Annotated in this window: 55 protein-coding genes and 9 pseudogenes (2 of these 64 cut by a window edge); 33 read left to right on the top strand and 31 right to left on the bottom strand. The window is 67.6% G+C overall.

Going from position 1 to position 55,948, the window contains the following annotated elements:
• Together rox and HD593_RS30100 are read left to right on the top strand one after the other, a co-directional pair.
• On the top strand, positions 1–1,049 hold the 3' portion of the coding sequence (gene rox / locus HD593_RS30105; protein WP_185105373.1) for a rifampin monooxygenase. Its footprint begins 370 nt before the window's first position; the window shows 1,049 of its 1,419 coding nt (coding positions 371–1,419); the start codon falls outside the window, past its left edge; it ends in the stop codon at positions 1,047–1,049.
• A 317-nt stretch (positions 1,050–1,366) separates the two neighbouring features.
• Positions 1,367–1,504: a hypothetical protein gene (locus HD593_RS30100; protein ID WP_185105372.1), complete on the top strand. Its 138-nt coding sequence runs from the start codon at positions 1,367–1,369 to the stop codon at positions 1,502–1,504.
• Positions 1,505–1,557: 53 nt separating this feature from the next.
• On the opposite strand, the gene HD593_RS30095 is transcribed toward HD593_RS30100, so the two are convergent.
• A complete protein-coding gene (locus HD593_RS30095) occupies positions 1,558–2,238 on the bottom strand; it encodes a DUF4158 domain-containing protein (protein ID WP_185105371.1) in 681 nt (226 codons plus the stop codon).
• Here HD593_RS30095 and HD593_RS30090 point away from each other — a divergent pair.
• Complete coding sequence (locus tag HD593_RS30090) at positions 2,182–2,331, top strand: hypothetical protein (RefSeq protein WP_185112776.1); 150 nt, start codon at positions 2,182–2,184, stop codon at positions 2,329–2,331. The genes HD593_RS30095 and HD593_RS30090 overlap by 57 nt on opposite strands.
• Positions 2,332–2,342: 11 nt before the next feature.
• On the opposite strand, the gene HD593_RS30085 is transcribed toward HD593_RS30090, so the two are convergent.
• On the bottom strand, positions 2,343–2,495 hold the full coding sequence (locus tag HD593_RS30085) for a hypothetical protein (protein ID WP_185105370.1): 153 nt from the start codon (positions 2,493–2,495) through the stop codon (positions 2,343–2,345).
• A gap of 337 nt (positions 2,496–2,832) precedes the next feature.
• On the opposite strand from HD593_RS30085, the gene HD593_RS30080 reads away from it, so the two are divergent.
• Genes HD593_RS30080 through HD593_RS30070 form a run of 3 tightly spaced genes read left to right on the top strand, consistent with a single transcriptional unit; the run spans position 2,833 to position 6,423 of the window.
• Entirely contained in the window at positions 2,833–4,500 is a 1,668-nt protein-coding gene (locus HD593_RS30080; RefSeq protein ID WP_185105369.1) for a carboxylesterase/lipase family protein, read from the top strand.
• A complete protein-coding gene (locus HD593_RS63635) occupies positions 4,497–5,765 on the top strand; it encodes a sensor histidine kinase (RefSeq protein ID WP_221525055.1) in 1,269 nt (422 codons plus the stop codon). Before HD593_RS30080 ends, HD593_RS63635 begins: the two co-directional genes overlap by 4 nt.
• Complete coding sequence (locus tag HD593_RS30070) at positions 5,758–6,423, top strand: response regulator transcription factor (RefSeq protein ID WP_185105368.1); 666 nt, start codon at positions 5,758–5,760, stop codon at positions 6,421–6,423. Before HD593_RS63635 ends, HD593_RS30070 begins: the two co-directional genes overlap by 8 nt.
• A 43-nt stretch (positions 6,424–6,466) precedes the next feature.
• On the opposite strand, the gene HD593_RS65230 is transcribed toward HD593_RS30070, so the two are convergent.
• Positions 6,467–6,856 (bottom strand): hypothetical protein, encoded by a 390-nt coding sequence (locus HD593_RS65230; RefSeq protein WP_185105367.1) that lies wholly within the window; start codon positions 6,854–6,856, stop codon positions 6,467–6,469.
• Between the two features lie 538 nt (positions 6,857–7,394).
• Here HD593_RS65230 and HD593_RS63630 point away from each other — a divergent pair.
• Together HD593_RS63630 and HD593_RS30060 are read left to right on the top strand one after the other, a co-directional pair.
• Positions 7,395–7,655: pseudogene (locus HD593_RS63630) on the top strand (recombinase family protein); the annotation flags it as partial.
• Positions 7,629–9,290, top strand: coding sequence for a recombinase family protein (locus HD593_RS30060; protein ID WP_281402743.1), 1,662 nt, complete (start codon positions 7,629–7,631; stop codon positions 9,288–9,290). The pseudogene HD593_RS63630 and the gene HD593_RS30060, both read left to right, overlap by 27 nt.
• Positions 9,291–9,310: 20 nt before the next feature.
• On the opposite strand, the pseudogene HD593_RS61960 reads toward HD593_RS30060, so the two are convergent.
• Positions 9,311–9,433 (bottom strand): annotated as a pseudogene (locus tag HD593_RS61960) (IS5/IS1182 family transposase); the annotation flags it as partial.
• Between the two features lie 7 nt (positions 9,434–9,440).
• Entirely contained in the window at positions 9,441–10,553 is a 1,113-nt protein-coding gene (locus HD593_RS30055; protein WP_221525053.1) for an IS30 family transposase, read from the bottom strand.
• A gap of 127 nt (positions 10,554–10,680) precedes the next feature.
• Here HD593_RS30055 and HD593_RS30050 point away from each other — a divergent pair, with 127 nt between their 5' ends.
• From HD593_RS30050 to HD593_RS30040, 3 genes are all read left to right on the top strand, one after another.
• Complete coding sequence (locus HD593_RS30050; RefSeq protein ID WP_185105366.1) at positions 10,681–11,601, top strand: IS3 family transposase; 921 nt, start codon at positions 10,681–10,683, stop codon at positions 11,599–11,601.
• A 121-nt stretch (positions 11,602–11,722) separates the two neighbouring features.
• Complete coding sequence (locus tag HD593_RS30045) at positions 11,723–12,406, top strand: IS5 family transposase (protein WP_281402477.1); 684 nt, start codon at positions 11,723–11,725, stop codon at positions 12,404–12,406.
• The gene (locus HD593_RS30040; protein WP_221525053.1) at positions 12,369–13,481 is read left to right on the top strand and encodes an IS30 family transposase; all 1,113 of its coding nucleotides are present in this window, start codon (positions 12,369–12,371) and stop codon (positions 13,479–13,481) included. Before HD593_RS30045 ends, HD593_RS30040 begins: the two co-directional genes overlap by 38 nt.
• Before the next feature lie 3 nt (positions 13,482–13,484).
• On the opposite strand, the pseudogene HD593_RS30035 reads toward HD593_RS30040, so the two are convergent.
• Positions 13,485–13,769: pseudogene (locus HD593_RS30035) on the bottom strand (transposase); the annotation flags it as partial.
• A gap of 62 nt (positions 13,770–13,831) precedes the next feature.
• Here HD593_RS30035 and HD593_RS60485 point away from each other — a divergent pair.
• The 7 genes from HD593_RS60485 to HD593_RS60475 all read left to right on the top strand — a co-directional run bounded on the left by HD593_RS60485 (position 13,832) and on the right by HD593_RS60475 (position 18,364).
• On the top strand, positions 13,832–14,167 hold the full coding sequence (locus HD593_RS60485; protein ID WP_221525052.1) for an LLM class oxidoreductase: 336 nt from the start codon (positions 13,832–13,834) through the stop codon (positions 14,165–14,167).
• A 67-nt stretch (positions 14,168–14,234) separates the two neighbouring features.
• Complete coding sequence (locus HD593_RS30030) at positions 14,235–14,627, top strand: hypothetical protein (protein ID WP_221525051.1); 393 nt, start codon at positions 14,235–14,237, stop codon at positions 14,625–14,627.
• Positions 14,614–15,153, top strand: a complete 540-nt coding sequence (locus HD593_RS30025) for a flavoprotein (RefSeq protein WP_185105364.1) — start codon at positions 14,614–14,616, stop codon at positions 15,151–15,153. Before HD593_RS30030 ends, HD593_RS30025 begins: the two co-directional genes overlap by 14 nt.
• Positions 15,154–15,850: 697 nt before the next feature.
• Positions 15,851–17,386: an ISL3 family transposase gene (locus HD593_RS30020; RefSeq protein ID WP_185105363.1), complete on the top strand. Its 1,536-nt coding sequence runs from the start codon at positions 15,851–15,853 to the stop codon at positions 17,384–17,386.
• Positions 17,387–17,467: 81 nt separating this feature from the next.
• Entirely contained in the window at positions 17,468–17,908 is a 441-nt protein-coding gene (locus tag HD593_RS65225; RefSeq protein WP_185112216.1) for a DUF4158 domain-containing protein, read from the top strand.
• Between the two features lie 4 nt (positions 17,909–17,912).
• Entirely contained in the window at positions 17,913–18,164 is a 252-nt protein-coding gene (locus HD593_RS60480; RefSeq protein ID WP_221525050.1) for a VOC family protein, read from the top strand.
• 8 nt (positions 18,165–18,172) lie between these two features.
• Positions 18,173–18,364 carry a VOC family protein gene (locus HD593_RS60475; RefSeq protein WP_221525049.1) on the top strand — a complete coding sequence of 64 codons (192 nt, stop codon included), beginning with the start codon at positions 18,173–18,175 and terminating at the stop codon, positions 18,362–18,364.
• Positions 18,365–18,850: 486 nt separating this feature from the next.
• Here HD593_RS60475 and HD593_RS30005 read toward each other — a convergent pair whose 3' ends face one another.
• The 5 genes from HD593_RS30005 to HD593_RS29985 all read right to left on the bottom strand — a co-directional run bounded on the left by HD593_RS30005 (position 18,851) and on the right by HD593_RS29985 (position 22,749).
• Positions 18,851–20,074 carry a low temperature requirement protein A gene (locus HD593_RS30005; RefSeq protein WP_221525048.1) on the bottom strand — a complete coding sequence of 408 codons (1,224 nt, stop codon included), beginning with the start codon at positions 20,072–20,074 and terminating at the stop codon, positions 18,851–18,853.
• Positions 20,075–20,354: 280 nt separating this feature from the next.
• The gene (locus HD593_RS30000) at positions 20,355–21,287 is read right to left on the bottom strand and encodes a DUF5996 family protein (protein WP_185105362.1); all 933 of its coding nucleotides are present in this window, start codon (positions 21,285–21,287) and stop codon (positions 20,355–20,357) included.
• A gap of 13 nt (positions 21,288–21,300) precedes the next feature.
• Positions 21,301–21,444: a hypothetical protein gene (locus HD593_RS29995; protein ID WP_185105361.1), complete on the bottom strand. Its 144-nt coding sequence runs from the start codon at positions 21,442–21,444 to the stop codon at positions 21,301–21,303.
• Positions 21,445–21,684: 240 nt separating this feature from the next.
• Positions 21,685–21,978 (bottom strand): aquaporin, encoded by a 294-nt coding sequence (locus HD593_RS29990; RefSeq protein WP_221525047.1) that lies wholly within the window; start codon positions 21,976–21,978, stop codon positions 21,685–21,687.
• 288 nt (positions 21,979–22,266) lie between these two features.
• Positions 22,267–22,749, bottom strand: coding sequence for a hypothetical protein (locus HD593_RS29985; RefSeq protein WP_185105360.1), 483 nt, complete (start codon positions 22,747–22,749; stop codon positions 22,267–22,269).
• 265 nt (positions 22,750–23,014) lie between these two features.
• Between HD593_RS29985 and HD593_RS29980 the strand changes: the two genes are divergently transcribed.
• Complete coding sequence (locus HD593_RS29980; protein ID WP_185105359.1) at positions 23,015–23,602, top strand: hypothetical protein; 588 nt, start codon at positions 23,015–23,017, stop codon at positions 23,600–23,602.
• Positions 23,603–23,625: 23 nt separating this feature from the next.
• Here the strand turns inward: HD593_RS29980 and HD593_RS29975 are convergent, their stop codons facing one another.
• The 7 genes from HD593_RS29975 to HD593_RS29945 all read right to left on the bottom strand — a co-directional run bounded on the left by HD593_RS29975 (position 23,626) and on the right by HD593_RS29945 (position 28,772).
• Positions 23,626–24,324, bottom strand: coding sequence for an alpha/beta fold hydrolase (locus tag HD593_RS29975; protein ID WP_185105358.1), 699 nt, complete (start codon positions 24,322–24,324; stop codon positions 23,626–23,628).
• A gap of 225 nt (positions 24,325–24,549) precedes the next feature.
• The gene (locus HD593_RS29970) at positions 24,550–25,410 is read right to left on the bottom strand and encodes a CPBP family intramembrane glutamic endopeptidase (protein ID WP_246546783.1); all 861 of its coding nucleotides are present in this window, start codon (positions 25,408–25,410) and stop codon (positions 24,550–24,552) included.
• 363 nt (positions 25,411–25,773) lie between these two features.
• On the bottom strand, positions 25,774–26,571 hold the full coding sequence (locus HD593_RS29965) for an ABC transporter permease (RefSeq protein ID WP_185105356.1): 798 nt from the start codon (positions 26,569–26,571) through the stop codon (positions 25,774–25,776).
• Positions 26,568–27,461, bottom strand: coding sequence for an ABC transporter ATP-binding protein (locus tag HD593_RS29960; RefSeq protein ID WP_185105355.1), 894 nt, complete (start codon positions 27,459–27,461; stop codon positions 26,568–26,570). The genes HD593_RS29965 and HD593_RS29960 overlap by 4 nt, the downstream gene beginning before the upstream one ends.
• Entirely contained in the window at positions 27,458–27,820 is a 363-nt protein-coding gene (locus HD593_RS29955; protein ID WP_185105354.1) for a hypothetical protein, read from the bottom strand. The genes HD593_RS29960 and HD593_RS29955 overlap by 4 nt, the downstream gene beginning before the upstream one ends.
• Before the next feature lie 3 nt (positions 27,821–27,823).
• Positions 27,824–28,366, bottom strand: a complete 543-nt coding sequence (locus HD593_RS29950) for a helix-turn-helix domain-containing protein (protein ID WP_185105353.1) — start codon at positions 28,364–28,366, stop codon at positions 27,824–27,826.
• Positions 28,367–28,424: 58 nt separating this feature from the next.
• Positions 28,425–28,772: a helix-turn-helix domain-containing protein gene (locus HD593_RS29945; protein ID WP_246546781.1), complete on the bottom strand. Its 348-nt coding sequence runs from the start codon at positions 28,770–28,772 to the stop codon at positions 28,425–28,427.
• A 362-nt stretch (positions 28,773–29,134) separates the two neighbouring features.
• Here HD593_RS29945 and HD593_RS29940 point away from each other — a divergent pair, with 362 nt between their 5' ends.
• Positions 29,135–30,349: a recombinase family protein gene (locus HD593_RS29940; RefSeq protein ID WP_246546779.1), complete on the top strand. Its 1,215-nt coding sequence runs from the start codon at positions 29,135–29,137 to the stop codon at positions 30,347–30,349.
• 624 nt (positions 30,350–30,973) lie between these two features.
• On the opposite strand, the gene HD593_RS29935 is transcribed toward HD593_RS29940, so the two are convergent.
• From HD593_RS29935 to HD593_RS29925, 3 genes are all read right to left on the bottom strand, one after another.
• Complete coding sequence (locus HD593_RS29935) at positions 30,974–31,360, bottom strand: DoxX family protein (RefSeq protein ID WP_185105352.1); 387 nt, start codon at positions 31,358–31,360, stop codon at positions 30,974–30,976.
• Positions 31,361–31,464: 104 nt separating this feature from the next.
• The gene (locus HD593_RS29930; protein WP_132597164.1) at positions 31,465–31,938 is read right to left on the bottom strand and encodes a carboxymuconolactone decarboxylase family protein; all 474 of its coding nucleotides are present in this window, start codon (positions 31,936–31,938) and stop codon (positions 31,465–31,467) included.
• An 85-nt stretch (positions 31,939–32,023) separates the two neighbouring features.
• Positions 32,024–32,905, bottom strand: coding sequence for a sigma-70 family RNA polymerase sigma factor (locus HD593_RS29925; RefSeq protein ID WP_185105351.1), 882 nt, complete (start codon positions 32,903–32,905; stop codon positions 32,024–32,026).
• A 207-nt stretch (positions 32,906–33,112) separates the two neighbouring features.
• Here HD593_RS29925 and HD593_RS29920 point away from each other — a divergent pair, with 207 nt between their 5' ends.
• Positions 33,113–34,018 carry an NAD(P)H-binding protein gene (locus HD593_RS29920; RefSeq protein ID WP_185105350.1) on the top strand — a complete coding sequence of 302 codons (906 nt, stop codon included), beginning with the start codon at positions 33,113–33,115 and terminating at the stop codon, positions 34,016–34,018.
• Between the two features lie 243 nt (positions 34,019–34,261).
• On the opposite strand, the pseudogene HD593_RS63625 reads toward HD593_RS29920, so the two are convergent.
• Both HD593_RS63625 and HD593_RS64970 read right to left on the bottom strand, forming a co-directional pair.
• Positions 34,262–34,954 (bottom strand): annotated as a pseudogene (locus tag HD593_RS63625) (Tn3 family transposase); the annotation flags it as partial.
• Between the two features lie 73 nt (positions 34,955–35,027).
• Positions 35,028–35,572: pseudogene (locus tag HD593_RS64970) on the bottom strand (Tn3 family transposase); the annotation flags it as partial.
• Positions 35,573–36,822: 1,250 nt separating this feature from the next.
• Here HD593_RS64970 and HD593_RS29910 point away from each other — a divergent pair.
• Positions 36,823–38,346, top strand: coding sequence for a hypothetical protein (locus HD593_RS29910; RefSeq protein ID WP_185105349.1), 1,524 nt, complete (start codon positions 36,823–36,825; stop codon positions 38,344–38,346).
• On the opposite strand, the gene HD593_RS61955 is transcribed toward HD593_RS29910, so the two are convergent.
• The gene (locus HD593_RS61955) at positions 38,326–39,486 is read right to left on the bottom strand and encodes a tyrosine-type recombinase/integrase (RefSeq protein WP_312903802.1); all 1,161 of its coding nucleotides are present in this window, start codon (positions 39,484–39,486) and stop codon (positions 38,326–38,328) included. The two genes, HD593_RS29910 and HD593_RS61955, sit on opposite strands and share 21 nt — an antisense overlap.
• Between HD593_RS61955 and HD593_RS65220 the strand changes: the two genes are divergently transcribed.
• Positions 39,388–39,696: an aldehyde dehydrogenase family protein gene (locus tag HD593_RS65220; RefSeq protein ID WP_350669281.1), complete on the top strand. Its 309-nt coding sequence runs from the start codon at positions 39,388–39,390 to the stop codon at positions 39,694–39,696. The two genes, HD593_RS61955 and HD593_RS65220, sit on opposite strands and share 99 nt — an antisense overlap.
• Before the next feature lie 568 nt (positions 39,697–40,264).
• Here the strand turns inward: HD593_RS65220 and HD593_RS65215 are convergent.
• Both HD593_RS65215 and HD593_RS29895 read right to left on the bottom strand, forming a co-directional pair.
• A pseudogene (locus tag HD593_RS65215) lies at positions 40,265–40,423 on the bottom strand (IS110 family transposase); the annotation flags it as partial.
• Positions 40,424–40,587: 164 nt separating this feature from the next.
• The gene (locus HD593_RS29895) at positions 40,588–41,241 is read right to left on the bottom strand and encodes a TetR/AcrR family transcriptional regulator (protein WP_221525045.1); all 654 of its coding nucleotides are present in this window, start codon (positions 41,239–41,241) and stop codon (positions 40,588–40,590) included.
• A 92-nt stretch (positions 41,242–41,333) separates the two neighbouring features.
• Here HD593_RS29895 and HD593_RS29890 point away from each other — a divergent pair, with 92 nt between their 5' ends.
• From HD593_RS29890 to HD593_RS29880, 3 genes are read left to right on the top strand one after another with little or no spacing between them, the layout of a single operon-like run.
• Positions 41,334–42,563 (top strand): metal-dependent hydrolase family protein, encoded by a 1,230-nt coding sequence (locus HD593_RS29890; protein ID WP_185105348.1) that lies wholly within the window; start codon positions 41,334–41,336, stop codon positions 42,561–42,563.
• Positions 42,560–43,414 (top strand): alpha/beta hydrolase, encoded by an 855-nt coding sequence (locus HD593_RS29885; RefSeq protein WP_185105347.1) that lies wholly within the window; start codon positions 42,560–42,562, stop codon positions 43,412–43,414. Before HD593_RS29890 ends, HD593_RS29885 begins: the two co-directional genes overlap by 4 nt.
• Positions 43,404–44,711 carry an NAD(P)/FAD-dependent oxidoreductase gene (locus HD593_RS29880; RefSeq protein ID WP_185105346.1) on the top strand — a complete coding sequence of 436 codons (1,308 nt, stop codon included), beginning with the start codon at positions 43,404–43,406 and terminating at the stop codon, positions 44,709–44,711. The genes HD593_RS29885 and HD593_RS29880 overlap by 11 nt, the downstream gene beginning before the upstream one ends.
• 124 nt (positions 44,712–44,835) lie before the next feature.
• On the opposite strand, the pseudogene HD593_RS61950 reads toward HD593_RS29880, so the two are convergent.
• A pseudogene (locus HD593_RS61950) lies at positions 44,836–45,158 on the bottom strand (integrase core domain-containing protein); the annotation flags it as partial.
• Between HD593_RS61950 and HD593_RS29870 the strand changes: the two are divergent.
• The 4 genes from HD593_RS29870 to HD593_RS29855 all read left to right on the top strand — a co-directional run bounded on the left by HD593_RS29870 (position 45,123) and on the right by HD593_RS29855 (position 50,038).
• The gene (locus HD593_RS29870) at positions 45,123–45,548 is read left to right on the top strand and encodes a hypothetical protein (protein ID WP_185105345.1); all 426 of its coding nucleotides are present in this window, start codon (positions 45,123–45,125) and stop codon (positions 45,546–45,548) included. The pseudogene HD593_RS61950 and the gene HD593_RS29870 sit on opposite strands and share 36 nt — an antisense overlap.
• 1,613 nt (positions 45,549–47,161) lie before the next feature.
• Positions 47,162–48,454, top strand: a complete 1,293-nt coding sequence (locus HD593_RS29865; protein WP_185105344.1) for a tubulin-like doman-containing protein — start codon at positions 47,162–47,164, stop codon at positions 48,452–48,454.
• 724 nt (positions 48,455–49,178) lie between these two features.
• The gene (locus HD593_RS29860; protein WP_185105343.1) at positions 49,179–49,475 is read left to right on the top strand and encodes a hypothetical protein; all 297 of its coding nucleotides are present in this window, start codon (positions 49,179–49,181) and stop codon (positions 49,473–49,475) included.
• A 53-nt stretch (positions 49,476–49,528) separates the two neighbouring features.
• Positions 49,529–50,038, top strand: coding sequence for a helix-turn-helix domain-containing protein (locus tag HD593_RS29855; protein WP_185105342.1), 510 nt, complete (start codon positions 49,529–49,531; stop codon positions 50,036–50,038).
• Positions 50,039–50,545: 507 nt separating this feature from the next.
• Here the strand turns inward: HD593_RS29855 and HD593_RS29850 are convergent.
• Positions 50,546–51,328 (bottom strand): transposase family protein, encoded by a 783-nt coding sequence (locus HD593_RS29850; RefSeq protein ID WP_185101767.1) that lies wholly within the window; start codon positions 51,326–51,328, stop codon positions 50,546–50,548.
• A 123-nt stretch (positions 51,329–51,451) separates the two neighbouring features.
• On the opposite strand from HD593_RS29850, the pseudogene HD593_RS29845 reads away from it, so the two are divergent.
• A pseudogene (locus HD593_RS29845) lies at positions 51,452–52,147 on the top strand (IS256 family transposase); the annotation flags it as partial.
• 9 nt (positions 52,148–52,156) lie between these two features.
• Here the strand turns inward: HD593_RS29845 and HD593_RS29840 are convergent.
• On the bottom strand, positions 52,157–54,256 hold the full coding sequence (locus tag HD593_RS29840) for an ISAzo13 family transposase (RefSeq protein WP_185101737.1): 2,100 nt from the start codon (positions 54,254–54,256) through the stop codon (positions 52,157–52,159).
• 47 nt (positions 54,257–54,303) lie between these two features.
• Here HD593_RS29840 and HD593_RS29835 point away from each other — a divergent pair.
• Positions 54,304–54,783, top strand: a pseudogene (locus HD593_RS29835) (transposase); the annotation flags it as partial.
• A 46-nt stretch (positions 54,784–54,829) separates the two neighbouring features.
• A complete protein-coding gene (locus HD593_RS29830) occupies positions 54,830–55,051 on the top strand; it encodes a hypothetical protein (RefSeq protein WP_185105341.1) in 222 nt (73 codons plus the stop codon).
• Between the two features lie 87 nt (positions 55,052–55,138).
• Here HD593_RS29830 and HD593_RS29825 read toward each other — a convergent pair whose 3' ends face one another.
• Entirely contained in the window at positions 55,139–55,453 is a 315-nt protein-coding gene (locus tag HD593_RS29825; RefSeq protein WP_185105340.1) for an integrase core domain-containing protein, read from the bottom strand.
• Positions 55,434–55,948: the final stretch of an IS30 family transposase gene (locus HD593_RS29820; RefSeq protein ID WP_185105339.1), read on the bottom strand. Its footprint extends 886 nt past the window's final position; the window shows 515 of its 1,401 coding nt (coding positions 887–1,401); its start codon lies off the right edge, out of view; its stop codon occupies positions 55,434–55,436. Before HD593_RS29820 ends, HD593_RS29825 begins: the two co-directional genes overlap by 20 nt.

The following is a 55,948-nucleotide window of genomic DNA, read 5'->3' as shown; positions in this document are numbered from 1 at the left end:
GGCTGAGCCAGGACGAGGACGGCGTGACCGTCGAGCTGGCCGACGGCACGCGGCTGCGCTGCGGCTACCTCGTCGGTTGCGACGGCGGCCGGAGCACCGTACGCAAGCTGCTCGGCGTCGGCTTCCCCGGTGAGCCCGCCAGCACCGAGTGGCTGCTGGGTGAGATGGAGGCGAGTGAGGATCCGGCGACCATCGCCGCTGTCGTCGACGAGATACGCAAGACCTATCGCGCGTTCGGCGTCGGGCCGATCGGAAACGGTTTGTTCCGCGCTGTCGTGCCCGCCGAGCGGGTGGCCGAGGACCGCAGGATCCCGCCGACCATCGAGGAGGTCAGACAGCGGCTGCGGGTGTTCGCCGGCACCGACTTCGGCGTGCACTCACCGCGCTGGCTGTCACGGTTCAGCGACGCCACCCGGCAGGCCGAGCGCTACCGGGTCGGCCGTGTGCTGCTGGCCGGCGACGCCTCGCACGTCCACCCGCCGCTGGGCGGGCAGGGGCTCAACCTCGGCATCCAGGACGCGTTCAACCTGGGCTGGAAACTGGCCGCCGAGGTCGGCGGCTGGGCACCGGAGGGGCTGCTGGACAGCTACCACACCGAACGGCACCCGGTGGGCGCCGACGTGCTGAACAACGTTCGCGCGCAGGCCGAGCTGCTGTCCCTGGAGCCGGGTCCCCAGGCGGTGCGTCGGCTGATGGCGGAACTGCTGGACTTCGAGGAGGTGAACCGGTACTTGATCGAGACGATCTCGGTCCGTTACAACTTCGGCGAGGGATCTCACCTGCTCGGCCGGCGGCTGCGGGACATGGAGCTGAAGCGAGGGCGGCTCTACGAGCTGATGCGGGCAGGTCGTGGGCTACTGCTCGACCAGACCGGCCGGCTGTCGGTAGCCGGATGGGCGGAGCGGGTCGACCACGTCGCCGACGTCAGCGAGGAACTGGACGCGCCCGCCGTACTGCTGCGGCCGGACGGTCACGTGGCATGGGTCGGCGACGATCAGCAGGACCTGCTCGACCACCTGCCCAAATGGTTCGGCGCCGCCGCCGGCTGAGCGTTCAGTTGTTGGGTTCGGGGCGCTCTCCGCACATCGCGGAACCATATTCGGTCGTTTATACATCACTACAAGCGGCGAGCGGAGGACTCATGCCGGACGGCGAGGGGCGGATGCTGATCGCCGGCCACCGGCAGGCAGGTCATGACCGCGGGTGCGGAGAGCATCAAGAAGGCCTTCCTGGAGCTGGGCGGGCAAGTCGGCCCTGCTGGTGGAGTGCGTGCCGACCCACGACCCCTTTTAGCGGCTACCGGCGGAGCAGGGTACCTGGAGATCAAGACCATCGCCGAGGGCGTGTAGACCGGGGAGGAGCCGTCATGAGCGACAAGACCCCGGCAGGCATGCGGATCCTGGTGGCGTCCGCGTCCGCGGGAATCGGGCGGGCGCTGGCCGTGTGCGCGGTACGCGGTGGGGCTCGCGCATGCTGTTGGCGGCCCGCCGCCTGGAACGGCTGAAGGAGGCGTGCGAGGAGGCGGGCGGCGGCGACGCCGTGACCGCCGACTTGTGCTCACAGGACGACTGCGACCATCTGGCGGCGCGGGCGCGCGAGCTGCTCGGCGAGACCGACGCGCTGGTCTGCTGGCGTCGGCACCGCCAACGCCAGCAGGATCGGGAACTTCCGCTCCTTGCGCCACCCCAGCCCCTGATTGGTAGAGCGGCGCGCGACCTGCGCCAGGAACCGGCGCCGCTCGTTCGGCAGCACCGACACATCCATCTGGTGCGCGTCGATCGCGCGCAACCAGGTCAGCTTGTCGATCTCGGTCTTCACCGACGTGGTCGAGGCGTCCCTGGCTGGAGTGACTAGCCACTCCAGCCGGGTCTTCCCCAACCCCGCATCCACGACCAGCATCCGCTCCAGATCGGCGCGGACCTCAGTGGTCAGCAGGTGCCCCACGAACTGCGAGGTCAGATCAGCGGCCGCCTTGCGGGCCGTGCCGACCATCTTGGCCAAGATGAGCACGCCGCGCCGGAGCACCTTGGCCGCCATCAGATACTCGCGCGCCAGGTTGAACAGCAGCGTCGGCGAGTCGTGCTCTATCGCCCGGTCCAGCAGGAACTGCTCGAGCTCCTTCATCGCCGTGCTGTCGGCCAGCGCACTCTTCCAGCCCCGATATCCGGCCGCGAGCCGTAGATGATCCCTGCGTGTCTGCTCCCGCTGCCCATACTCGGTAAGACCAGCCGGATCCACCCCCAGCCGCTCGGCCAGCTGGCCACCGCCACCGGCGGTACTGAGCTCATCTCGTCCGGCACGAACCCCAACCAGGGCAAGGCGGCCAGTTGAACGGCAAGCCCTCATCGGTCGGCCGGGTCACGACCCCGGCCTGGGTCGATGAAGGAGACGTCGGCGGGCGTCCGGGCGAAGTACCGGATCACATTGTCGCGGCCGATGTCAGGGTAGGACTGCAACCGCTCCAGCTGGTCTTCGGAGAACATCCGGGTCGACATCGAACACTCCCACACCGCAACCGGTCGGGACCGCACGAACCGTAGCGGAAGCGATCAACAAACGGAACATGCCGGGCGTCGTCGCAGGTCAGGAAATCTGTTGGAATTTCCCAAAGGACCACATCGAGGCCTCTCAGACGGTGCGGGGGCCGGTCGTCGTCAACGGCGCCTTCAGCGTCGGGGCGCCGGTGGGACTGCCGTTAACGCCTGTACACGCGATTTCGTTGGCCGCGGTCTGCGGCTACGCCGCCGAGCCATACGGGAGACAACCATCGGTCAGCGAACCGCAACCCGCGGGCGTACCGGCGGAGGGCCGGCCGTTTCTAATGTGCCACACATGAGTTCACGAAACGTGATCGCCAGAGGTGTGGCCTGCTTGAGCGCCATGGCGCTGCTGCTCGTCCAGGGATGTGGCGCGGCGAAGGCCCGGGCCGAGCCGTCGACGGTCCCGGGCTTGGAGGTTGCCTTGGACAGCGGGATGATCCGAGGGGTCGAGGATGGGGATGTGCTGAGGTATCGCGGCATCCGCTATGCGCGCCCGCCGGTCGGGGAGCTGCGCTGGCGGCCACCGCAGCCGGTGGCCAGGTGGCGGGGGGTCGTGCCCGCAACAGCGTCCGGCCCCGCCTGCCCGCAGGACAACGTCAATCCGAAAGAGCGCAGCGACGTCGAAGACTGCCTGACGCTCGATGTCACCGTCCCCAAGCAGGCGGGCCTCGAGAAAGCGGGCCTCGAGAAAGCGGGCCCTGAGAAGGCGGGTGGGAAGCGCAAGCCCGTGATGGTCTGGCTGCACGGAGGCGGGTTCGTAGCGGGTAGGGGCGCCGACTACGACCCGCGCCGGCTGGCCGTCCAGGGGGACGTCGTGGTGGTCACGGTGGAATTCCGGCTGGGCGTCCTGGGTTACCTGGCACTGCCGGGGATGGTCGGCGGGGGTACGTTCGGGCTGCAGGACCAGCAGGCGGCGCTGCGCTGGGTACGGCGCAACGCGGCGGCGTTCGGCGGCGACGCGGGCAACGTGACGCTGTTCGGCGAGTCGGGCGGCGGCGTCGCCACCTGCGGCCACCTCACCGCCCCCGACAGCAGGGGCCTGTTCGCCAAGGCGATCATCCAGAGCGGCACCTGCGGAACTGTCCTGCTGGCGATGCCTGGAGCGCCGCGATCCCCGTTCTGGCGTTCGGTGAAGGAGACTCACGCCGCCACGCGGACGGCCGCGACGCGACTCGGCTGCCCGGCGGGGAGGGACGCGGGGAGGATCCTCGCTTGTCTGCGCGGCAAGCCGGTCAAGGATCTGCTGCCGCAGACCGGGCTGTTCCAGGCGGCGGCGTACGGCGGCCCGACCCTGCCCACCTCCCCGGAACGGGCGCTGCGTACGGGCGACTTCGCCCGCGTGCCGGTATTGTCCGGGCACACGAGCAAGGAGGCGCTGCTGTTCGCCGGGACGCTCGGCCTGGCCGGCATGCCGATCACGGATGAGAACCTGCCCGCTCTCCTGCGCGAGGGCTTCGGGAGCAGGGCCGGTGGCATCGCGCGCCGCTATCGGCGCGAGGACTACGCGACCGCGAGCGAGGCCTGGGCGGCCCCCTACACCGACGCCGTCTTCGCCTGCCCCCACGCCGAGGACCGCGACGCCCTGGCCCGCCGCGTGCCCGTGTACGCCTACGTGTTCGGCGATGACACCGTCCCGCCGTTCATCCCCTCCCCGCCCGGGTTCCCGGCCGGGGCCGGGCACGCCTCCGAACTGCTGTATCTGTTCGACGTCAAGGAGAAGCCGATCAGCCTGGACGGCAAGCCTGTCCCGCTCACCGCCCTCCAGCAGTCCGTGGCCCGGGATATGGTGGCCGCCTGGACATCGTTCGCGCGGACCGGCACGCCGTCGGTGAGCGGGAAGCCGTGGCCGCGCTGGGCGGCGACGGCGGGTACCGGGCCGGTGGCTCACCTGATCACCGACCGGCCGGGGAGCACCGCCACCACGCCGGTGCCCGCGTGCGACCGCCTCAACGGACCGTGACCACCACCGCACCGCAGCCGGGCGAGGCCAGGAGGGCTACGGTCTTCCTGGCCGTCGCCATGGCCGTGTTCGCGCTGCTCGACGTCGCGATCTACCTCAACGTGCAGCGCACCGGCGGCCCGCTGGGGCCGGCCGCCGGGCTGGTGCTCAGCCTGGTCGTGGACGCCTGCCTGCTGGCGCTGTGCCGTTTCCCCCGAGCGGTAGCCGTGATCGCGATCATCGCGACGGTCGTGGCGGCCGTGGGCGACACGCTCGTTCCGGGGACGTTCACTCCCGTGAACCCTGCGACGCCGGTCACCGCGCCACTGTGCACGCCGGTGATCGTGTGGTTCCTGGCCCACACGCTGCCGCGCCGCGAGGTGCTGGCGTACGTGGCGGTCCTGGCGGTGGCTGCCACCCGGCCGTGGGTCCCGTCCTGGGAGACCGCGTACGCCGGGAGCACCACCGTCGTCCTGCCGGCCGTGCTCGGCCTGTACGTGCGGGCGCGCCGCGAGCTGGTGGGATCGCTCCGTCAACGGGCCGAGAGCGCCGAACGCGAGCAACACCTGCTGGCCGAGCGGGCCACAGCGGCGGAGCGGCAGCGGCTGGCCGGTGAGATGCACGACATCGTCACCCATCACGTCACCGAGATGGTGCTGGCCGCCGGCGCGCTGAAGGTGTCCACGACGGATCGCGCAGCTCAGGCCGCCGCCGAGCAGATTCGCAGCACCGGCTCGCGTGCTCTGGCCGAGCTGCGCGACCTGATCGGTATCCTGCGCCACGGCCACGAGCACAGCCATGAATACGGCCACGAGGACAAGCGCGGCGAGCCGCCGCACGTCATGCTGGCCCCCGCCGATGTGTGCGCCCTGGTGGAGGCGGCCGTTTCGGCGGGCAACCCGACCTCCCTGTACGTCACCGGCGAGCCGAAGGCGGTGACCCCGGCCGTTGCCCGGGGCGCGTACCGGGTGCTGCAGGAGGCGCTCACCAACGCCATGAAGCACGCGCATGGAGCCCGCGTGGACGTCGAGCTGACCTACGACCACGGCGCCGTGACGGTGACGGTGACCAACGCCCCTCCACCGCGCTCGAGCGACACTTTCCTGGCGGCGAGCGGCTCCGGAACGGGTCTCGACGGGCTGCGGCGCCGTGTCTTGCTGCTCGGCGGCTCCTTCGAAGCGAGCCCGGCTCTCTGCGGCGGGTTCCGGGTGTCGGCTGCCCTGCCCGCCTCCGTTCCCACCGACGAGGCCCCCAGCACATCGAACGGCGGGAGACCGGATGATTAGAGTGCTCGTGGCCGACGACGACCCCATGGTCCGCCGCCATCTGCGCACGATCCTCGCCGCAGGAGGAGAAGTGGAGGTCGTCGCGGAGGCCGAGGACGGCGCCGACGCGGTGGAAGCCGTCCTGCGCACCTCTCCCGATGTCGTGCTGATGGACATCAGGATGCCGGGCGTGGACGGGATCATCGCCACAGCTGAGATCGCCAGGTTGAGCAGCCCGCCGGCGGTGGTCGCCCTGACCACATTCGACTCCGACACCCACGTACTGCGGGCGCTGGCGGCCGGGGCGAGCGGCTTCCTGGTTAAGTCGACCCCGCCGGAGGACCTGATCGACCTTGTCAAGGTGGCGGCTCAGGGGCACACCGTGCTGTCCCCGGCCGCTGCCCGCCACCTCGTCTCCCGCTCTGCCAGGACCGACGACCACACCAGAGCCGCGCAGGAGAAGGTCGACGCGCTGAGCGAGCGCGAGCGCGACGTGCTCGGCTGCCTCGGCGATGGGCTGACCAACAGCGAGATCGCGGCGCGACTGTTCCTCTCGGAAACCACGGTCAAGAGCTACGTCTCGCGGTTGCTCGACAAACTTGGCCTGGCCAACCGCACCCAGGCGGGCCTGCTTGCCCACCAGGCCCGCCTCGTCCCCGAGGACGAGCAGGACAAGTGACGGCCTGCTTAGGCGAAACCTCTTAGAGCCTGCTGACAAAGGCTTACGTGTTTGCAGGCATGGGCCCGTAGAGGGCTGGTCCGATCTTGTTGATGTAACCCTGGTGAGACCATTGGGACAGCTGGACGCGGAAGCTGTTGACGTTCTCGATGCCGAGGATGGCGGCCAATTCGCTTCCTTTCCAGGCATGCCAGGGCTGAGCGGCCAGGACTTGCAGGACCTTGCCGCGCCGGTCGGAGCTGGTCAAGATCGGTAGAGGTGGCGAGCTGCCCCAGCGGCCAGGGGATGGCTGGCCGGCCAGTTCGCGTGTCAGGCGGCGGGTCATCTGGTGCACGGTGGCCCACCAGATCATGGCTTCATGATGTTCGGGCTTGCGTTCGTAGATGCGCACCAGTCGGCGGTAGCGGACCAGCCAGGCGAATGTCCGCTCCATCGTCCAAGCACACTGCACTTATGGATGGTCAAGAGGGTCGGCGGGGACCGATAATCGGGCGTGAGGGGCTGCGGCGGCTGGTCAGGGTGGCCGAGCGGCTTCGGGTCCAGGAGAGGGACGGGTCCTCATGCGAGAGGAACGCGATGTCGGCCCCAGGCGAGGGTGCAGACGACGCTGAACACCCCGGTGTGGGCGAGTTTGCCGGAGGCGAACCGGCGGCTGGTCGTGCGGCAGTTGACGAGGCTGGCCGGGCGCGCGATGGCCACGGCTGCGGGTGAGCGGAGCCGACGGTGATCACGGTGCTGCCCTGGGAGAGGGCCCATGGCAAGGTGTGTGATCGTCATCTGCAGCGTCTGGCGGTGGTGTATGTCCGGCAGTCGACGCAGCAGCAGGTGGTCCATCACCAGGAGTCGACCCAGCTGCAGTACGCGCTGGTGGAGCGAGCCGTGGCGTTGGGATGGACGGCGGACCGGGTCCTGGTCATCGACGATGACCTGGGGATGTCGGCGACCACAGCAACGGCGCGGACGGGTTTCAACGACTGGTTACCGAGATCGGCTTGGACCATGTCGGGCTGGTGCTGGGCATCGAGATGTCCCGCTTGGCTCGCTCGGGCAAGGACTGGTACCAGCTGATCGAGTTGTGTGCGCTGTCGGGCGCGGTGCTGGCGGATCTGGATGGCATCTACGACCCGGGCGACTACAACGATCGGCTCCTGCTCGGGCTCAAGGGCACCATCAGCGAGGCCGAACTTCATCTGATCAAACAGCGGATGCGGAACGGCCGGATCAACAAGGCCCGCCGCGGTGAGCTGTCCTTCGCGCTGCCCAGCGGCTATCTCCGCCGCCCCTCGGGCGAGGTGGTCTTCGACCCGGACGAGCAGGTTCAGAGCGTCATCCGGCTGATCTTCGCGCAGTTCGAGCGGATCGGCACCCTGCACGGGGTGCTCCGCTATCTCGTCGCGAACGGCATCCAGCTGGGCATCCGGTTGCGGGAGGGGCCGGACAAGGGCACGCTGGAGTGGCGCAGGCCGAACCGGATGACCCTGCAGACCCTGTTACACAATCCCGCTTATGCCGGGATCTATGCCTACGGTCGCCGCCGGGCCGACCCGCGCCGCCAGGACCCTGCCCGGCCCAGCACGGGCAGGGTCGTCCAGGCCAGGGACGAGTGGCTGGTGATGATCCCCGACGTGCTGCCTGCCTACATCACGGTGACCCAGTTCGAGGCCAACGAGGCGAAACTCGCCGCCAACCGGGCTCGCGCCGACGCGACGGGCTCGGTGCGGAACGGGCCCGCTCTGGCCGCTGGGTTGATTTTTTGCGTGATCGTGCGCTACCACACCCAGCGCAGCAGAGCCGTACCCGAGTACGTGTGTTCCCGGGAGGCCACCAACTACGGAGCAGCCCACAATTGCCAGCTTCTGAACGCGGCCTGCGTGGACGCCTTCGTCGAAGGGCAGGTACTGGCCGCGCTCGCCCCCGCTGCCGTGGAGGTTTCGCTGCGGGCCGCGGACCAGGTGGTGGCCGAACGGGCCGAGCTGGAGCGGTTGTGGTCTCAGCGGCTGGAGCGAGCCGCCTACGAAGCTGACCGGGCACGGCGCTGCTACCACCTGGCCGAACCCGAAAACCGTCTGGTGGTCCGCCAACTGGAGAAGGACTGGGAGAGCGCCCTGGCTCACCAGCAGAAACTCCGCGAGGAACACGCCCGCTTCACCCGCACCAGCCCGCGCACCCTCACAGCGGCTGAGCGGCACACCATCACTGCGCTGGCCGGCGATATCGCCGGCTTGTGGCACGCGCCGACAACGACGATCAACGATCGCAAGGAGATCGTCCGCGCGATCGTCGACAAGGTCATCGTCACCGTGTCCGGGACCAGCGAACGCGTGCAGGCGAGCATCGTCTGGGCGGGAGGTGCCACCACCTGCGGTGAACTTGTTCGCCCGGTGCAGCGGCTCGACCAATTGTCCTACTACCCTGCGATGATCGGTCGGATCCGTGAATTGGCGGCCCAGGGCATCGGCGCCAGTGGGATCGCCGACCGGTTGGCAGCCGAGGGTTATCGGCCGGCGAAGGGCGGCGATCGGATCACCGCGACCACCGTCCGCGACCTCATGCGCCGTCTCGGCTGTCCGGCAGGCCGTGTCCATCGTCATCGCCCCGCTCCCGCCGGCGAGGAGCCCGGACCGGATGAGCGGTGGCTCAAGCATCTGGCTGCCGAGCTACAGATGACCACCTCCACCCTTTACGCCTGGATCAACCGGGGCTGGATCACAGCGCGCCGGGAGAGCTGCTGGCCGCATCGGCTCATCGCCCACGCTGACCAGCGAGAACTCGCTGAACTACGGGAGCGCCGAGCCCGTCCGCCCGGCTGGTACAGCCGACGCCTATGGACCGAGGACGACAACACGTCAGCCGAACCGAATCCATGAGTGCAGTGTGCTTGACACGTCTCGATCACCCAGCGTCGCTTGAGGACGTGAAAGCCACGGGTTTCGGGGTCGCGATGGACAACCTCGGCGTTGACTCCGAGAGTGGCGGCGTGTTCGGCGAACCGTTTCTTGAAACCGGTGTCCTTAGGTTCAGAGAGTCAAGGCAACGCATTGGGCGGGGGTCTGGTAGCCGAGGCATTTGCGGGGGCGGTTGTTCAGCCGGGCGGCGATGGCGTCGAGGTCAGCTTGGCTGTATAGGCTCAGGTCGGTGCCTTTCGGTAGGTATTGCCGGATGAGTTTGTTGGTGTTCTCGTTGGTGCCTCGCTGCCATGGGCTGCGCGGTGCGGCGAAGAAAACGTCGATGCCGGTCGCTTCGGTGAGCAGCTGGTGGCCGGCGAGTTCCATGCCGCGGTCCCAGGTCAGAGTGCTGCGTAAGCGTGCATCCATCTGTGAGAACGCCTGCTGCAGGGCGGGGATGACGGTTGTGGTGTGACGGCTGGGTAGCGCGACCATGGTCAGGTAGCGGGACTTGCGGTCGACCAGCGTCGCGATCTGGCTGTTCTTGGCGCCGATGATGAGGTCGCCTTCGAGGTGGCCGAGCTCGGTTCGGGCGTTGGCGGCGTCAGGCCGTTCCTCGATCGGCCGTGCCCCGGTGATCTGAGAACGCCATTGGCCCTTGACCGTGTTCTTCTTGTTCTTGCGGATGGGACGGCGCGTGCGCAGCTTGGTGCACAGCTCACGCGGGATCAGCTTCCACCGGGTCGTGTAGATCGCACGGTAGATGCTTTCGTGGCTGATCCGCATGAGCGGGTTGCCGGCGTGCGTCAGCCGCAGATGGCCCACGATTTGCTCCGGCGACCACTCGTTGTCGAGGAGTTCGATCACCAGCCGGCGCAGCACCGAGTTGTTCTGCAGGGCGGACGGTTTTGGGCGGCGTGCCTGCTCTTGGGCGCGTTGCTCGGCGGCGAGCGCACGGTACTTCGCCCGGCCGCCGTTGCGGGCGACCTCCCGGCTCACCGTGGACGCCGAGCGGCCGATCGACACGGCGATCGACCGTAGTGAGGCTCCTGCCTCCAGGCCGCGGGAGATCGATTCCCGCTCCTCGGCGCTCAATCGGTCGGCCCGGCGTACCCGCGCGGCCGGCGCGATGCCGCCATGGTGCTTCAGCACCGTGAAAACCGACCCCGGAGGCTTGCCCAGCGCTCGGGAGATCACGCTGATGGACTCACCGGCGCGCCACCGCCGCCACAAGTCCTCTTTCATCGCGTCTGACATTCCCGGCCGACCCATCCGAGCCACGATCCACCCATCCACTTGCAGTGTTGCGTTGATCGTTTGAATCTAAGTCGGCTTTCTTCGCGGCCGAGCTCGACCGGCCACACACGCACTCGTGACCTTCATCGACCAGCACGCCGGCGTGTTCGGTGTCGAGCCGATCTGCCGTGTCCTGACCGAGCACGGCTGCCCCATCTCTACCAGCACTTACTACGCCGCCAAGAACCGCCCGCCCTCGGCACGGGCGATGCGCGACGCCGAGCTGGACGCCCACATCCAGCGCATCCACGCCGACAACTACGGCGTCTACGGCGCCCGCAAGGTCTGGCAGCAGCTGCTGCGCGAGGGGCATCGGGTGGCCCGCTGCACCGTCGAGCGGCGCATGCGCGCACTCGGCCTGCAAGGCGCCCGCCGCGGTAAGAAGATCCGCACCACCACGTCCGATCCCGGGCACGAGCGGGCGGCCGACCGGCTGCAGCGCGACTTCACCGCCTCCCGGCCGAACGCCGCCTGGGTGGCCGACTTCACCCACGTGCCGGCCTGGTGCGGGGTGGTCTACGTCGCGTTCGTCGTCGACATCTACTCCCGGGCGATCGTCGGCTGGGCCGCCTCGCTGACCAAGCACACCACCCTCGTGCTGGACGCCCTGGACATGGCGTTGTGGCGACGCGAGCGCACCGGACACCCGGCCGGGCCGGGGTTGATTCATCACTCGGACGCGGGCAGTCAATACACGTCTTTCCGGTTCACCACCCATCTGCTGGCGGCCGGCATCGACGCCTCCATCGGCACAGTCGGCGACGCGCTCGACAACGCCCTGATGGAATCGCAGATCGGCCTGTTCAAGACCGAGCTGATCAAGCCCCGAGGCCCCTGGCGCAGCCTGGCCGAGGTGGAACTGGCCACCGCCGAATGGGTGGCCTGGTTCAACACCGCCCGCCTGCACTCAGCCATCGGACACCTTCCGCCTGAGGAGTTCGAGGCGATCTACTACGCTCGACACCAGCCCAACGAAGCCCTAGCAATCAACCGCTGAGGTCTCCATCAAAGCCGGGGCGGTTCACAGCTCCCGATTCCGTCTGGCGTAGACATGTCCTGGACACGCCATGTTTCGCCAGATGTCAGGCATGACGAAGGGTTGGGCGTAGGGCTCGGATATGAACCCCCGACGCCCGTACCGCTCCGACCTCTCCGACGCCCGCTGGGCCTTAACCGAACCGACCCTCACCGCCTGGCGACAGGCCCGGCTCGACCGCCGTCCAACCGGCGCACCCGCGCCCACTGACCTGCGAGACATCTTCAACGCGATCTTGTATCTGAACCGGACCGGCGTCGCCTGGGCCTACCTCCCGCACGACTTCCCACCCCACGGCACCGTCTACTCCTCCTACGCCGCCTGGCGCGAAGAGGGCATCTTCGCCCAGCTCAACTACGACCTCACTGGCGTGGCCCGCGTCAAGGAAGGACGCGACCCCCAGCCCACCGCGGCCGTCATCGACACCCAGACGATCAAGACCTCCACCAACCCGCCGACCGCCTCACAGGGCACCGACGCCGCAAAGAAGATCGTCGGACGCAAGCGGAGCGTAGCCACCGACGCCCTCGGCCTACTCCTCGCCGTGGTCGTCTGCGCCGCCTCCGTCTCGGAGAACCAGGCCGGCATCCAGGTCCTCGACCAGGCCAAGGGCGCCTACCCCACTCTGGCTGCGACCTGGGTCGACTTAGATTCAAACGATCAACGCAACACTGCAAGTGGATGGGTGGATCGTGGCTCGGATGGGTCGGCCGGGAATGTCAGACGCGATGAAAGAGGACTTGTGGCGGCGGTGGCGCGCCGGTGAGTCCATCAGCGTGATCTCCCGAGCGCTGGGCAAGCCTCCGGGGTCGGTTTTCACGGTGCTGAAGCACCATGGCGGCATCGCGCCGGCCGCGCGGGTACGCCGGGCCGACCGATTGAGCGCCGAGGAGCGGGAATCGATCTCCCGCGGCCTGGAGGCAGGAGCCTCACTACGGTCGATCGCCGTGTCGATCGGCCGCTCGGCGTCCACGGTGAGCCGGGAGGTCGCCCGCAACGGCGGCCGGGCGAAGTACCGTGCGCTCGCCGCCGAGCAACGCGCCCAAGAGCAGGCACGCCGCCCAAAACCGTCCGCCCTGCAGAACAACTCGGTGCTGCGCCGGCTGGTGATCGAACTCCTCGACAACGAGTGGTCGCCGGAGCAAATCGTGGGCCATCTGCGGCTGACGCACGCCGGCAACCCGCTCATGCGGATCAGCCACGAAAGCATCTACCGTGCGATCTACACGACCCGGTGGAAGCTGATCCCGCGTGAGCTGTGCACCAAGCTGCGCACGCGCCGTCCCATCCGCAAGAACAAGAAGAACACGGTCAAGGGCCAATGGCGTTCTCAGATCACCGGGGCACGGCCGATCGAGGAACGGCCTGACGCCGCCAACGCCCGAACCGAGCTCGGCCACCTCGAAGGCGACCTCATCATCGGCGCCAAGAACAGCCAGATCGCGACGCTGGTCGACCGCAAGTCCCGCTACCTGACCATGGTCGCGCTACCCAGCCGTCACACCACAACCGTCATCCCCGCCCTGCAGCAGGCGTTCTCACAGATGGATGCACGCTTACGCAGCACTCTGACCTGGGACCGCGGCATGGAACTCGCCGGCCACCAGCTGCTCACCGAAGCGACCGGCATCGACGTTTTCTTCGCCGCACCGCGCAGCCCATGGCAGCGAGGCACCAACGAGAACACCAACAAACTCATCCGGCAATACCTACCGAAAGGCACCGACCTGAGCCTATACAGCCAAGCTGACCTCGACGCCATCGCCGCCCGGCTGAACAACCGCCCCCGCAAATGCCTCGGCTACCAGACCCCCGCCCAATGCGTTGCCTTGACTCTCTGAACCTAAGGACGCGGCCTTCAGGATCTCGTTGGCCCGCCGGAGCTCGGCGTTCTCCCGGCGCAGCCGCTTCAGCTCGGCCGACTCCTCTGTGCTGCGGCCGGGCCGGCTGCCCTCGTCGATCTGCGCCTGGCGGACCCAGGTACGCAGTGTCTCCGCGGTGCCGATGCCGAGCTTGGTCGCCACCGCGTTGATCGCGGCCCACTCGGTCGGGTAATCCGGCCGCACCTCGGCGACCATCCGCACCGCCCGGCGGCGCAGCTCAGCGGGGTAGGGAGACTTACCAGGCATGGACTCGATCCTCTCAAGAGATCAAGTCTCCACCAAACCCGGGACGATTCAACCGCGTCCCGGTGGGTACGTCGGTGTCGCTGATGGCGCTGCGCAATCCCGCCGAGGCGGCGGCGCAGGCGCGGTCGCTGGCCGTGCTCACCGGGCATCGCCTGGTGGCGGGGTTCGGCGCCGCCTGCCCGGCTCTGGTCGCCCAGCTCACCGGTGCTTCCCCCCCGGCCGGCGACGGCCGCGGGCGAGTATCTGCGGCGGTCCGCACGCTGCTGGACGGCGGGGACGTGCGCGGTTTCACCCTGCCGCCGCTGCGTCACCCGCCGGTGGAGGTGGGGGCGGGGTGCTGCGGCCGGGCATGGCCCGCGCCGCCGGGACGCGCGCGGACGCCGCCATCACCTGGCTGACCCCGCCGTCCTACGTCAGGGACGTCCTGGCCCCCGCTCTGAGGCCCCCCGCTCTGAGGGCCCCGCTTTGAGTGCCCCCGCGCCGGGGGCAGGGCCGCGGATCGTCACCGTGGTGCACGCGGCCGTCACGCGGCCCGGGCGCGATCCCGCGCACCTGGCCCATCTCGCAGCGGGAGCCCATCTGCAGGCGGCGCACTACACCGGCATGCTGCGCACGGCGGGCATCGACGTCGATCCGTCCGACCCCCGTGGCGGAGCGCGGGCGCTGGTGAGCTCGGGCCTGTTCGTCACCGGCAGCCCCGACGAGATCGCCGGGCGGCTGGCGGCGTACCACGCGGCGGGGGTGGACGAGGTGGTCGTCAACACCGCCGGCGTCTGGCTCGCCGAGGGCCCGCGCGCCGCCGTCCGCGACGCCGAAGAGATCCTTACCTGCCTGGGGAGAGGCGATGCCACGCACTGATCTCACCCATCCGGCCTTCTCCGGCGAGCGGCTGCTCCTCATCGTGACCGGCGCCCTGTCGGCGGCCTTCCTGCCCGGCTGGCTGTCGTGGCTGCGCGCGGGCTACCCGGACCTGGAGATCCGGCCGGTCGTCACGCGCAGCGCCCAGCGGTTCATCACCCTGGACGCGCTGAGCACGCTGTGCGGCCAGCCGGCCATGCCCGACGAGTGGCCGGCCCATGTCACCAAGGGGGCGCCCCACGTGGAGCTCAGCCTCTGGCCGGACACGGTCCTCGTCTGTCCGGCCGGCCTGCACTTCCTGGCCAGGCTGGCCCTCGGGCTGGGCGACACCCCGGCGATCCTGGCGCTGCAGTGCACGCCGTCGCCGATCGGGATAGCGCCGTCGCTGCCGCCGCACGGGCTCACCAGCCCCGCCTACCTGGGCCTGCTCTCGGGTAGCTACGATGTGCCCCAAAGTGGAGCGTTGGCGCAGGTGGCCACCGCCGTAGGCGGCATACCGGCTCTATACCGCCGATCCCTAGCCTGAGGCTCATGACCCATCCCAGTCGACCGACTGGGCGCCTCGGAAAGGGGAACAAGTTGCTAGGACGTAAGATCGGCACCTTGGCAGGGGGACTCATCGCAGCGGCTGTGCTCATGGGCGGAACCACCCCCGCCCTGGCATCTGCCAACCTCTCATCGGGAACCGCTGTCACAGCCGCATGCGGCATTTCCGTCTCGAAGTGGTACACGGAAAATAACAGCCGCTACGTTGAGGTGAAGAACACCTGCACGACGTCCAAGACCTTCTGCGTGGAGATCAACAACTGGCCCGACAAGGGGCCCTTCACAATCTCCGGCGCGGACCTCTACAAGTCGTTTCGATACGCCGGCGCCGGAGCCCCTCGCGGACGAGGAATCTACCTGGCATCGGACTGTGGCCCCGTATAAGGGGTGCCGATAAGAATCGAGCCGCCCGGCCAAAGCGACGGTGCGCAACCCGGAGCTCCCGGGCGGCTTGACATAAACAGGAACATCGAGCACCACGACCTGGGAAACATACTGGTGATCGTTATAGCGCCAGACTTATCCCGCCACGTTCAAGTCGTAACCTTCCGGGTGTCCGACTGCCTCGCGTGATTGTTTTTACCAGCGCTACTTTGGGGCCTGTGGGACTGTAAAACTACTAACGGCTCTGGCCCGTAATCGGTGGTGGCACTGAGTGATCCCTGCCAGGCTGGGCCATGCTGAAGATCGACGATCTTGTGGGTGTGGTATTTGCGGGGCTGTCTGCCCTGGTCATCGAGGCAGTAGAGGACGAGGACGACCTCATTCGGGTCATGGCCCGTACTCGCGACGAGCCGGTGCCGTGCCCGGTGTGCGGGGCGCTGAGCGGTCGGGTGCACGGCTACGTGAGCCGGACGGTCACGGATGTCCCGGTCGACGGGCGGCGGGTGGTGGTGTCGCTACAGGTACGGCGTCTGGTCTGCCCGGCGTGGGGATGCCCTCGGCAGACGTTCCGTGAGCAGGTGCCCGGGCTGCTCGAGCGCTACCAGCGTCGAACGAGCAGGCTCACCGGCCAGCTGGGCGCGGTGGTGAAGGAACTGGCCGGTCGGGCGGGTGCGCGGCTGTCGGCGGTCCTGGCCGTCACGATTTCGAGGTCCACAGCGCTGCGCCTGTCGGCGCGGCTGCCGCTGCCGGCGCTGCGGATCCCGCGCGTGCTGGGTGTCGATGACTTCGCGCTCAAGCGCCGGCACCGTTATGCCACCATCCTGATCGACGCCGAGACCGGCGAGCGGATCGATGTCCTGCCCGGCCGCGGTGCCGATGTGCTGGAGACGTGGCTGCGATCCCACCCTGGGGTCGAGATCGTCTGCCGCGACGGGTCGGGCGCGTACGGTGAGGCGGTTCGACGCGCTCTGCCGGATGCAGTGCAGGTCGGGGACAGGTGGCACCTGTGGGCGAATTTCTGCGACAAGACCCTTGCTGAGGTTCGCTCCCACAGCGCCTGCTGGGCCACGGTTAACCCGTCGCGGCCCGCCGGCGTCCATGAACAGACTACCCGTGAGCGTTGGCAGAAGATCCACGACCTGCTGGAGCGGGGCGTCGGCCTCTTGGAGTGCGCCCGTCGGTTGAACTTGTCCCTCAACACCGTCAAGCGCTACGCCCGCACCCACAAGCCCGAGGCTTTGCGCCGCGCTCCGCGCTATCGACCCACTCTCGTCGATCCTTACCGCGATCACCTGCGAGAACGGCGCGCCGCCGATCCGGCCGTTGCCGTCCAGCAGCTGTTTCGAGAGATCAAAGAGCTCGGCTACACCGGCAGCCTCAACCTGCTCTACCGCTACATCACCCAGGGCCGAGCCGAAGGAGAGCGGCCCGTCATCACGCCGCGCCGCTTGGCCCGTCTCCTGCTCACCCACCCCGACCGGCTGCGTGATAGCGACACCCAGCTGGTGCAGGAGCTCACAGCCGCCTGCCCCGAACTGGCCGAACTCGCCCGCCATGTCCGCAGCTTCGCCGAGCTCCTCACCCCGGCCGACGGCAACGACGCCAAGCTCACCGCCTGGATCACCACCCTCCGAGCCGCTGATCTGCCGCACCTGCACGGCTTCGCCAACGGCATCGAACTCGATCGCGACGCCGTGAACGCCGCCCTCACCCTCCCGCACCACAACGGCCGAACCGAAGGCGTCAACACCCGCACGAAGAGGATCATGCGCCAGATGCACGGCCGCGCCGGGTTCGACCTTCTGCGCCACCGCATCCTGCTGCCGTGAAGATCACTCAACGCCACCACCGATTACGGGCCAGAGCCGTTAAGTTTTTGACACTCCCGGCACTGGTAGCCGTACGCCGACATCCTTGAGCACTGGACCGTCCTGAGCGATGAGGTCGGCCTGGCCAGTGCGAAGCAGGAGGGCACTCGTCTGGCCTTTGCGCTGTTGCTGAAGTACTTCACGCAGCACGGGCGGTTCCCGCGCGGGCGGGCGGAGTTTCCTGACGAGGTGGTCGACTACGTCGCGAAGCAGACCAAGACGTCGGCCAGATGTGACGTTCGTTGCCTGACTAACCCCCGTCCGGCCGGGCATGACCCCCTTGCGCGAGAACGGCGCACGACCGATCCGGCCGAGGGGGGACGGCGATGGGGCGGCAGGTCTGGCCGCGGCTGCGCGTGGCCGACTCGCACGAGACCCGTGACACCTTGCAGTGAGGCCCGCTGCCGAGGTCGCCCGCTGGGATCGGGACGCCCTGGAGCCGACCCCGCCCGCTGGGCGCACAAAGCGCACCACAACCTGTGAGGGGATGAGCATGGTCGACCGCGAACAACTGCCCGCGCCCGTCGAGGGGCTCGTAGTCACGCACTTTCTGACTGTCCGGGACGTGGCCCGCTCGCGCGCGTTCTACGCGGACGTCCTGGGCGGCGAGGTTGTCCTTGAAGAGAACCCGGCGATCGTGAAGGTCGCCAACACGTGGATCATCATGAACCCCGGCGGCGGCCCCACCCCGGATAACCGGACGTTACGCTGCGGGCGCCCGAGCCCGGCGACCCGGTGACCGCCTTCATGAACGTCCGCGTCGCCGACATCGCCGCCTTTCACACGTACGCGACGTCGCTCGGCGCCCGGTTCCTCACCGAGCCGATCGACCGCAAGGCCGAGATCCGCTGCTACATGCGCGACCCGGACGGGCACCTCATCGAGGTCGGCCAAGCCACCGGCATGCTGCACGACGTCTACGCAGACCCGCCCGCCTGATCCCGTCCGGCCGGGACAGGCGTGAGCGGCGCATGAGGAGGCGCTGCACGCGGTCGGCTACCGGGTGGCGCTCGATCCCGACGACGATCAGGTGCTGCGAGTGTGGCCGATCACGTGACCTGGTGAGTTCATCCGGCTGAAGGGCCGAGCTCAGCGGGGACGGCGGCGCTGGACGGGGTCGGCTTCGGTGGTGATACACGCGGAGGTCTCCTCACCCAGGCGGACGTATCTGGAGTTTCGTCGGGCCCGCGTCGTCTCCAAGGGTGGCGCCATTCAATAAGCAGTTCGCCGCCGACGTGCCCGCCGCTGGGAGCGAAGGCCTACCACGGCGCGCGGCTGACAGGACACTGACCCATCGAGCATCCTCTCGGCATGAGCGTGATCGCGATGCTTGCTGGGCCTTGTCAGGCGCGTGCGGCTGTGGCGATGCCGCCGTCCTCCGCCACGGCAATGAGGTGTGCCAGTCGATGGAGATCGAGCACCATGTCACCGTGCCTCCGGTGGAGGGTGGGGTACCCCGTCGCGGTGCGTGGCCACAAGAGCTGCTGTCAGCGTGGCCGCAGCGGCGATGCCGATGGACAGGATCACCCCGCCGACGCCTAGGACGGGGGTGGCCAGCGCCAGCACCAGCACGATGACTGCCCCGGTAACCATCAGGCTCGGATGTGCCAGGCCGGTGTGTGTCAGTCGGCGCAGCCAGCACATGACCAGGAGGAACCCGGCCAGGGGAACCGCCACGGCGAACGTCGCGGTCGTCGCGGCCACGTGGGCGCGATGCACGGCCACGTCAACGGCGACCTGTAGGCCTGCGCCGAGTGCGGCGACCGCGGCGAACAGCAGGTAATGGGCGTAACCCCAGAGCAATGCGATACGCGGCGTGCTCAGGGCGGCGTCCGGGCCCATGAAGTAGATCCACCACATGGTGAACACCAGGATGAGGCCGCCAGCGGCTATCAGCAGCATTTGCCCGGATACGCCGTGTTCGGACAATGCGGATTGGATGCTGGTAAGGCTAGCGAAGATGACCTCGCCGAGGACGATGATGGTGAACAGCCCGTAGCGTTCAGAAATGTGGCCAGGGTGCCACGACGTGGCCGTGCCCCGGAACTCGGCCCACATCGGCACCAGTAGTTCGGCGATCACGAGCACCGCGAGCCCCGTGTAGTCCCATGGATGCGGCAGCGCCAACCGAACAAGCCAGCCTGCCTGGACCACCATGATGCCGACGGCGTACCGGATCCCCGCAGGGCGGCCGGTGGCATCTTGCCGAGCTACCCGCAGCCACTGGGCGACCAGCGCCACGCGCATCACCACATAACCAATGGTGATCACGGTGAGGTCATAGGAGGTCGCGGCGGCGGGCACCCCGGCCGCCAGTACCAGAGCACCCGCCATCTGGAGCAGAGTCAGCAGCCGATAGGCAACGTCATCGGTGTCGTAGGCCGAGGCGAACCAGGTGAAGTTCATCCACGCCCACCAGATCGTGAAGAAAACCATCGCATAGCCCAACAGCCCGACGCCGAGGTGGGCTTCGGTCACGTGGTGGTGCAACTGGGCGGCCGCCTGCGCCACCGCGACCACGAAACAGAGGTCGAACAGCAGCTCCAGCGGGGTAGCAGCGCGGTGTGCCTCGCGCGGATCCCGCGCCCGCATCGTGCGGAGCCATCGCCTGGCCCGAGTCGGGTTCGCCGATCGCCGATCGCGCGTCATCCGTTCCCCTTACGATCGTCAGAGTCGGAGGCCGCGTACCCGGTCCGCCTGACCGGTGTCGATTCGGCCGGCCTTCCCGCCGACGACGGTGAACATCGAGGCGGTGCCCATGTGTCGTCATGGTAGTCCGCGACCAGGGACCGTCCGTCGTCGGACTGGGAGACGACGTCCATGCGACCGTGCGAGGTGGGCGTTGCGCCTTTCGCCGAGAGGCGACCTGCGCACCGGTACGCACTCGTTGAGCGCCCGTCCTCCCTGGAGGGCGGGCGCTCTCGTGTGTTCAGGCCTTCGCGTCATGCGGGTCCGTGACGCCCCCCGGACAGGCCAGCGCGTGCACATCGAGCCCCGTCAGCCGGGCACCCGCCTGATAGGCGCTGTCAAGGAACTCCAGCACGGCGGCGACTGGATCGCCCATCGCGCGGACATCGTCGTACCGGAGTACCGCCAGGTGGCTGCCGCGCGCGGCGATCCACTCGGCCTGCTCGGGACGGAGCGGCTCCCGCTCCAGCCCTTCGGGTTCCGGCGCGGTGTAGGAGTAGAAGGCCGGCCACGGCCGCTCCTCGTCGCCGAACCAGAACCCTGAGCTGATGACCTCCCAGCTGTACGCCTCGCGCGTCACCGGATCGGTCTCCGGCGATACGGGCGCGGCGCGCCCGGTGTACCGGGTGACGGCAATGTCGAACGTGTGCCAGAAGTGGTGCACGGGGCTGATCTTGCCGGAGAAGTCCGCCGCGAACCGGTCGAGGAGCTGCGCCACCTGGGACAGGATCCGCCAGTACCGGTTGATGAGCACCGGGTCGTAACGCGCGTGCAGGGTGTCCTCGGCGAACGGCGTGTCGTCGCTCAGGTCGAACGGCACCGCCCAGATCTCCGGCCGGATCCCCAGCCCCGCCAGCGTCTCGAACAGCCGCTCGTGGAACGACGCCACCGACCGGCCGATCAGGCTGAACTCCGCACTGCGGCCGTCCAGCACGTCCACCACCAGGCGGTGGCGTACGAGGTCGAAGTCGATACTGAACAGCGGCTGCTCACCCAGCCCACCCATCGGCCGGGTGGTCAGCCCGCGCCCGGTCAGATGAAAGGGCACGTGCCACCAGTGGTTGCGCCGGTTGCTCACCGACAGCCGGATCTTGCCGACAATCTGCGTGAACCGGTGAAAGGTCTCCTTGGCCTCAGCCCACTCCGCGAGCGGCATGGCAGGGAAGAGCTCCATGACCATATCGTAGCTACCGTGTGTAATCGAACGGTCTCCAAAGGTCGCGCGCGGAGAAGACGGCCACCCCGTGGTCGTGCGCGAGCGAGCGCAGGAGTTCCTGGCTGGACACCCGGCGCTCGGCATCGACCTGGGCACTGACCTGCACGATGTCCATCAGTGGATGAGACGCGGGCGCAGTTCGGCGCACAGAAGCGGGTCGTAGGCGTCGCGGATGATGGCGTAGCCGTCGCGGTTGAAGGCGTCATCAGCTCAGGCGCTGGTGCTGTGGCGGGCGGGAGGGTGCTGGTGGGCATGGGGACTCCTGGCGAGATCACTGGTGGAGGTGGGTAGCCGGTGGTGGCCAGCAGGATGGGCGCGGCAGGGGTGGTGTGCTGGCCGGAACGTCGGCCCATGTTCACAGCGGGGAACCATTCGGATGTGTACCGCAGAGCCGGTGCGTCAGCACTTCGCGGCGCTTGTGCACACGGTTCAGGATGGCGGCGGAGATCCCCGCCCCGACCAGGGGCGCCAGCATGTATACCCACAGAAGGTCGAGGCGGCCGGACGCCACGGCCGGTCCGAACTGGCGTGCCGGATTGACCGAGCCTCCTGTCGCCGTACCGAGCAGGACGATGGCCGAGCCGATCAAAAGGTATCGCAACACGCTGGACTGATCACCAGCACCCGCCACGCCAACATGGTGATCCACCAGATCACCCGCCTGGGCACCGGCCTCCTAGCTACTTCGCTTGACAACCCCAGATAACCATCGGGAGGAGGACGCCGACCCAGCGGACCTGAGTTCGTGTAGGGTCCGCGTTTTGCTGTCGAAATCCACGCCTCCGTGTCAGTTGGTTGTCGGAATCTCCGTGGCCCCTCACTCTTGAGAATGATCGACCTGAGGCGTCGCAGAAGCGGCAAGATCGACTGCTCGCGTCTCGATAACGTTCATTTCTGGAACACGCGCAGTCACCACTCTCACTCTGAGAGAGCTGGCTCAGTTCAGATCTTCGGTGATCGTCCAGCCGCGGCTACCGCCCATCTTGGGGAGCTGCCGGCGCAGCACCGCGATCCGCTCATGCGCGTCCGGCCCCGCGATCCCGATCGTGATGCGCACATCGGTCGCGTGATAACTGGTCCGCCGGTCACCCGCGGCCACCCGGCACGCCGCATTGATGGCGGCTCGCAGCCGGGCCACCTTCCGCGGATCACCCTGCCCGCCAACCCCTTCGATCGTCACGGACGAGAACAGCGGTGCGAGGCGCAGGCCATCCCGTCGCTTGGCAGCGTCCAACTCTTCCTGATCGGCACTCAGATCCTTCAAAATCCTGTCCCGGTCGACCGAGCTGATCGGCCTGCGACCGAGCCAATCCGGCCAGCCATCCGGCCGAGTCGGCACCATCCGCGCCGGCTCGAACGGAGGCGGCGCAGCCGCCTCGCTGGCCTCGCCCTCAGTGTCGGCGGCCACGCTGTCGCTCAACCAGTCTCCTCGTGCCACGCCCGCGCGCCAGCTCGTGATCTCCTCCCGATCGTACTGGTCGTATCCAGCCGATGACGTACAGATCGGACAGACGTGTCGCACCGTGGGTGGACGCCCTATCCACCTACACCCCTTCGCAACCCTGCCTGAGCTGCGGCGGGAGGCTTAGCGTTCAATTCCGGCTGGGTGGTCCCAAGATCCCCACTCCGAACGAGGCCAGCGCAGCGGGGGCCATGGCGGCCAGGAAGGGACGGTGGAGGAACGGATGGTGCAAGCAGCTGCGCACGATGGCGACCACCCCGGCCCGCTGACGGGCTTCAGTGACGCTCAGCGCCTGGCCGCGATCGAGCGCCTGGCGCTGCGGCCGCCCCGGCGAAGTATCGCGGTGATCCACCGGCAAGCGGTGAGCGTCGCCACCGCGCAGAGGTGGCCGGTCCCCGGCTACTCCACCGTGCACGAGATCGTCCGAAAGCTCGATCCGGCACTCGTCGCGCTCGGGGTGGAGGGCAGCAAACGCTACCGGGAGATGTATGAGCTGGTGCATCGCAGAGAGGCGTCCAAGCCGAACCAAATCTGGCAGGCCGACCACACCGAGCTGGCCATCTGGGTGCGGGATCCCAGGGGGCAGCCGGCGCGGCCGTGGCTGACCGAGATCGAGGACGACCACTCCCGTGCGATCGCCGGGTACGCGGTCAACCTGGAGGCGCCCTCGGCGCTGTCCACCGCGCTCGCCTTCCGGCAGGCGATCTGGCGCAAGGCCGAACCGGGCTGGCACGTGTGCGGCACGCTGTTGACCTGTAGGCAGAGATCAGTTGTGCTGGCGGTGAACTGCCCGCCGGAGCGGGGGGCGTGACGTACGCCGCCAGTCTGGGGCCCCTACGGGGTCGAGTGGGCGGCGGCGAACGTGACGATTCGCTCGGCGAGTTGCTGTGGTTGCTCCAGAGGAATGGCATGGCCGCTGTCCAACCACACCTGTCCCACATGGGAGTGGGTCAGATAGAGCCGGTCGGCAGCCGTCTTCGCGGCGGCATGCATCTCTTCGCCCCACGGCACCGGCTCTGCTCTTTCGGCGAGAACCTGCAATATCGGGCAGCGTAGGCGTGCATAGATGGAATCCAAGGCCTGCTCTCGATCTTCGGTTTCTTGTATGACCTGCCACATCTGATCGGGCGACAGCCGTACTCCCCTCCCGAGTAGGGTGCTGACGGCCATGAGGAGGCGCACATGGGGGCGCCGCATCTCGGTGTCGAAAGTGTGCCGGTCCTTGGCCTCGGCAGGGCGCTGGAGGGGCAGGCCGCCGTCCACCGCGACCACGGCGCGGCATTCCCTCCTGGCCGCGCTTTCGAGCGCAAGCAGGGCGCCGAAGGAATGTCCGACCAGGAGAGGACGTCGCACATGGACGGCGTCTATAACCGCTAGGACGTCCTCGATGTAGGCGTCGATCGAGTAGTCCTGAGCGACCGAAGATCTGCCATGTCCACGCAGGTCAAGGGTGATGACGCGGAAAGTCGGCTGGAGAAGGCGTGCGACGGGATCCCAAGATCGTTGCGGCGTGCCGAGCCCGTGGATCAGCACTGCAGGCGGCGCGTCTCCTTCAGAGTCGCGGACGGCTAGCTGAGCGTCCTTGCCTATGACGATACGCCTGTTCCATCGCATGACGAACTCCCGATGTAGTCGATAGATTGGTCGTCAACTTACATTGACGACCAAGAGGGCGTCAACTTCTGTTGACCTTCGGCTGGCTGTCGTTCATCAGGACTGACAGGTTCACGAGGAGCGTGCATTTCGCTTCGCTGAGGCTTAGCTGATCGGTGCGGGTCGCCACACTGGAAGGAGCTTGAGCAGGGCGGCCGCTAGCAAGCCGAGGACGGCCCAGCCGACGAGGCCGATAGGGCCGGCGATCGCGAAGTTCGGCGGCGTGGTGGCGTCGCCGAGCATGAGGAACGTTGGAACGGTGGCGTTGAATGCGGCGTGCGCTACGACGGCTGGCCAGATGCTGCCCGTGCGCAACCGCAGCCAGCCCAGGACCAGGCCGAACGTCACGCAGAAGCCAACGAAGACCAGCGCGGCCCAAGCACCCAGGTTCGGATAGTTGTAGCCGAGCAGGGTCAGGGGCGCATGCCACAGCCCCCAGATCAGGCCGGAGATCAGCAGTCCGCGGCTCACCCCCGCCTCGGCGCTGAGCCAGGGCACCAGCCATCCTCGCCAGCCCCACTCCTCGCCGAAAGCGGGGATCATGGTGACTACGGTGCCGAGGGTGAGACCGGTGAGGACCTGGCCGGCCCAGGCGGCGTGCAGGTTGGCTCCCTGCACGCCCATCGTGTCGCGATAGAGGCTGAGGCCGGACAGGTCCAGCGTGACCAGACCGAGTACGACGCCGAGGGCAAGGGTGAGGGCGGCGAACGCGGGCACGCTGAGCCAGGCGACTGCGGCAAGGCCGAACGTGCGGGTCTTGCTCGGGCCGAGTCCGAGACCGGTCTGTGCGACCAGTTCGGCGGGGGCCGCGCGCTTGCGGAGCCACACGGCCAGGACGCCGAGCGTGGGAGTGAACATCATTGCTGCGGCTAGCGGCTGCAGCAGCGGGGAGGCGATGCCGTCACCGAGCCAGAGCGGGACAATGAATAGCCAAGACAAGCCGAAGGCGCCCAGGAGGAACACCATGAAGTCGCCGTATCGAGGGATCATCGCGTTTCCGATCAAAGTTGGGGATTGCGGCCACACGTTGGGCCGATGGGGGTGGGGCGGGAGGGCGCGTGATGGTTGATCATCAGGCCGTCCGCTCGTTGATGGGGGATCGAGCAGCGCGGCGCTACGCTCGGCGTCGTCGGGCTGGCCATCAGCCGGGCGCCCGGGCGGCATGACGACCGGCGCAACGGCGAGGCCGAGGGTGGAGTGACGCAGGGATCTTCGCCGCGGCCGGAGCGGGTCAGGCCAGACACCGGAGCGGGTCGCGGCGGTACCTGGCCGACTAGAAGATGGTTGCTCCTGGAGATCGGGACGGCGATGGAGTCGGCGGAGCTCCCGTCAGGCGAGGTCACGGCGCATGGGCTTGAGCAGCGCGGCCGTGCTCGCCAGCGCGGTGTATCCGAGCAGGATCAGCGTTCCGGCCATCGGAGACAGCAACTGGACGGGTTCGCTGGACAGTTGCTGGGCCAGGGCGTCGGCTACGGCGGTGAAGTCGGTCAGTGCCGCGGTCGCGCCGCCGGGCAGCCAGGGATACAGGTTGCGGACACCAGGGATCATGATGAGCAGCAGCTCCGCGCCGTACAGGTAGCCGATCACCACGCACAACGCTGCGATCTGGTGGCGAATCAGCGCGCCCATGCCCACGCCGAGCACCGTGTAGGCGACCATCGCGACCGCCAGGCGGGCCAGCAGTTCGACGATGGTCCCGGCGGGCAGCCCCAGGCTGACGCCGCGGGTCGCAGCTGCGCCGAACAACGCCACCGCGGCGGTGCCCGACAGGACGATCCCGTAGGCCATGCCCGCCACACCGTAGGTGACAAGCTTGGCGGCCAGCACCCGCCAGCGGTCCGGCGCGAACAGGAACGTGAAGTTGACGGTCCGGTGCCGGTACTCCGAGGTCACGGCCAGGGTGCCGATCGCGGCCGGGATGAAGGCGGTGAAGCCGAGGAAGCCGAGGACGGCCCGTACTCCGGCTTCGGTGTGCAGCCCCGGCATCGGGGGCTCGAAGTTCTCCGGCCCGACGACAGCCAGCAGGCCGATCAGGCCGCCGCCGAGGAGGGCGGCCACGAGCAGAGTGCCCAGCCACATCCGGGTTGCGAACAGTCGACGGAACTCCGCGTGGAGAACGGGCTTCATGCGTCCGTCCGTTCGCCGGTCAGGTCGAGGAAGAGATCCTCCAGGCTGCGGTGTTCGGTGGCCAGGCCGTGGATGCGCAACCCGTGAGCGGTGGCCAGATCGCCGATCTGGGCCGGGTCGAGGCCGCGGACGCGCAGGCCTTGCGGGCCAGTCGCGTCTACTCGCTGCGCCTGGCGTGACAGGATCGGGTGCAGTTCAGTAGCGTCGGGAGTGCGTACCAGGACGTCTTGCGTCGTACCGGACAGCTCGCGAAAAGAGGCGGCGGTCAGCAGCCGTCCCTGTCCAATGACTACCACGTCGTCGGCGATCTGCTGCACCTCGCTGAGCACGTGGCTGGAGACCAGGATCGTGCGGCCCTCATCGGCCAGGTCGCGCAGGAACGAGCGCAGCCATGCCATGCCCTGGGGATCCAGGCCGTTGCTCGGCTCGTCCAGCAGCAGGACGCGGGGGTTCCCCAGCAGGGCGGTGGCCAGGTTGAGCCGCTGCCGCATGCCGGTGGAGAAGCCGCCCGTCCTGCGCCCGGCGGCCCCGGCCAAGCCCAGAAGGCCGAGCAGATCGTCGACCCGGCCGCTGGGGTATCTGCCCATCGCGGCGTAGATGCTCAAGTGGTCCTTGGCTGAGTGCTGCGGGTGGAAGGAGGCGGCGTCGAAGACCGCCCCCACCACGGTGGTGGGGCGCGGGATGTCGCGGTAGCGCCGTCCACCGATCGTCACACTGCCGCAGGTGGGTGCGACGTGGTCGATCATCATACGCATGGTCGTGGTCTTGCCGGCCCCGTTGGGGCCGAGGAAGGCGGTGATCGCTCCCGGTCTGACGGTGAAGCTGAGGTCGTCGACGGCGGTGAGCGAGCCGTACCTCTTGGTCAGGTTGCGGACCTCGATGCCGCTCACGTGGCCACGGCCCTGATGGCCTCGACGAGCCGGTCGGCGTCGGGGGTCGAGATGACGATTTCGTCGAATTCGCCGCCGGAGCTCCTGCGGTCCAGCAGCAGGTGCACTCCGGGCAGGTTGCGGTTGACCGACACCAGCTGCCGCGGGCCGCCGAGGAGGCCCCACACGCCGATCTTGGTGTGGCCCGACACGGTCAGACCCTTTCTCCCGCCGCGTGGAACACGCAGCGGGTGCTCCGTGACGGTCGCCTGTCGTATCGCCGCCACGGGAATCGCGTGCCGGGCGCGGCCGGTGAACAGCCGGTCCCACAGGCCGAACTCGATGGTGATCGAACCGTCAGTGATCATTACTGTTGCCATGGGTCAACCTTTCGTCAAGGGGAGGAGAATCGTCGCCAGCAGGCGGGGCGTGCGATCCTCTCCCGGCTCTTTCGCGAGCAGGGGCCGGATCAGCTCGGCGAACCCCTGTGCGAAGCGGATGAACTCCTCGTCATCCAGGTGCAGCACCAGTTGCTGGTAGCCGACGCCGTCGGCTACCAGGTCGATATGCTCCCTGGCGAGGTAGCGCGAGAACTCCGACAGCAGGCTGCTGATGAACGCGGTGAAATACCGCGCGTGATCTTCCGGGGAGGCCGAGGCAAGCACTTCGGCGGTAGGCGTCACCCCGCCTTCCGGCACCGCGTATACCCGCTCCGTCGCTCCGCCGACCTTGCGTTCCTCCACCACCTCCAGCAGACCCGCCTTGGCCAGCGTGCCGATCTGCCGGTACAGCGTCGCCTGCGGTACGTCGGGCAGCAGGCCGGCCAGATCGGTTGCCGTGCGACGGCCGCCGGCCACGGCGCCCAGGATGCGGATGCGTACGGGATGTAGCGCCAACTCGGCCCAGCGCTCTGTCGAAGACCTCACATCGACATATTATCACTATCGATAATGAGAATGACACTCCGTATGAGACGCGTCGTCGTCAATCACGTGGCCGCGTGCCGTCCGAGAATGAACCCCGCCTGGTCAGTGAAGGAGTCCAGGAACCGGTGCAGGCCCGGCCGGACCCGCTGCACCACGGGCCTGCCGCGGCGGGCCCGGCCGCTGTGCCCATCAGGTCGCTCAGGTGTGCGCGCTCGGCGTCGTCCAGCCACAGCGCCGCGGCGATTGCCTCCAGCACGCCCGGGGACGGGCTGATCGGCCGGCCCTGCTCCAGCTGCGCGTAGTAGTCGGTGCTCACCCCGGCCAGTTGGGCGACCTCCTCACGCCGCAGGCCGGGCACCCGCCGGTAGGCGCCCCGCTCCCGCAACCCGGCCGACTCCGGACTCATCCGGGCCCCGCAGCGGCGCAGAAACTCACTCAACTCCACATTTCGGTCCATAACTCCATGCTGCCCCCGCCCGAGGCGCCTGACCCGCCCGCAACGTAGGACGCTTCGTTCCGGGAGCCATCTGACCAGGAACAACAGGGGACCTCATCGCGCCCCGCCGCCCCGCGAGCGGGTCGTGTAGTGGACTTGGGCCCGACCGGAACACCGGTCGCACACGCCTGCCCCGGCTGCTCGTCCGGGTTCGGCCGCGCTCTGGCTCTCGCCGTCCTCGACCACGGCGATCAGGCTGTCGTCAGCGCCTCGACGGTCTCACAAACGCTCGATTGTCAGAGAAGATCACCAGAAGGCTTCATGGGCCCCTGATGCGCTCGCTAGAGAGGCCGATTTCTTCTCAGAACTCGTTCTCATGCAAGTCGGCGGATCGCCAGATTGTTGGAAATGTTTGTGAGAACATCTGGGGCATGGCCGAGGCCTCGGAACCCCGCGAACACACCGAATCCGCCCCGATGTCCGTCATCGGCGAGGAACGCGCCCGTGACGCCGATGAGGTCGAGCGTCACCCGTGCCCGCGATGCGCCGTCGCGCCCGGTTCGCCGTGCCGAGCGCGTTCCGGCGCGGTGGCCGGCAGCTACCACACCGGCCGCTTCACCAAGGTGCCACGGCTGGCCAAGTTGTTGCGGGTGATCACCCCGACCGACCGGAACCCGGGCCAGCCGTGGCGGCCGGGCACGCCACCGCCCGCCCCGCTCAGTGACGATGGGCCGTCAGCGGACATCCGGATCGGCTACGCCCGCTGCTCCGCCCTCACCCAGGAACTGCAGTCGCAACTGGACGCGCTCGCCGCGCACGGGATTCCGCGCAAGAAGATCTTCGCCGAGAAGATCTCGACCCGGGTGAAAGTCCGTCCGCAGTTCGAGGCGGCGCTCGCGCTGGCCCGGCAGATCAAGGCACACGCCCCGCACTGCCGGGTCATCCTGACCGTGTACGAGATGAAGCGGCTGGGCCGCGACGCCGCCGAGCTGACCGCACTGGCCGACCACCTGACCGCGCACGGCCTGGTGCTGGAGATGCTCGCCGGGCCGCTCGCCGGCATCTACGACCCGTCCGGACCGGGCCGGATGCTCTTCGCCTTCTTCGCCGCGATGGCCGAGACCGAACGCGAAGCCATCCGCGAGGCCACGCTCGAGGGCCTGGACGCCGCCGCCCGCCAGGGCAAGCACGGCGGCCGCCCCGCCGTGATCACCGACGACATGCTGCACACCGTGCTGCGCCGCAAGGCCGCCGGGGAACGCGTCGAGGACATCCGCCAGGACCTCATCATCCCGACCGGGAAACGCAAGGGCCACAACCCGTCCCTGGCCAGCATCTACCGGGCCCTCGCCGAGCACGACAAGACCCAGGCCTACCCCGAAGCCGTCGAGGCGGCCCACGCCGACTTCGCCCTCCTGCACGGCGAAGACATCCCCCGACCCCGCCCGGCCCGCGTCCGACGCCCGGGCCAGACGCTGACAGCGCAGGAGGCCGAACTTCGCCTTCGCCTGCAAAACCAACCCCACCCGGACGCGGAGCTGCGATAACTCACACGATCAGCCCTGGCGCCGTCAGCTGATCAAAGACCGCAAGAGTCGCTCGCGCTGCTGCTCGTTCAGCACGCCAACACGCTGTTCTCCACCACCCCGCAGGTGGCCATCAACGCCGCGACCCTGGCCGGCCCCTACCCAGGAACAGCCCGCAGGACCTGAACCACCCGGGTCCTGCCGACCAGATCCTGCCCGCGGCGCTCGAACACCGCCGCCACACTCACCGCGCCGGAGGCCACCTCCGCCAACAGCGCACGACGCGCCGTACGCGCCTCGGCTGCCCTCGCCAACGCCATCGCGCGCTGCTCCGCCGTCATCGCCGGCAGGGCCATCAGGCACCGCCCGCGGACTCCTGAATGATCGCGCGCATCCGCGCCGTCGTCGTGTCTTCGCTCATGGGAGAACCTTCGTGAAAGCGGAAATGAGTGCGCAGCCCATCGTTGGGTTCTTGAACTCTTCTCGCAGGTCAGAGTGAGATGATCTTTCTCAGGCATGTAATGCATGTTGATTGGCGCGAGGAGCCAGACGCTCCCGTGGGCATTTCGCGATCTCGGGTGCATTGACCCTTTTCGGAAGGGATCGACGGATCGCGGCCCGCATCCCGCCCGGGTGACGGGCCGGTCAGCCGGTGAAGGGTTCCAGTACGAAGCGGCCGATCGCCACGAAGGCGGCCAGGGCAAGGTAGCCCCCGTCCCCCAGCGCGGCTTTGGTCTCGCCACGGCGGATCCGCATGATCACGGCGCCGGTCATGATCAGCGTCAGGCCGCTAGCCGCCAGCGGTACCAGAATCGGCGCGATGCCGAGCAAGGCGGGCAGAATCAGGCCCACGGCACCGAGGACCTCGAGCGCTCCGATGGCCTTAAGGGTGCCGGGCTTGAAGTCGAGGACCCAGCGCGCGGCGTTGGCCATCTGGGCCATCTTCTCCCGTGGCACGAACAGCTTCCCGAAGCCGGAGAACAGGTAGAGGGCGGTCAGCAGGCCGGTGATGATCCACAGTGCGATGTTCATGAGTCTTCTCTTTGGCAGAGTGTCTGGGGTGTCTGGGGGTGGTGGCCGCGGGGCGGACCCGGGGTCCCGGGTCCGCCTGAGAGCCTGAGAGGGGAATGTCCGCGTCAGATGAACTGCTGTCCGGGCTGGTAGTCGCCGCCGGGCGTCCGGGTGATCACGTTCAGTCGGTTGAAGGCGTTGATCGTGCAGATCAGGGCCACCAGAGCCATCATCTGATCCTCGTCGAAGTGCTTGGCCGCGTTCGCCCACGCCTCATCGGTGATGCCGCTGGAGTCGGCGAGGCGGGTGCCCTGATCGGTGAGTTCCAGCGCCGCCCGCTCCGCCTCGGTGTAGACGGTCGTCTCCCGCCATGCCCCGACCAGGTTGATCCGCACCATGCTCTCGCCGGCGGCCGCGGCGTCCTTGGTGTGCATGTCAAGGCAGCCGCCGCAGCCGTTGATCTGGCTGGCGCGGATCTTCACCAGCTCCTGCACCGCCTTCGGCAGTGCCGAGTCGGTGATGACCTTGTTCGACGAGATGATGTACTTGGCCCACTTCGATCCGACCTCGGTGCCCATCCAGTTGATCCGGGTTTCCATCTCAATCTCCTTCGTCTTCGGATACTTGCACCACTACGACGAAGCCCTCCGCCAAGACGTAACAACCCCATGCGACAGGCGTGCGCTACTCGGGTCGCGCGGGCAGATTCATGGCGTCGAGGAGCTTGCGGTCGCTCACGGTCAGGAGCTCGACGATCCGGCCGTCGACCACGGTGCACCCCACCACGCCGAGCACCTTGCCTTTCGCACCCCAGACCACGAACCCAGGCTCGCCGTTGACCAGAACCGCCAGCGCCGAGGTCATCGACCGGATGCCGCGCAGGACCGGACCGGCCACCTCGGCCGCCCCGACCGTGGTCATCACGCCCTGCGGGTGGTACGTGCGCCAGGTCACCTTCGGATCAAGCAGCCGTACGAGCCCTTCGAAGTCCCCCTTCCGAGCCGCGGCAAGAAATGCGTCGACCACGGCGCGCTGCCGCCGCGGCTCCTCCTCCGGCCGCGATGTGCCCTGCACCTTCCGGCGGGCCCGGCTGGTGAGCATCTTGGTCGCGTCGGCGGACCGGCCGATGATCTCGCCGATCTCGGCGAAGGGCACCGCGAACATGTCATGCAGGACGAACGCCAGCCGCTCGGCGGGCGTGAGGGTGTCGAGCACCACCAGCAGTGCCAGCCCGACCGACTCGGCGAGCACCGCGTCCTCCTCGGGCGCCGCCCCGCCGTCCACCGTCACCACCAGCTCGGGCAGCCAGTCTTCGTACGACAGCTCGGCCCGGTTCTTACGGGCGCGCAGCACGTCGATGCAGACCCGGCCGACCACCGTGGTCAGCCAGGCGGCCAGGTTGTCGATCGCGGCCGCGTCCTGCCGCGCCAGCCGGATCCACGCCTCCTGCACCGCGTCCTCGGCGTCCACCCGCGACCCCAGCATCCGGTAGGCGACCGCCACCAGGCGCTCGCGCTGCTGTTGGAAGGCTCCCGCCAGTGCTTCGTGAGGACCTGATCCGGCCACGTCGTTACCTTCCTCGCGCGAATTCCGTCATGGTCATGACGCGACCGAAGGTGCCGAGGTAACCGTTCGGCGTGCGTCCTGATGGGAGACCGCAATGTCACAGGGATCGGGTCGCCGGCGCCTCATGGTCGTCAGGACGCCGCGCAAACGATCCACGCGCCTCGTGGAACTTACCGCTGACCTCGAATCCACCGGACGGCTGGTCGAGTGACGCGATCGTCATCGACCGGCCCCCGGCTCAAAGAAACCAAGAAACTAAAGGAGATCCCCACCATGATCCTGGTAACCGGTGCCACCGGAAACGTCGGTTCCCACGTCGTCCGCCAACTCCTGGAGGAAGGTGAGAAGGTCCGCGTCATGAGCCGCAACCCCAGCGGCCATGCGTTCCCGGACCAGGTCCAGGTCGTGACCGGCGACCTGACCCAGCCGGAAACCCTGTCTGAGGCACTGTCCGGCATCGAGCGGGCCTTCCTGTTCCCCGTTTTCCAGGGGGTCGACGGATTCCTCGACGTGGCCAAGCGAGCCGGCCTGCGGCATGTCGTGATGCTGTCCTCGGTGTCCGTCACGTGGCCCGAGCCCGGCTGGGTCGGCGAGGTGCACCTGCGGCTCGAACGATCCGTCGAAGCGTCCGGGTTGGCGTGGACCTTCGTGCGGCCCGACGGGCTCACGACCAACGACCTGGTCTGGGCACCCCAGATCATCGAGGGCGATGTCGTACGCGGACGCTACGGCGAGGCCGAGACGGCCCCGATCGACCCGCGCGACATCGCCGCGGTCGCCGTCCGCAGCCTCCTCGACGGCCGCGCCGGCGAGGGGTACTCGGTGACCGGACCGCAGTCGCTGACCCAGATCGACCGCGTGCGCGTCATCGCGGAGACCATCGGGCGGCCGTTGCGGTGGGAAGAGCAGTCCGAGGACTGGTTCCGGGACGAGATGGCCCGCGCCGACATGCCTGCCCCGGGGATCGACGATTACGTCAACTTGCTCACCGCGAGAGTCGGCAAGCCCACGGAGGTCCTGCCGACGGTCGAACAGGTCACCGGCAGACCGCCCTTCACCTACGCACAGTGGGTCGCCGACCACGCCGCCGCCTTCGGCGCGGCGTCGGCCTGACGGATAGGCGGCACCTGCCGGCCTCCGCGCACGTCCCGAGGACGAGCTCGACGATGACGACCCCCACCTCCTGCTCGCCTTCGTCCAGCTCGTCGACGACGTGTCGAAGGCCGGGTGCCTGTCCTCGCTCATCCCCACATCCTCTGAAAGACCGGCAGAGGGCCGCAATCGCGCAGCCAGGCCGCCCGCCGCGGACGATTCGCCGGATCCGGCAGGGGTGACAGCCGTCGCAAAGGCAAAGCTCTACACGCCCTCTTCCTCCACCGTGCCCTCGCCGTCGGGCAGGTCGGGGATCTCGCCGAGCTGGCGCAGGCCTTCGGCCGGGGCGGAGGAGGCGATGGCGTAGCGGCCCAGGACGTTGACGTGGGCGTGGCCGAGCGGGCTGAGCCGGGCGGCGTCCTCATCCTTGACCGGCACGCTCTGGGCCCGCAGTTGGTCGACGGCGGCCGACAAATACCTCGAATTCCACAGCGTGACCGCGTTGACGACCAGGCCGAGCGCGGCTAGTCGATCCTCCTGGCCCTCCCGAGAAGCCTTCCGAATCTGCCCGCTCGCGCCGTGGCAGATCTTGCGGGCCAGCCGGTGCCGGGATTCTTGCACGGTGAGCTGTTTGTTCAGCTGCCGCCGGTAGGTGTCGTCGATCGGGTCCAGGATGGACAGCAGATGCAGGGTCTTGTCGATGCGGCCGTATTCGGCGAACGCCTGCCCCAGCGGGGTTGGGCGCCCGTTGCGGGCGAACATGCGCAGCAGGTCGTAGGCGCGGACCTGGTTGGTGACCAGCGATCCGGCGACCCGGGTCATGTCCGACCAATGTGTAGCGATTTTCTGCCGGTTGATCTTGTTGCGGGCGATCGCGTCCAGCGGTCCGTACGTCGGCGTGCTCCCGTCGGGCGGATCGGCGCGCCAGAACCGCTGGTCGCCCAGGTCGGCGAAGCGCGGCGCGAACCCGGTAGCCGAGCATGGAGAAGATCCCGAACACCATGTCCGACTCGGAGGCCTGGTCGGTGGTGACGACCTCGGGCTGGGGTCCGGCGTCGATGTTGATCAGGGTGTCGAGGATGTACAGGGAGTCGCGCGGCGTGCCTGGCACGACCATCTGCCCGATCCCCATCACTTGATCATTGACCGCGTTGAGGAGCGTCAGGCCGCGTTTGTAGCCGAAGTACTTCGGGAGGGCGCGGCGTTGATCGTCTGGACCGGGACGACGAAGCGCAGCCCCTCGAGCGAGGCCAGCAGCCCGCCGCCCCACAGCTTCACGATCGGCACGCCGCGCTGGGCCTTGATGAGAATCGCGTTGGCGGCGGCATGGGTTTCGGCACGCACGTAGTTCTGGTCGACGTGCGAGAGCTGGCCGCGGGTCAGCGCCTCGTCCCCGTCCTTGGTCACCGGGGTGTGGCCGACGTTGCAGGCCTCGCTGATCAGCAGAGCCGCCAGCGATCGCGGCAGGTCGTGCATGCGCGTGGAGATGTCGGCCAGATGCGTGTAGGCGTCCAGGAAACCGGTCCAGGAGTGCACCTCCAGCAGCAGCTCGGGCAGGTCGATGCGCGGCAGCATCGCCTGGCAGGCGCCGCGCAGCCACTTCAGCGACGGCCTCCCGCCGAGCGCGCCGAGCTTTTCCACCGACAACCGGGCGTGCCCGTCGGCCGGGGTGACCACCCGTACCAGGGCGTCGTCACCGGCCTCGGCCAGGCGGCCGGCCATCTGCTTCCACGCCGCGTCCAGCGCCAGCAGCTTGGCGTCCAGGTGCGCCTCGACCGGGTCGGTCAGCGACAGCGAGGCCAGCACGTCCTCGCTGATCGCCTCCCACGCAGCGCCGTCCAGCAGATGGGCGCGCGGGTCGGCCCAGCGCAGCGACGGCGCGGCGAACACGTCCCGCACCTGGAGCGCCCGAAACAGGGCCTCCATTACGCACACCACATAGGCATCACGATCGACCGTCCCCGCCGGCAGGTCGGGGTTGGCGAAGACCGGCCGTTTCCACGCCGCGCTCACCAGCGAGGCGTCGATCTCCTTCGGCAGCAGGGGTTTGCGGGAGACGTGCCGGCGCGCCAGCTCCGGCAGCCTGCGCACCGCGGCCAGCACCTTGCGGCCGCCCGCCGCGGCCCCCAGCGCTTTCTCGCCCAGCAGTTTCAAGAACGGGCGGACGGTGTTGTACTTGTCCACCAGCGCGGCGCGCAGCGCCGCCTCCGCGGCCCCGTCGTCTTCCGGCACGAGCTCTTCGACCGATTCCAGCGCGGCCAGCACCTGTTCCTTGCTCGCGCCGGCCTGCGCGGCGACCACCGTCCACAACGCGGCCACATCCAGATCGGCGTCCACCTCGGCGACCAGGTCCAGCTGCTCCACCAGCACCCGGCCCGCCCGCGACAGCGGCTTGGAGGCCTTCTCCAGCTTCGGCAGCATCGCCAGCCGCTCGCCCGCCGACTTGCGCCGCGCGGGCGAGATCAACCTGCTGGAGATCAGCAGCGCGAACAGATCCAGGGCGTCGTCGATCACCTCGGCCTCCAATGACCGGGTCACCGCGAACATGGTGGCCGTCTTGCGCGGCTTGGACAGCCGGGCCAGCAGCGGCGCCTTGGTAACCGCCCCGTACTTGGCGAGCGTCTTCATCCGCCGGACCGGCACCTTGTCCACCCGCACCCGCCCCAGCCGGAACGCCGCGATGTCGTCCACCCGCTTGAGCGCCTTGGCCATCTCCGTGCCCGACTGCCGCTTGGGCGCCTGCCGCAGCCGCTCCAGCACCGTCGCCCCCGGTAGCAGCACTCGGTGCCGGCGAAGCCATGCCACCGACTGATCGAACAGCGCCGTTGGCCCCGAACTGCGCCGAGGCCGAGCTTTACTACTCCATCGAGGGCATCGTCCAGGACTGGGCCAACGGCATGGCCAACCACGGCGTTCAATTGCGCGCCGCCAACGAGAGCGATGCCACCAACTGGCGCATGTACCGCTCGTCCGAGGCCGGCGACCCCGCCGTCATCCCGAAGCTGATCGTTGACTACACCCCGCCGACCAACCCGGACGGCACCATCCCCGAGAGCGCCGCGACCGGTGTGGCCGCCATCGACGGCGTTCCGGTGCCCGGCGCCGACGTGCTGGCCATGGCCTGGCCGAAGAAGGAGCTTTTGGACGGCCTCCCCGACGGCGCCGACGTGCCCACGCACACCATCGGCGTGGCCAAGGCCGACTCCCGGGGGCGCTTCGTCCTCGCCGTCGACCCCGACGCGCTGCCCGCCGACTACGTGGCCGACGACGGCTCGGTGGACGTGGAACTGGCCATCGCCGATGCCACCCGCGAAGCCCGCTGGCACTACACTGCCACCCGCCCGGCACCGGCCACGGCGGCCGAGACCACTATCGTCACGCCGCTGTGGTCCACGCTCCCGGCCGACGCGGCCGGCACCAGCGGCCCCGCCACTCTCGCGATCGATCCGGGCGCACAAGCCCGCATCGCCGAAACCCGGGCCGACACCCCGGCCGCATGGGTCGATCCAGGGCCGGAAGGCGATGAAATCGATCCCGTCACGGAGATCCAGCCTGACCCCGATCCTGAGACCGTACCGGAGTGGCAGGACACCACCCTCGGCGCGGCGGCCGGCGACCAGGCCGCCGGCGTGGCGGTGGAGCGGCGCGAAAGCCAAGATCGGCCAGAAGTACGGCGTCGATCACCAGGTCGGCATCCGCGGGCCGAACGCCACCTTCAGTACCGGCATCGATCTGGGAGTCCTGAAGGTCAGCGCGCAGTCCGGTTTCAACACCTCATCGTCGATCAGTTGGACGGTCACCAAGAAGTCCTGGTTGTGCGGCAACACGCCCTACGGCTGGGCCGATGCCAACTCCCGCATCGCCGAAGCGCACAAATACTGACCCTCGCAAAGGAGCACCAGATGCGCGCTCTCCTCCGCGTCCTCGTCCGGGTCGCCATCGTCTGGGTCGCCATCGTCTGGGTCGCCATCGCGGCCATGGTGGCCGCGCTCCCGGTGGCGGTCACGTCCGCATGCACGGTCGAGAACACGACTGAGAACACGGCTGAGAGCGCGCGGCTGTCCATCGGGCAGGACCGGGAGACAGGTGAACCGGTCATCATCGTCGCCACCCTGCCCGACACCGTCGCCGATCAGTCCTACTCGTTCGGCAGCTGGGTCATGTGCCTGGACCGGCCAGGCTCGGCCACCCTGGAGAAGGCCGAACTGCTGGGCAAGCAGGGCGGGATCGTCCTGCATGCCTTCTCCACGCGCCCGCAGAGCAGAGAGCATCCCATGCTGGGCAACGCTGAGGCGGCGCTGACGGAACTCGGTTTCCCCGCCCTCGGCTCACCCATCACCAGCGTGTGAGCGAAGCCAGGCGAAGATCCGGATACGGGATGGCCGTACACCGAGCTCGGCCTGCAGTACGCCAAGACGAGCAGGACCACAGCCCGCTCCGAAGGTGTCCGGCTCACCTACGCCTCGGCGGGACAGCGCAGGACCGTCGATTTCTCCCTGGTCGTCGAGCTGTGCGCACCCGATGACAGACGAACACCCGGCTGCCGGGACATGTACAAGAAACTGAAGGCCAGCGGTTGAGCTCCACCGGGCCGCCAGGTGGGCGGCCCGGATTTCGGCGTCGGCGACCTTGTCATCCAGCAGCGCGTACAGCTGGGTGGTCTCGGCCGAGGCGTGGCCGAGGCGGCCGCGGACGGCCTCGATTGAGACGCCGGCGTTGATGAGCTCGGTGGCGTGGGCGTGGCGCAGCTGGTGGATGTCGATCTCGACGCGTGCAGCGACGCAGTAGGTCTGCCAGCGGTGGTGGGCGGCGTCGTACGACAGAGGCCCGCCGCGGCCGTTGATGGAGGCGCGAAACAGCGGCCCGGCGGTGTAGCCGGCGCGGGCCAGGTACAGCTTGAGCAGAGCGACGTGGCCGCGGTCGTCGAGCAGGACGGTGCGCACACCGCCGCCTTTGCCGTGGATGCGGACGTGTTCGTCGTCCAGGTGCAGATCCAGGTCTTCGACGTACAGGCCGCACACCTCCGAGGCGCGGGCGCCGCAGACGTAGGCGGTCTCGAACAGCACCCGGTCCCGCGGCCGGTCCAGCGGCAGGTCCTTGCGCGGCCGCCGCGAGCAGATCGCGGCCAGAACCTTGGCGATGTCGGCAGCCGCGGCCGGGCGGGGCAGCGTCTTGGGCACCTTGATGGTGTCGATGCGGTCCATCGGGTTGGCGTCGAGCAGGTCGTGCCTGACGGCCCAGCGGCAGAAGGAGGCGATCGCGGTGCGCTTGCGGGTGGCGGCCGACAACTGGCCAAGGTCGGCGAGGAAAGCCCGGATGGGCGCGGCGCCCAGCTCGCCGATCTCGCCGTCGCAGTAGGCGGTGAAGCGGAGCCGGTCGCCCCCGTCACCGTGGTCGGCTCCTTCGCCGAAGCCATCGACCTGGCCAACACCACAAGCTTCGGACTCGCGGCGACGGTCTATTCCTCGACCCCCGAGAACCTGCGGCACTGCAGGGAGATCAACGCCGCTCTCGTGTGGATCAACGAGTGGCAGCACGGTGGCGTCAACATGGTCTACGAGCCGTGGGGGGTCAGACATCCCTGGAGCTTCGATGCCAAGCTGCGAGGTGTCGGGATCGGTATGACCAGGCGGTTGTCTGGTCGTAGTGGCTGCGGGTCTTCAGACAGCAGTGAAGGACGCCGACAAGGCGGTTGCTGACTTGTCTGAGCGCTGCGTTGTGCCCGACGTCGCGGGCGCGGAGCTCGTCGTGGTAAGCGCGGACCTCGAGGTCGTGCAGGACGGCGCAGGAAGCTTGGAGGCGAAGGGCGTCGACGAGCCGGTCGTTGTGCCCGAACCGGGCGTGAACGGTGCACATCTTGTCGGATTGGCGGGTGATCGGGGAGGTTCCGGCGTAGTGCTTGCGTGCCTTCGCGCTGGCTGAGGATGACCTCGGCGTCCGGGTGCTGACCAAATGCGCCTCGACCTCGCCTTCGAGTGTCTTGATCTCGGCGTTGAGGGTGGTGATGACCGCGGCCAGGGCCCGGACTGTCGAGGCATAGGCGTTGGTGACCAGGTCGGCCTGGCCGAGTTGCTCGGAGCGCAGCACGTTCTGGATGGCCTCGGCTTTGGCCGGGATGTCCCGGCGACCCTTGAGCGCGGCGCCGATCTGACTGATCGTGAGCTTGGCCGCGGTCGCGGGGGCAGGCGCCTTGACCAGCAGCCGCAACACTGCCTCGGAGGTGAGGCCAAGGGGCTTGTAGGCCTCCAGCGCGGCGGGGAAGTCATCGCGCAAGGCGACCCGCAACCGCAGCAGGTGACGGGTGCGTTCCCACAACAGCGTCTGGTGGGCCCGCGTGACGACCTTGACCGCATCGGCGACCTCGGAGTCCCCAGCCCCCTCCAGCAACTGGTGGCGGCGGGTGCGGACCATGTCAGCCAGCGCGTGGGCGTCGCCCTCTGCGCTCCACCGGTGGCCTCGCGGCGCTTGGCGGCGGTCATGCCCTCGGACTGGCGCTCGGCTCGCAGCTGCAGTTCGTGGTCCGCGGCCGCAGCCAGGACCGCGAACATGAACTGGCCCTCTTTGGGGCCCAGATCGAAGTTCGCTTCATCTCATGCACCATGACGATCACGCGCCGGTGCGGGACGGCCTGCTTGAGGGTGCGGGCGTACTCCATCGCCTGAGTGAACACCGGCCGCGTTGCCGGGGAGCATGCGCAGGATCAAGTCGACGGCGTCCTCCGAGTGGACTCCTGGAGTCAGGACTTCCTGTAAGAGCAGGCCGCGGATCGCGGCAACGGCGACGGTGGCCATGTTCAGCGCTTCCCCGGTGTCGTGCCCTTCGCGTTCCGCGAGTGAGGCCAGCATTTTGGTCAGGTCGTCGAGCGAGTCGATGAACTCGCCGAAGTCCTCCGGCCTGTACGCGGCCAGTCCTACGACGTGGAAGAAGCCGCGGACACGCGACAACTGCTCCGGGCGCGTGTAGGTCCGCCAGATCGCCACAACGAGGTTGGCGAAGGTGCCCTGCTGGGCGGCTGCGAAAAGGGCCTCGTTGTCACGAGATCGCTGTGCCTTGAGCATGGCCGCCAGGACGCCCGGGAGTGACCCGAAGTGGTATCGCAGGAGGGCGTGGCTGGTCTCGGTCCGGGCGGCGATCTCGCGGAGCGACACCTCCGGTGAGGGAAGGGCCTCGTCGAAGGTGGCGAGGAGCCGGGCCAGGAGGCGCTCGCGTGCGTCGCCTTTGCGTTCCGTGGTTGACAGGATCACTCCTACAGTTTATCCATTGGAAAAGATTTCTGGCGGTCCGTGTTGCTTCGTACATGGTCGCAGTCAGCTCGCGACGGCGGAGGGAACGACTCGTGGGACGTTTGCAGGTGGTCGGCGCGGTGGTCGCCGACGGGACGGGGCGCGATCCCATAGACGTCGACGTCACCGTCGAAGACGGGCGGATCACCCAGCTCGGGGCCTCCGGTGGCGAACCTGGCGAGCGACTCGACGCCGGGGGACTGACGATGACGCCCGGCCTGATCGACGCGCACGTTCACCTGGGCCTGTCGAGCCCGATCCAGCCGCAGTTCTCGTTCCAGATCAGTGCCGCCGAGATCGCGGCGGACATCTTCGCCACGGCCGGCGCAGCGCTCGACGCCGGCTTCACGACCGTCCGGGACACCGGCGGGATCGACGGTGGCGTCGTCACCACGATCGCGAAGGGCAAGGTCAGGGGACCGCGCGTCCTGTCATGCGGACCGGTGCAGTGCCAGATCGGTGGGCACGGCTACTACGGAGCCGACTGGGAACCCACCGAGCTGTGGAGCGGCCATCACCTTCCGGGTCTGTGTGCCCTGTCCATGATGTCGGGCAACGCGGACGAGCTGCGAGGCAACGTACGTGAGGCCTTCCGCCGCGGAGCCTCCTTCCTGAAGCTCTGTGTGACCGGGGGAGTGGTCAGCGCTCACGACCGGCTGACCGACACCCAGTTCACCGTGGAGGAGATCGCCGTCGCTGTGCAGGAAGCCGCGGCACGGGGCACTTACGTGACGGTTCACGCCCACAACAATGAGGGCATTCGGAACGCGGTCGAGGCCGGGGCGCGCTGTGTCGAGCACGGCACCGACCTCGATGAGCCCACGGCCGCCTTGATGGCCACGCGCGGGGTCGCCCTTGTGCCCACGTTCGCCGTCGTCGAGCGACTGCTGCACGACCCCGCGGAAGCCGGCCTCGGCGAGCCGGTCCGCGATCGTGTGCTGGGTGTCCGTGAGCGGATGACCGAGGCGCTCGCTGTCGCCAAGGAGGCCGGAGTGCGGATCGGGCTGGGTTCCGATCTCATCGGTCCGGCTCAGGACTGTCGCGGCAAAGAACTCAGCCTCCGCGCAGCCCTCGAGACGCCGATGGAAGCGCTCGTGGCGGCGACCCAGACCAACGCCGAGATCCTCGGCCTGTCCGGCCAGGTGGGTGTCATCACTCCCGGCGCGCAGGCAGACCTCGTTCTTTGGAACGGCAACCCGCTCGAAGACCCAGAACTGTTCTCCGACCCCACCAGCGCCGTCCTCGTAATCCAGGCTGGCCAAATCGTAAAGGACCTCAGATGAGCACCATGTGGCAGGGCTGCCTCGCCCACACCGACTACTTCGAGATGCGCTCCAGCGGTGGGCACGACTACGGCGTCTGGGTCACCACGCCACCGCGCTACGACCCTGCCGCGGCGCAGGCGCCTGTCGTGTACGTGCTCGACGGCAATTGGGCCGTGGGCATGACCGCCCCACTCATCGTCACGCAACTGGACCCCATGCAGTCGATTCAGCCCTATGTCCAAGTCAGCGTGGGTTACGCAGGCGAGGAGGCAGAGCACTGGGAGCGGTTGCGCAACCGCGACCTCGTGCCCCCCGGCGAACCCATCGCGAAGGAGTACATCGATGCGGTGGAGATGGGAGTCGAAGCGGGCACGATGACTCGCGAGCAAGCCGACGCCTACCTCGCTGAATTGAGCGACAGCCGCGGGGATATGTTCCTGAACTTCCTTACCGAAGACCTACACCCGCGGATCGAACGCGACTACGGCACAGCCCCGAGCGGTCACGGCCTCTTCGGCTATTCCTACGGCGGACTCTTCAGTCTCTACGCCTGGCTCACCGATAGCACCTTCTTCGAGAGCATCGGCGCGGGCAGCCCCGGCATTGTCGGTGCAGACAGTCAGGTCTTCGCTCGTCTTCAAGCGATGGGTGACACCCTGCCTGCTACCAAGCTTCACGTGACCTTCAACGACCGAGAGATCCTCGGAGACGTGGCGGTCTACCAGAATCTCGCGAAGAACGCGGCCACGTTCCTTCACCGCCTCACCTCACGCAGCGGATCCGTCACCAGCGCACTCATGCACGAAACGCACGTGACCGGCCTGCAGGCCTCGTTCCTCAGTTATCTCAGGACCTGCCGTGCCCGGTAAGCGCACGGATGTCGTGGTGATCGGGTCGGGGGTGATCGGCGCGTCGGTCGCCTTGGAACTCGCCCGCCGTGGCCGGCAGGTGACGGTGGTCGACAAGGCCGGGGGCGCCGGCCACGGCTCCACGAGTGCGTCCAGCGCGGTGGTGCGGTTCAACTTCTCCACCGCCGCGGGCGTCGCCACCGCCTGGGAGGCGCACTTCGGCTGGAGGTCGTGGGCGGAGCACCTTGGCCGCGACGTCGGGCCGTTGGCTCGGTACGTACGGTGCGGGATGGCGATGCTGGACGTGGACGTGGCTCCTCGGTCGGTGTACCTGCCGTTGTTCCGGAACGCGGGTATCCCGTTCGAGGAGTGGACGAGTGCGGACCTGTCGGAGCGGATCCTGGGTATCGACGTCGGCAGGTACTGGCCACCGAAACGTATCGACGACGACGAGTTCTGGGCCGAGACCGAAACCACGCTGGGTGCCGTGTACACACCTGATGCGGGGTTCGTGAACGATCCGCAACTGGCGGCGCAGAATCTGGCCGCCGCCGCGCGGGCACACGGTGCCGAGTTCCGGTTCCATACGTCGGTGCGCGGGATCGAGCGGGCTCATGGCCGGGTCACCGCGGTGATACTCGCGGACGGGAGCAGGATCCCCTGCGGCGTGGTGGTCAACGCCGCAGGCCCATGGTCGACCCGCATCAACGAGCTGGCCTCGGTCGGATCCGACTTCACCGTGGGATGCCGGCCGTTACGGCAGGAGGTCGCGCTCGTCGCGGCCCCCGCGGGTTTCGGCGCCGACAACCGCGCCGGGATCTGCGTCGCGGACATGGACCTGGGTATCTACCTGCGCGGTGAGGCCGGCGGGGGACTGCTGGTGGGTGGTACGGAACCGGAATGCGACCCGCTGCAGTGGGTGGACGACCCGGATGCCGTCACCGCGCATCCGACGACGGCGGTGTTCGAGGCCCAGGTGACGAGGGCTGCGCGACGGCTACCGGCGTTGGAGATACCGAATCGGGCTCGCGGGGTCGCGGGAGTCTACGACGTCGCCGACGACTGGACGCCGATTTACGACCGTACGGAGCTGGATGGGTTCTACGTCGCCATGGGGACGAGCGGCAACCAGTTCAAGAACGCGCCGGTCGTCGGCAAGTTCCTCGCCGCGATCATTGAACAGACCGAGAACGGCGTAGATCACGACGAACGGCCGGTACGATTCGTCGGCGAGCACACCGGCCTGGCTATAGACCTTTCGGCGTTCTCCCGCAAGCGTCCCCGCGGCACCGAGAACTCGGGCACAGTCCTGGGCTGATGCGCTTTCTTGACATCTCGTCCACTGATGTCATCCGCCTGGGATTCGTCGGCTGAATCCGTACGGTGTCGGTTGTGGCGCGTCGGGCCTTCCCCCTATGAGCGTGAACACCGATTTTAGGCGGCAGGCTATCTGTCGTCTGCTCGTAGTCGATCGGGCTGAGTTGGCCGAGGCGGGAGTGCCTCCGGACCGTGTTGTAGCGGGTGATCCAGCGAAAGACGGCGGTGCGGGCGGTGCGGGCGTCGGGCCAGTGGTGTGCGCCCTGCAGCGTCTCGCGTTTCAGACTCGTGTTGAAGGACTCGGCCGCCGCGTTGTCGGCGCTGGTGCCGACCGCGCCGCGCGAGCGGATGATCCCGAGCGGCGGCAGGCTCGGGCGAACTCCCGTGAGCAGTACTGCGCCCCGTTGTCGCTGTGGAACACCGCGCCGTCCAGACGTCCGCCGCCCTGCGCGCGGCGATGAAACGGCTGTTCGCCGGACAGCCTCAACGCACCGACGGGCGGCTGACCAAGCAGAACCTGTGGCAGGAAGCCGGCGTCAGCCGCGCCACTATGAACCGTGCCCAGACGATCCTGGCCGAATGGGACGCCCACGTCGCCGAACACGGCACCACCACACGAGGTGAGGCCCGCTGCGACGACGAAATCGCCGACCTGAAACGGAAGCTCGCAGACAAGGCCCGCGAGAGCATCACCCTCCAGCGCCGCCTGGACGCGGCCGCCACCGCCATCGCCGCTCTTCACCACGACAACACCCTGCTGCGTGAGGATCTGGCAGCCCACGGAGTCACCGTCATTCCCCTGCACCGCTCTTGCGGCCACGAACACGACCAGGTGTGACCCCCTTCAACGCCGGGACACGCGAGCGGGGAACAGCTCACATGACCATCCGACTCCCGTGGGTGGAGACCGGCCTTACCTCACGGATGCATCTCACTACCCCTTGCACGCTCAGCGCGGCGTTCCGTCCTGCCCTACGCGAGACGAATCCGTATCCTTAGGCGCCAAGACTCCGGCGCCTTTCACGAACGAGAGGTTGCTCCGTAGTCGCTTCCAGGGGGCGCGCACAATACGGCACCATGTTGGTTGTGCCGCCACGGAAATTATTCTAGGAGGACGCAAGCCCTCAGCGACAAACCTAACTCTCGCCCAAAGCAGAAGAGAATAAATATTGGAAGCGAGGGGTGAGTGTTGATGAAATTTCCGGTGGGCGTCATGAGGCAAAACGTTTCGGTCATTGGCTAATTTCTAGCCGAAGCGAGAAAGGTCATCACCGTCGAAGCGCGCAGCATCTAACCACACGTGCAAGCAGCGATAGCCGATTTCGGATGCGATTGCGTGTCTCAATCCGCCTCATCGTGTTTCACGTTGTCCCGATCTGGGATCAATCTCGCTCCGATTTGTCCCAGAGGTGCTTGCTAGGTGTCTTAGGGCTTGACGTCGTTCGGTCTCAAGAGCCAGCATCATTCCTACAGTCTCAGCGGAGACATCGGAGAACCCTGCCTTCGTCCCCATCGGCCAGCGCGCAGAGCAGGATTGCTGCGAGGAAGCGAGGAGACATGATGACTTCAAGAGGTATTGCTACGATGCTTTGCCTCGTCGACATCAGCTCCTATGCCACTGACTCCTACTCTTTGTTTGCGTTCGATGAGTCTGAGTCCATTCTCATGTCGAGGCGTGAGAGGCTCTGTGCGCTTGTGGGCGCGATTCGCCGCATCAGCATGGGCGAAGGCATGGCGCCGACTTCCCGGCCCGTCGCCTCATACCCCTCGCACATGGATCGACGGCTGTCAGGGGATGATGTGGATGGTGCCTGCGGTTCCCGACAGAGGCTGGGGACCTTGATGGAAGGCCTCTTGAAGGTGCTAGCAGCACGCCCGCGGGTGATGGTGGAAGACTTGAGCGCATGGCCGACGCCGTCAGAGCACCTGAAGGTGGTAGACCTCCCTGGCGGAACGTTGCAAGTTCTCTCAACAGCAGAGACGGGCGGAAGGTTCACGAGTGCTTTCACACCGTCAAACCCGCGCATATCGACGACGACGGAGCAGGTCCTGGCGACGATTCTGGCTATAGAGCCACGGCTATTTGGCGCCTACGAGCAGTTGCCTAGGCGGATTGCGTCGGCTGGCGTGCATGCGCTCGCTCTCAAGTGGCTGCGTCATGTTCGTGGGTACAGCCTGTCGTTGCAGGTTGACATGCCGCCTCTGGATCTTGCGAATGCAAGCTGGTCCGGCAGAGGCAGCACCCATCTCATCGAGATGTGCCTACGGACTGCCCTAGAGGCAGGGGGACCTGTGTCTGTTGACCTGGCGAGTCTTGCGCCTCTCGGTCGTGGATCTCTGCGCGCCGTGCCGACCCCTGCGGCCCGGGCGGATGGTCCCACTGCCGGGCGGGCTGTTCCTCACGCAGGACACCAGAAGCCAGCGACGACCGATGCCGGGAGACGACCTGCGATGAGGATGAGGATCCTGGGGCCGCTCTTCTTCGTGGGGCTGAGTGGCACCGGCCGCCGGGTAGGCGTGGAACCGGAGCGGTGGTTGCGTGACGAGCAGCACGGCCGAGACAGCGTGGACCTGATCAGGAAATTCAGCTCGCAGAACTACCAGCCCTACGAGCTACCTTCCCGCCTGAAGTTCGTCTATGGGGACGACCTTAGCGAGGCCGAACTGGTCCGGAACCGCCGTTGGGTCGTGCCGGCCGAGCGGGAGTCCTTCGCGGCTGCCCGAACCGCGCAGCCGAACTACGACGTGGTGTCCAAGCTCGACATCTACCCGGACGCGGCACGCAGCCTGTGTGCCTGGCTGGGCGACGAGGCTGTCCGCAGCCTGGTGCGGCTGAGAGGCGACCAGGTCAAGGACTGGCTGCCGCCGCGCGAGCAGGAGCCGCTGATGCGGCGTGCGAGGCAACTTCATTCGGTGGGCAGTGCGGGGCTGTTCGAGCGGATGCGACACAGACCAGGCAGCCCAGTGGCTCAGGGCATCGACGACGTATTCGGCATGATCGACAACTTGGGTAGCGAACTGGCCGTGCTGGGCGCTCCGTTGCGGCGCAGTTGCAATGTGTTCGTGGCATTCTCGGTGGCGGGCGGCACCGGCAGAGGCATTTTCTACGACTACCTGCGCCTGATCGGCGACGCATTCGCGCGCAACCACGTCAGGGCGCGGATCCGCCCGCTGGGGGTCATGCCGTCGGCTTCTGCCGGGAGCAAGCGCGGCGGCCGTCAGGCCAGGGTGCACACGGGCACAACCCTGCTGGACCTGTTCCGGCTGGTGGACGAGCTTAACGCGCCGGACGGCCTGGGCGAGCTAAAGGTCCTGGTCTCCGATCCGAGCCGTGTTCCTCAGTACGCTGCGATTGGCACCCAGAACGCCCTTCTGGCATCTAGAGAGAACAGCACGTCGTTCCAGAGTCCCTGCGAGCAGCGAAGGTGGCGCCAGGCTGTATCGCCTGGCGCTCTGTTTGTTGGCTCATGTGATGGCCGAACACCCGTCCCGATGGGCGCTGACAGATCGTGTGAGCGTGTTGGTGATGGCGGCCGCGGCAGGTGGCCACGCACAGAGGGCTGGCACCAGCCGGCACCGGAGCTGCAGCCAAGTACAACCTTGACCGGATCTGGTGGCTCTAGCTCGCACTGCCACCTGGAGCACTGCCAACGACGACGCTGCCACCGGGAAGACCGGCGGCATGGCTTGACTAGAGGAGCTCCGGCTAAGATCAGTCCTCGACTGAGGACGTGTGATCAGTGAAGACGCGGTATAGAGGTGCTCTCGCTTTCGCCGCTCACGCCAGGCACAGGACGGATGGACAGCCGAGAGGCTGGTCCGCCGAACGTTGGCCGCGAGGTTCACAACTTCACGGGTATCGCCAGGTAGGGAACGCGCGAAGGAATGGGCCTACGGCGCTGGGACGTACCGCTCGTTCGGTACGATCCGGAACTTGTCTCAGATAGCGGGCAGCGCACCAATTTGGGCCCTAGGGCAAAGTAGTCACATAAGTAGGCCTCCCGAGGCCACCTTGTCTAATGGTGTGGACGGGGCATCGGGAATCGGCGGTCTCCCGGTGGAGCGGGAGACCGCCTTTTTTATGCACTACTATGATGTCTTCTCTGTAATTGGCGGCGGAGAATCTTCGGAAATATCATCTACGGATTTTGTTTCACCAATTATTTCCTTGAGGAATTTTCGCCTGCGAGAAGCCTTGTCTCGCACCTGGGGTCTCATTTTGGGCCAGATTGTCCCGCCTGAGGCCCACTGTGGAAATTGTTGAACCTTATTCACGTTTCCTCGTCCGGGGTGTGAACTAGGTCCGCTTGCGCAATTCATACGGCGTGCGCCATGATTCGGCTATGCCGGCGGCCGCGCCTCCACGCAAGGCTCCGGTATGGGGGTCACAACCGTGCTCCCGGACGACTTCTCCTGAAGTCCCCGTCCACACCATTAAAATTCAACACGGAAGACAAGGTGGAATCGGATGATGCTGTCCGGCAATCCTCCGCCGCACGTCAACTTGCGGATCAAGGCAACCTTGCTGATCCTGCTGTTCGTGCTTCTCTTCGTCGTCACCCTGCTGGTGCTGGGCTACGACCTGTGGACCGCGATCGTCGCGGCCGGCGCCGTTGGGTTGGTCTCCGCGGAGATCACTGCGAGGTTGCTGGGGGGGCTGAGCACTCAGCCCCCCCAGCTGCCACAGGACCCCCAGCCGCCACAGCTCCCTGAGCTGCCGCAACTGCCGCCGTCGCCCCCCGAGCCGGGGCCCAACACCGCCTAACCGGGCTGCTCCGGGAGGGATCTGTCCCTCCCGGAGCAGCGCAGGAGCACAACATGGACAGACAGCGCCAATTCGGAGCCATCGACCACTACGACCATGAGCAGCTCGTACGGGACCTGCTCCATCGACACCGCCGCGTCGGCCAGCCCACCCAGCGCACGCTGGAGAAGAAGTCCAACATCTCCAAGTCGACCATCTCTCGGGTGATGTCCAGCCAGATCTTCCCCTCGTGGGAGGTTCTTCGCGCAATCCTGCTCGCTCTCGACGTTGACGAAGAAGATGTCGAGACCTGGTGGAAGGAGCGCTGGATAGCGGTCTCGGATCTTCTCAGACCCCTTGGACCCGCCTCCGCTGATCGTCCAGACTTTCGCCCAGGCCTCGTGCCCACGCAAGACGCTGTGGAGTGCGAGGACTGCGGCTCGCTGGTCATCAACGCCGCGCGGCATCGGGAATGGCACGCTGCCATGGAGGAACAAAACCAGGCCCACGCCACACCGTTGCGCGTCATAGACGGGCAACACAGAACTGGGCTCGGGCTTCTCCGCCGCAGTAAGACAAGCTGAGCGCGGCGTCGCAGACGCCCGCAACCTCTGGGGTCACCCGCGTTCGCGCGGGTGACCCCAGAGGCGTTTACTCATAAGTATCTTCACCAAGCTCACCTCGCCGCATCTCCTTAAGGGCCGACGAGGGGATACGGAGTGTCTCGCCAAGGTGTGATCGAGGTCGGCTCTCGCATAGAGATTTCACAGGCTTCATGTGGTCTTGATGTCTCATGAGACATGCGGATCGTGGAGAACATCCCCACACTGACCTGCGCAACGAGTTCTACGAGAGAGTGAAAGAGCGCGGAGCGGCACCGGAGGTTGCGTCCGCGGAAGTGGTGTACGAGTTTGACCTGGTCAGCAGGTGTGGCGTCGTGAAATGAGAACGGTCATCGCGTGATCCTTCGTAGCAACGATTCCAAGAAGGAGAACGGCGATGACCGCGGACAACAGTGTGTCGCCTGAGCGGTGGCTGGCGCAGCAGATCGAGACCGGTGACCCGGATCTGTTGCGATCCATGAGCGCTTTTCATCCTGCGTAGCGGCCCTCTTCGATGAGTTGCAGGACGAGGATGGCCTGCACGATGGTGGTGGCGCGGTGCGGGCAGCAGCGCAGGCGGGTCAGGACTTTCCAGGTCTTCAAGGTGGCGACGGCGCGTTCGCCGCAGGCGCGGATGCGGGCGTGTGCGCGGTTGACCGAGCGCTGATGGCGTGACAGCGGTGGCCGCAGTCGATGGCCTTTGAACGGCGTGCGGATGCTGCCGCCTGCGCCTTGGTATCCCTTGTCGGCGAAGGTCTGTACGCCTGTGGTGGTCAGCGCGTCGATCAGGCCGGTGGCGCGTGCCGCGGTCAAGTCATGCGTGGCGCCGGGCATCGCAGGTGAGGCCCAGACGAGGCGGCCGGCCGGATCGGCCAGGACCTGCACGTTCACGCCGTGGCATCGGTGTTTGCCGGAGTAGTACGGCCGTTCGTCGGCCAGCCGGTCGATCGGGATCAGGGTGCCGTCCAGGATGGCGTAGGCCAGCCGGCCGGCGCGTAAGGCGGCGGCGTGCACATCGTCGGCGAGCATGGCGAGCAGGTCGGTCGCCTCACGGACGTAGCGCCAGGCGGTGCTGGTGCCGATGGCGAAGCCCGAGGCCAGACGCGCGTAGGTGTCGCCGTTGCGCAGATGGGCGAGCACGAGCAGGGCTTGCCGGGATGGGTCCAGGCGCCGCCACCGGCAGCGGCGCTCGGCACGCCGGGCGCGGATCAGTTCGGCCAGCCGGATCAGGGTGTGATTGGACAGCGGAATCGCGGCAGGGTAAGACAGCAACGAGGCTCTCCGGTAGAGGCATCGGATCTTGGTCGACTGCTGTCTTACCGAGAGCCTCTTCTCATGCCAACCCGTCCTCGCGCCGCCCCCGCTGACCAGCGCGATCAGGTTGGAAAAGCCTCCATGGTGAAGACCATGGCCGAGACGTTGATGTCGGCCGAGGCCGACAGCCTGTGCGGGGCCGCCTACGGGCAGCGCAGCGACGAGCGGACCAACTCCCGTAACGGCTACCGGGCGCGCGAGTGGGACACCCGGGCGGGCACGATCGAGCTGGCGATTCCGAAGCTGCGCTCGGGCTCGTACTACCCGGACTGGCTGCTGGAGCGACGGCGGCGGGCCGAGCAGGCGCTGATCAGCGTGGTGGCCACCAGCTACCTGCTCGGCGTCTCCACCCGGCGGGTGGACAAGCTGGTCGAGCAGCTCGGCATCAAGCACATCTCCAAGAGCCAGGTCTCGCAGATGGCCAAGGTGCTGGATGAGCAGGTCGAAGCCTTCCGCACACGCGCCCTGGACGCCGGCCCGTACACCTTCGTCTGGATCGACGCCTTGACCCAGAAGGTGCGTGAGGGCGGCCGCACGATCAACGTGCACGCGCTGGTGGCCACCGGCGTCAACGCCAACGGCCAGCGCGAGGTGCTCGGCCTGGAGGTCACCTCGGCCGAGGACGGCGCCGGTTGGCTGGCGTTCCTGCGCGGCCTGGTCGCCCGCGGCCTGTCCGGGGTGCAGCTGGTCATCTCCGACGCGCACCGCGGCCTGGTCGAGGCGATCGGCGCCGCCCTGCCGGGCGCGTGCTGGCAGCGCTGCCGCACCCACTGGAGCCGTAAAAAATCAAGGTGTCGATTCTGTGACTGCTGGGTTGTCGTCGTGTGGTGTGAGGGCGTTCAGGAGCGCGTCGGCGCTGGAGTAGCGGGTTGCGGCTCGGGTGACGGTGTAGTCGGTCTCCTCCAGCAGCGGGCGGACCCAGATCTGCGCGTTTCCGATGGTTCGCCGGCTCACCTGAAACAGCTCGGCCACGACTTGCCAGGTGCAGACCTTGCGCATGCCAAGGATGACCGCCAGGACGCGCTCGGCGTCGGTGATCTTCTCCTGGAAGATGCCTCCACGAGCGCTGGCCTGCCGGTCACCGCCGCGCTGGCGATGCTTGCGCTGCTCGGCCTCGGCGGCCTGCCGCAGCGACAGGCGCTCGGTCAGCGCGGCCAGTTCCGGGCGGCTCATCCCGGTCAGTGCCGGATCGGCGAGCAGCGCCAGCCGGTTCGGCCGTGCCGGGACGGTGTTGCTGTCCAGGAAGTCGCGCAGCGCACCGGCGCTGGTGAAGCGCAGCACGGTGGGCTTGATCGTGAGTTTGCGGGCGGCCAGGAGCTTGCCGGTCTCGGTGATCGCCTGACCGATCGGCGGCTGGCTGATCTCGAGCATCTCCGACAGGACGCGCTGGGAGCAGATCTGGCGGAGATAGACAATGGCGATCAGGGTCTTGTCGGCGTCGGTGAGCAGGGGGCGTCCGTGGTTAGCCTTGGCCTGCCGGCGTGGGCCACCACGGATTTCGAAGTTGCGCTGCTCGGCCAGGGCCGCCTGACCCGGAGCCAGGCATGCGGCCAGCTCGTTCAGCTCCTGGCGGCTCATCCCAGTCAGCCGGGGATCGGCCAGAGCATGCAGGCTTTCGGACCGGATGCGCGCCTGGTCATCGCATGGGGACAGGGGCGGGTGGCCGTCTGCCGGGCTGATTGTGTAGTTCCAGGCGCCGCGCTCGGTATGCGGGACGATGGGCAGCATGCTCATCCGCTCGGCCGACACCGACACGCCCAGCGGGTAGGCGTTGGTGTCCAGTTCGGCCGTGACGGTCAGCCCGGTGTGGGTGCGGGTCGCGGCGATGCTGTTGACCACGACCTCGTGGCTGGTCAGCGGCCTGCCGCGCCAGTTCATGGTGATGTGCGAGAACAGCCGGTGCTCTATCTTGTTCCACTTGCTGGTGCTCGGCGGGAAGTGGCAGACGGTCACCGTCAGCCCGGTCTCGGCGGCGAAGCCAGCCAGCTCGGCCTTCCATAACCGGAAGCGATAGCTGTTGGAGCCTCCGCAGTCCGCCGTGATGAGCAGCCGGTTCGCGTTCGGGTAGTCCAGGCTGCCGCGGCCGCGCCACCAGCGCCGGATCGATTCCACCGCGAACGCCGAGGTGTCGTGGTCGATCCCGACGTTCACCCAGCCCGTGTTGCGGGCCATGTCGTAGATTCCGTACGGGATCGCGTGCGGCACGTGCGGACCGGTGAAGAAGAAGCTGTGGTCCTCAACCCGGACCGGGTCGCCCTTGGGCCTCCATTGTCGGCCGGGGTTCGGCAGATCGCCCAGATACTCCTTCTTCTTCGTGTCCACGCTGATCACCGGCTCACCGTCCGCCTGATGAGCCTTGACCTGCTCGTTGATGTAACGAAATTGCGCGTCCCGGTCCGGATGCTGCTTGCCTTCCAGCGTCTTGGCATTGGCCTGCAAACTGAAGCCTTGGTCCTTCAACAGCCGGCCCACCGTCGGAGCCGAGACCGGACGGCCCTGCCGGGTCAGTTCCTGGGCCAGATCACGCAGCGACCTGGTAGTCCAGCGCAGCGGCGAGGCCGGATCCCCGCGCTCATCCGGCTCCACCAGCGCCAGCAGTGCCAGCACCAGATCCGGGTCCTGAGCTTCAGCCGTCTTGCGACCGCCACCACGACGACGGACACGGCCATCCGGCAGCGGATCCTCACCGGCCTCCAGCTCGAACACGCCGGCACGGACCGTCGTTTCGGACACTCTGGCCACTGCCGCCACCGCCCGCACCCCACCATGTCCGAGCAGCCGAGCCTCCTGGCCCATCACCAGACGCCGCTGCCGCTCGTTCAAATGCGGAAACAGCACCCTGAACCGCAAGGAAAGCTGATCGCGGACTTCGTCCGGTATGCCCATACCAGGCCAACGAGTTCAAGATCGAAAAGCAACGCCTTATTTCTTGACGGCTCCACTACCTGCGCAATCTGCTCACCACCGTGCCCAAGTCGGCCCAGCCGTGGGTGGCCACCCTGGTGCGCACCATCTTCGACCAGCCTGCCGCCGAGCAAGTTCGCGCCCAGCACGCCTGGGTCATCGACGCCCTGGAGGCGAAGTATCCGGCCGCATGTGAACATCTGGACGCCGCCCGCGAGGACCTGCTCGCCTTCGCTGCCTTCCCGCGTGAGACCTGGCGGCAGATCTGGTCGAACAATCCGCAGGAACGGTTGAACAAAGAGATCCGCCGCCGCACCGACGTGGTGGGCATCTTCCCCGACCGGCCCTCGATCATCCGGCTGGTCGGCGCGGTGCTGGCCGAACAGACCGACGAATGGACCGAAGCCCGCCGCTACATGGGCCTGGACATCCTCGCCAAAGCCCGCGTCCGGCTGATCACCGGCGACACACCGACCCCAAATCCACTTCCGCACACACTTACCGCTTAACCTGCAGAAACAGGATCACGCGAAGATCGATTCATACACCACGTCCGTGGACGTGGCCGCACCGGACGTCGAGGTCCGGCTGCGCGAGCAGATCGCGAAGCTGAAGAAGACCGTTGCGAACAAGAACAAGGAACTCTCCCAGATCAAGGAAGACGTCCCCGCGCTGGTCCGTGCCGTCAGCCTGCTCACCGCCGAGAACGCCGAGCTGCGCGACCTCCTGGAGATGCCCGCGGCCAATGTCGGTCCCCTACGGCCTGATGAGCACTAGCGACAGTGTCGCAACGGGCGGATAAGCTCCTGGCGCCCGACGGTGAGGGGCCACGGAGATTCCGGACAGCCGTCTTATGGGCGTAGCCTATGCGGCTGTTTGGGTTGAAAGGAACTCGTTGAGTACCTCCAAAGGAGGCCGGTAGCCGAGCGCCGAGTGCAGGCGCCGGTGGTTGTAGAACCCTTCGATATAGCGGATGACCTGCCGTTTCGCCTTGGCGCGGGTGGTGAAGACGAAGCGGTGCAGCCACTCGTTCTTGAGCGCGGAGAAGAACGACTCGGCCATCGCGTTGTCCCAGCAGACCCCGGTGCGGCCGACCGAGCGGCGGATGCCCAGGCCGGTCAGGACGCGGCCGAACTCTTCGCTGGTGTAGTTCTCGGATTCAATTAGTCGTCGCAACACTGCTGTTCAGCACCGAGTCTAGGTGCTCGCTGAAGGCTTCTGCGGGGGTTCTCCATCCGAGGGTCTTTCTCGGCCTGGTGTTGAGCGCGAACGCAACAGCCGCCAACTCCTCGGCATCCCAGCGTGACAGGTCGGTGCCCTTGGGAAAGTACTGCCGCAGCAGGCCGTTGGTGTTCTCGTTGGTGCCACGCTGCCAAGGGCTATGAGGGTCGGCGAAGTAGACCGGCAAGCCGGTGTCGATATGCAGCTGAGCATGCTGGGCCAGCTCCGTTCCCCGGTCCCAGGTCAGTGAGCGACGTAGCTGCTCGGGTAACCCGGTGATCTCTTTGGTGATCGCATCTCGCACGGCCTCGGCGTCGCGGCCGGCCAGCGCCGGGCCGTTCTTCACCCGTTCCTGCGTGCCGAAGCCCTCCATCCGAGGCAGGTGCAACAGCAGGGTGAACCGCGTCGTGCGCTCCACCAGCGTGCCGATCGCCGACCGGCCGGTGCCGATGA

The organism is Nonomuraea rubra, from assembly GCF_014207985.1.
GTDB lineage: Bacteria > Actinomycetota > Actinomycetes > Streptosporangiales > Streptosporangiaceae > Nonomuraea > Nonomuraea rubra.
Note: the sequence above shows the minus strand (reverse complement) of the source record. Positions and strands in the feature narration are given on the sequence as shown.

Bases quoted from the DNA above. Each gene is read 5' to 3' on its own strand.
- HD593_RS29935 (WP_185105352.1), bottom strand. From the start codon at position 31,360: ATGAACATCGCACTGTGGATCATCACCGGCCTGCTGACCGCCCTCTAC.
- HD593_RS30080 (WP_185105369.1), top strand. From the start codon at position 2,833: ATGAGTTCACGAAACGTGATCGCCAGAGGTGTGGCCTGCTTGAGCGCC.
- HD593_RS29995 (WP_185105361.1), bottom strand. From the start codon at position 21,444: ATGGACATCGTGCAGGTCAGTGCCCAGGTCGATGCCGAGCGCCGGGTG.
- HD593_RS29970 (WP_246546783.1), bottom strand. From the start codon at position 25,410: ATGGTGTTCCTCCTGGGCGCCTTCGGCTTGTCTTGGCTATTCATTGTC.
- HD593_RS30000 (WP_185105362.1), bottom strand. From the start codon at position 21,287: ATGGAGCTCTTCCCTGCCATGCCGCTCGCGGAGTGGGCTGAGGCCAAG.
- HD593_RS30045 (WP_281402477.1), top strand. From the start codon at position 11,723: ATGAACCCCCGACGCCCGTACCGCTCCGACCTCTCCGACGCCCGCTGG.
- HD593_RS30070 (WP_185105368.1), top strand. From the start codon at position 5,758: ATGATTAGAGTGCTCGTGGCCGACGACGACCCCATGGTCCGCCGCCAT.
- HD593_RS29940 (WP_246546779.1), top strand. From the start codon at position 29,135: ATGCGCTCGCTAGAGAGGCCGATTTCTTCTCAGAACTCGTTCTCATGC.
- HD593_RS29860 (WP_185105343.1), top strand. From the start codon at position 49,179: ATGATGCTGTCCGGCAATCCTCCGCCGCACGTCAACTTGCGGATCAAG.
- HD593_RS29855 (WP_185105342.1), top strand. From the start codon at position 49,529: ATGGACAGACAGCGCCAATTCGGAGCCATCGACCACTACGACCATGAG.
- HD593_RS60480 (WP_221525050.1), top strand. From the start codon at position 17,913: ATGAGCATGGTCGACCGCGAACAACTGCCCGCGCCCGTCGAGGGGCTC.
- HD593_RS30055 (WP_221525053.1), bottom strand. From the start codon at position 10,553: ATGAAAGAGGACTTGTGGCGGCGGTGGCGCGCCGGTGAGTCCATCAGC.
- HD593_RS29865 (WP_185105344.1), top strand. From the start codon at position 47,162: ATGAGGATGAGGATCCTGGGGCCGCTCTTCTTCGTGGGGCTGAGTGGC.
- HD593_RS30005 (WP_221525048.1), bottom strand. From the start codon at position 20,074: ATGACGCGCGATCGGCGATCGGCGAACCCGACTCGGGCCAGGCGATGG.
- HD593_RS60475 (WP_221525049.1), top strand. From the start codon at position 18,173: ATGAACGTCCGCGTCGCCGACATCGCCGCCTTTCACACGTACGCGACG.
- HD593_RS30040 (WP_221525053.1), top strand. From the start codon at position 12,369: ATGAAAGAGGACTTGTGGCGGCGGTGGCGCGCCGGTGAGTCCATCAGC.
- HD593_RS29840 (WP_185101737.1), bottom strand. From the start codon at position 54,256: ATGGGCATACCGGACGAAGTCCGCGATCAGCTTTCCTTGCGGTTCAGG.
- HD593_RS30085 (WP_185105370.1), bottom strand. From the start codon at position 2,495: ATGTCGACCCGGATGTTCTCCGAAGACCAGCTGGAGCGGTTGCAGTCC.
- HD593_RS29930 (WP_132597164.1), bottom strand. From the start codon at position 31,938: ATGGAAACCCGGATCAACTGGATGGGCACCGAGGTCGGATCGAAGTGG.
- HD593_RS30020 (WP_185105363.1), top strand. From the start codon at position 15,851: ATGCTGAAGATCGACGATCTTGTGGGTGTGGTATTTGCGGGGCTGTCT.
- HD593_RS29885 (WP_185105347.1), top strand. From the start codon at position 42,560: ATGAGCACCATGTGGCAGGGCTGCCTCGCCCACACCGACTACTTCGAG.
- HD593_RS30100 (WP_185105372.1), top strand. From the start codon at position 1,367: ATGAGCGACAAGACCCCGGCAGGCATGCGGATCCTGGTGGCGTCCGCG.
- HD593_RS65230 (WP_185105367.1), bottom strand. From the start codon at position 6,856: ATGGAGCGGACATTCGCCTGGCTGGTCCGCTACCGCCGACTGGTGCGC.
- HD593_RS29965 (WP_185105356.1), bottom strand. From the start codon at position 26,571: ATGAAGCCCGTTCTCCACGCGGAGTTCCGTCGACTGTTCGCAACCCGG.
- HD593_RS29980 (WP_185105359.1), top strand. From the start codon at position 23,015: ATGGTGCAAGCAGCTGCGCACGATGGCGACCACCCCGGCCCGCTGACG.
- HD593_RS30060 (WP_281402743.1), top strand. From the start codon at position 7,629: ATGCGGAACGGCCGGATCAACAAGGCCCGCCGCGGTGAGCTGTCCTTC.
- HD593_RS30090 (WP_185112776.1), top strand. From the start codon at position 2,182: ATGATCCCTGCGTGTCTGCTCCCGCTGCCCATACTCGGTAAGACCAGC.
- HD593_RS30025 (WP_185105364.1), top strand. From the start codon at position 14,614: ATGCCACGCACTGATCTCACCCATCCGGCCTTCTCCGGCGAGCGGCTG.
- HD593_RS29955 (WP_185105354.1), bottom strand. From the start codon at position 27,820: ATGGCAACAGTAATGATCACTGACGGTTCGATCACCATCGAGTTCGGC.
- HD593_RS29945 (WP_246546781.1), bottom strand. From the start codon at position 28,772: ATGAGTCCGGAGTCGGCCGGGTTGCGGGAGCGGGGCGCCTACCGGCGG.